This window comes from Streptomyces venetus, assembly GCF_039540295.1.
GTDB lineage: Bacteria > Actinomycetota > Actinomycetes > Streptomycetales > Streptomycetaceae > Streptomyces > Streptomyces venetus.
This window is the reverse complement of sequence record NZ_BAABET010000014.1, coordinates 110,122-164,014: the sequence shown is the minus strand read 5'-3', so window position 1 is coordinate 164,014 and position 53,893 is coordinate 110,122. Positions and strand designations below refer to the sequence as shown.

Below are 53,893 nucleotides of genomic sequence, written 5' to 3'. Positions count from 1 at the left end.
GCGGAGCTCTTCCGGGAGGCCGAGGCCGACGACGTGCCGATCGTCATCCCCTACCTGGCGGGACGGCTGCCACAGGGCCGGATCGGCGTGGGCTGGAAGGTACTGAGCCGCCCCGTCGCCCCGGCCGCCGATCCGGGTCTGACCGTACGGGAGGTGGACGTACGGCTGTCGGAGCTCGCCCGGGTCTCCGGCCCCGGCTCCCAGGCGGAACGGGCGCGGCTGGTGGACGCGTTGATGGGCGCGGCCACCGAGGACGAGCAGCGGTTCCTGATCGGGCTGCTCACCGGCGAGGTGCGGCAGGGCGCCCTGGACGCGGTCGCGGTCGAGGGACTGGCCCAGGCGACCGGGGCGGCCCCGGCGGACGTACGGCGGGCGGTGATGCTCGCGGGCTCGTTGCAGGCGGTTGCCGAGGCGCTGCTCGCGGACGGTCCCGCCGCCCTGGACCGGTTCCGTCTCACCGTCGGCCGCCCGGTCTGGCCGATGCTGGCGCACAGCGCCTCCTCGGTGGCCGAGGCGGTGGACAAGCTCGGCGCCTGCGCGGTCGAGGAGAAGCTGGACGGCATCCGCATCCAGGTGCACCGGGAGGGCGACTCGGTGCGGCTCTACACCCGCACCCTCGACGACATCACCGACCGCCTGCCCGAAGTGACGGCCGCCGCGCTGGAGTTGCGGGGCGAGCGGTTCATCCTGGACGGCGAGGTGATCTCCTTCGACGAGGGCGGACGCCCCCGCTCGTTCCAGGAGACCGCCGGGCGCGTCGGCTCCCGCACCGACGTGGCGACGGCCGCCCGCGCGGTCCCCGTCTCCCCCGTCTTCTTCGACGCGCTGTCCGTCGACGGCCACGACCTGCTCGACCTGCCGTTCGCCGAGCGGCACGCCGAGCTGGCCCGGCTGGTCCCCGAGCCGATGCGGGTCCGGCGCACCACGGTCTCGGGCCCGGACGACCTGCGCACGGCGGAGGAGTTCCTGGCCGGGACGCTGAAGCGCGGCCACGAGGGCGTCGTCGCCAAGGCGCTGGACGCCCCCTACAGCGCGGGCCGGCGCGGCGCGGCCTGGCTGAAGGTCAAGCCCGTCCACACCCTCGACCTGGTCGTCCTGGCCGCCGAGTGGGGCCACGGCCGACGCACCGGCAAGCTCTCCAACCTCCACCTGGGCGCCCGCACCGCCGACGGCGGCCTGGCGATGCTCGGCAAGACCTTCAAGGGCATGACCGACGCGCTGCTGACCTGGCAGACCGAACGGCTCCAGCAGCTCGCCGTCGACGACAACGGATACGTCGTGACCGTGCGCCCGGAACTCGTCGTGGAGATCGCCTACGACGGTCTGCAACGCTCCACCCGCTACCCGGCCGGTGTCACCCTGCGCTTCGCCCGCGTGGTCCGCTACCGCGAGGACAAGCGCCCGGAGGACGCCGACACGGTGGAGACGCTGCTGGCCGCGCACCCGGAGGTGGGCCCGTGAAGCGCAGTGCCGGCCTGCTGCTCTTCCACCACACCGACGACGGCCTCCAGGTGCTGCTCGGCCATATGGGCGGCCCCTTCTTCGCCCGGCGCGACGCCGGGGCCTGGACCGTCCCCAAGGGCGAGTACGAGCCCGACGAGCCCGCCTGGGCGGCCGCCCGCCGCGAGTTCGAGGAGGAGCTGGGGCTGCCCCCGCCCGACGGCGAGGCCATCGCCCTGGGCGAGGTCCGGCAGACCAACGGCAAGATCGTCACGGCCTGGGCGATCGAGGCCGACCTCGACCCGGCGACGATCACGCCCGGCACGTTCCGCATGGAGTGGCCACCGCGCTCGGGACAGCTCCAGGAGTTTCCCGAGCTCGACCGGGTGGCGTGGTTCGGTCTCGGCCGGGGCCGCGAGGTGATCGTCAAGGCCCAGGCGGCGTTTCTCGACCGCCTGGCGGAGCACTCGGCCTGAGGAGGCACTCCCGCGTTGCGGTCCCCTCCGCCGCGCGGGAAGGTCGAGACACAGTCCGCTCCGAGGGAGGTCGGTCATGCCCATCGCAACGGTGAACCCGGCGAACGGCGAGACGCTCAAGACGTACGAGGCCATGGGCGAGGAGGAGATCGAGCGCCGGCTCCAGCTCGCGGAGGCCACCTTCCGGACGTACCGGACGACGACCTTCGAGGAGCGCGCCCGGCTGCTGAACAGGGCCGCCGACCTCCTCGACGAGGACCAGCAGGACATCGCCCGTGTGATGACCACGGAGATGGGCAAGCCGGTCCAGCAGGCGCGGGCCGAGGCCGCGAAGTGCGCCAAGGCGATGCGCTGGTACGCCGACCACGCCGAGGAACTGCTCGCCGACGAGGAACCCCCCGACACCGACGTGAAGGACTCCGGCGCGTCCCGCGTACGGGTCCGCTACCGGCCTCTGGGGCCGGTGCTGGCGGTGATGCCGTGGAACTTCCCGCTCTGGCAGGTGGTCCGCTTCGCCGCGCCCGCGCTGATGGCGGGCAACGTGGGCCTGCTGAAGCACGCCTCCAACGTCCCGCAGACCGCCCTCTACCTGGAGGACCTGTTCCACCGGGCGGGCTTCACCGAGGGCTGTTTCCAGACGCTGCTGATCGGCTCCGGCGCGGTCGACGAGATCCTGCGCGACGAGCGCGTCAAGGCCGCCACCCTCACCGGCAGCGAGCCGGCGGGCCGCGCGGTCGCCTCCACCGCCGGCGAGATGATCAAGAAGACGGTGCTGGAGCTGGGCGGCAGCGACCCGTTCGTCGTCATGCCCTCCGCCGACATCGACCGGGCCGCCAAGGTCGCGGTGACCGCGCGCGTGCAGAACAACGGGCAGTCCTGCATCGCCGCCAAGCGCTTCATCGTGCACACGGACGTCTACGACGCGTTCGCCGAGCGTTTCACCGCGGGCATGGAGGCGCTGAAGGTCGGCGACCCCCTGGCCGACGACACCGAGATCGGGCCGCTCTCCAGCGAACAGGGACTGCGCGATCTGGAGGAACTGGTCGACGACGCGGTGCGCGGCGGTGCGGCGGTGCTGTGCGGTGGCGAACGGCCGGACGGGCCCGGCTGGTACTTCCGGCCGACGATCCTCGCGGGCATCACCCGGGAGATGCGCATCCACCGGGAGGAGGCGTTCGGGCCGGTCGCCACGCTGTACCGGGCGGCCGACCTGGACGAGGCCGTGCTGATCGCGAACGACTCGCCGTTCGGGCTGAGTTCGAACGTGTGGACGCGCGACGACGCGGAGGTCGACCGGTTCGTACGAGATCTTGAGGCCGGGGGTGTGTACTTCAACGGGATGACGGCGTCCCATCCCGCGTTCCCGTTCGGCGGGGTGAAGCGGTCCGGGTACGGACGTGAGCTGTCCGGGCACGGAATCCGCGAGTTCTGCAACATCACTACTGTTTGGCATGGTGCGTGAGTGTTGCGGGGCTACGATCCCGTCTGTGAACCGCGAAGTGACTCTGCCGTTGATCGTCGACGACCGCGGGGCCTTGCAGGTGGCTGCTGCCGATGTGAGCAAGCTGCTGCGGACGGTCGGGGGGCGGTGGGTGCGGCTGGTGGAGTCCGGGGAGTCGGGGCTCGACGAGGACACGGTCGCGGCGTTGACGATCGAGCTCGCGAAACTGGCCGACCGTATTGACGTGGCTTGTATCGCGCACAGCAGTGGGGGTGCGTCGTGAGTCGCGCGGCTGGGGGTTCGGCGTGGCTGGTCGCGCGGTGCCCCGTGCCCCTAAGGGGTCGGTTCCAGCAGCGCGGACCAGAACATCGCCTCGTAGTGCTGGAGCAGGCGGCCGTACTCGTGTGCCAGTGACTCGGTGAGTCGCCCGGCGTCCAAACCCGCCCGCACCGCCGCTGTCGCCGTCTCGTCCAGTTCGGGCGAGGGCTCCGCGAAGAAGTCGAAGAAGGCACAGGCCGTGTCGTCGAAGCCGTAGTGCCGGCGCAACGCCGTGGCGATCGTCGCGCAATAGCCTCCCCAGGCCGAGAAGTTGGCCGTCAGCGCCAGGACGGCGTCGGCGGGCGAGCCGTTCAGGGCCAGCCAGGCGACGTACGCGGGGTAGGCCTGGCAGCCTGGGCGCGGTGCGTACGCAGCCGCCGCCGCGGCGTCGACACCGCACGCCGTCACGAAGGCCTCCAGCTGTTCCTCCGCCAGCGCCTCGCCCTCCGCGAGCATCCGGAAGAAGGCCGCGGCCTCGGGGTCGGCCACGAGGCCGCGCTCGGCCAGGTGCTGGAACGCGCGGCGGTCCGCGGGGATCACCGAGGCCTGTTCCAGCGCGAGGGCGGTGAGAACGGAGCGGGGTGCCTCACCGCGTGCGATCCGGGGGACGACGGGATTGGAGCAGGGATCCGGGGCGAGCCGGGCAGTGGTCGTCTTCAGCAGGTCCCGGGCCGTGCGCGTCATCGCGTCCTCCCTCGGTGCGGGTTCCGGTGTTCGCCGAGCCTGGCACGGCGTCGCCGGTACGGAGTAGCCCGACGCGACCCCGGCGTCCCATCGGGTGATCGTGGAAGGACCCTGGGCCGCGGGCACGGCGCGGACGAGACGAGGTGGGATGAGCGAAGAGACGATCACCCGGACGCCGCCCCCGGTCCCGCACCGGCCCGCGCTCGACCTGACCGCTGCGGACCCCGTCCCCCGGATCAGGCTCATCGCGGCGCGTGGTGTGGAGCGGGTGCGCGAGCGGTCCCGCCACATGCTGGCGGAACTGGTCGACGAGATGCTCCAGGACGGCCCGCCGGCCGACCTCACCGAGGTCGTGCTCAGCCCGTTCACCGTCGGGGTGACCTGCGAGCTGATGGGCGTCCCGGCCACCGACCGGCAGGGCGTGCACACCTGGACCCGGCTGATCCTGTCCGCCCCGCACGGCACCGGGAGCGGCGAGCGGGCGAGGAAGGAGATGGACGCCTACTTCTCCGAGCTGATCTGCCTGCGCCGGGACGGCACGGGCGAGGACGTCACGTCCCTGCTCGCCGCCGCCGTGGGCCGGGGCGAGGTCACGCCGGAGGAGGCGGTGCGCCTCGCGGTGCTGCTCCAGACCGGCGGCGAGACGGTCATGGGTGCCGGCGGCCGGCTGTTCCACGTCCTGCTGACCCACCCGGAACTCGCCGAACGGCTGCGTGCCGAACCGGAGATCCGCCCCCGCGCCGTCCACGCACTGCTGCGCCGCCCGGGAACGGCGGACCTCCTGGGCAGCATGCTGGCGAGGCTGGAGGCCGAACTTCTGGTCGACGCGCTCCTCGACGGCGTACCGGGCCTGCGGCTCGCCGTACCGGCCGAGGAGGTGCCTCTCGGGAAGGGGCCGCTGAGCCGCGGGCCCCAGACCCTTCCCGTGACGTGGTGAGCCGGGACCCGGTCTAGCGGATCGGCACGCCCGCCAGCGTGCGCGCGATCACCAGCCGCTGGATCTCGCTCGTCCCCTCGAAGATCGTGTAGATCGCGGCATCCCGGTGCATACGCTCCACCGGATACTCCCGCGTGTACCCGTTCCCGCCCAGGATCTGGATCGCCTGAGCGGTGACCTTCTTCGCCGTCTCACTCGCGAACAGCTTGGACATCGACCCCTCGGCGGCCGTGAACGGCTTCCCGTTGACCGCCATCCACGACGCCCGCCACACCAGCAGCCGCGCCGCGTCGATGGACGTCCGCATGTCCGCGAGCTGGAAGGCGACACCCTGGTTGTCGATGATCGGCCGGCCGAACTGCTCGCGCGTCTTCGCGTAGTCGAGGGCGACCTCGTACGCGGCCCGGGCGGTGCCCACCGCCATGGCCCCGACCGCGGGTCGGCTCGCCTCGAACGTGGCCATGGCCGCGTTCTTCACGCGCTCCCCGCTCTGCTTCGCCCGCTCCCGCGCCCGGGCCAGCCGCTCGTCCAGCTTCTCCTTGCCGCCGAGCAGGCAGGAGCCGGGAACCCGCACGTCGTCCAGGACGACCTCGGCGGTGTGCGAGGCGCGGATCCCGTGCTTCTTGAACTTCTGCCCCTGGGCCAGCCCGGGCGTCCCCGGCGGGACGATGAAGGAGGCGTGGCCCTTGGAGCCGAGCTCCGGGTCGACCACCGCGACCACGACATGGACGTTGGCGATGCCGCCGTTGGTCGCCCAGGTCTTGGTGCCGTTGAGCACCCACTCGTCCTTGGCCGCGTCGTAGACGGCCCGGGTACGCATGGAGGCGACGTCGGAGCCGGCGTCGGGCTCGGAGGAGCAGAAGGCCGCGACCTTGACGTCGTTCGCGTCGCCGTACATCTGGGGGATCCAGGTGCCGATCTGCTCCTCGGTGCCGTTGGCGAGGACGCCGACGGCGGCGAGGCCGGTGCCGACGATGGACAGGGCGATGCCCGCGTCGCCCCAGAACAGCTCCTCCATCGCCATCGGTATGCCGAGGCCGGTGGGGTCGAAGTACTGCTGGGCGTAGAAGTCCAGGGAGTAGATGCCGACCTTGGCGGCCTCTTGGATGACCGGCCAGGGAGTCTCCTCACGCTCGTCCCATTCGGCGGCCGCGGGGCGGATCACATCGGCCGCGAAGCCGTGCAGCCAGTCCCGGACCTCCTTCTGTTCGTCGTTGAGCTCCATGGTGAACTCGGCCATGTCGGTCCCCTCCAGCGGCGGCACAAGGTGCCTGTTACTTGCGGTAACACCAGTCTGTTACCGGCGGGTAGTCCGCGTCAACTCCTACCGACCGGTCGGCACCCGTTCGGTGTCCAGGGCACGCTTCAGTGTTAGTTTGCGCAGGCGTCATCGAATCAGCACGGGTGGGGAGAGCACATGGACACCACGCAGCGGACCGATCAGCAACGGTCCGCCGACCGCCGACGGCGTGAGCTGCTGGAGGCCGCCGACCGAGTGGTGCTGCGCGACGGCCCGCAGGCCTCGATGAACGCCATCGCCGCCGAGGCGGGTATCACGAAGCCGATCCTCTACCGGCACTTCGGAGACAAGGGCGGACTTTACGCGGCCCTTGCCAAGCGGCACACCGACGCGCTGCTGGACTCCCTGCGCGCGGCGCTGGACGCGCCGGCGGATCGTCGGGAGCGGGTCGAGGCGACGTTGGACACGTACCTCGCGGCGATCGAGGCGCGGCCCCAGGTGTACCGGTTCCTGATGCACCCGGCGGACGGCCAGCCGGGGGACCAGGGGTTCGATGTCGGCAAGCACAGTGCGCCGTTGCTGCGCCGGATGGGCGAGGAGCTGGCCCAGGTCATCGAGGAGCGGCTGGACCTCGGGCCGGGTGGGCAGCAGCTGGCGCGGGTGTGGGGGCATGGGATCGTCGGCATGATGCATGCCGCCGGGGACTGGTGGCTGGGGGAACGGCCTTGCTCTCGTGCGGAGTTGGTGCGGAGTCTGGCGGATCTGTTGTGGGGGCGGCTGGCGGCGGCCGGTGACCGGGTGGGGGGCCCTGGGTTCTGACCGTCGTGTTCGCGTGCGGAGCCGTGGGGGCTGGTCGCGCCCACGCGGCGGAGCCGCATATCGAACACAGCCCCGCGCCCCTGAGGGAGTCACACCACCCGGCGCCATGAAGCCCGGGCCACTTGCCGCATCAGTTTGCGGTGGCGTCGGCCCTTGAGGTGGTCCGCGTAGATGCGGCCCTCCAGGTGGTCGCACTCGTGTTGGAGGCAGCGGGCGAAGAAGCCTGTGCCGTGCAGCGTGACGGGCTCCCCTGTCATCGTGAAGCCCTCGACCACCGCATGGTCGTAACGCTCCGTACCCGCTTCCAGGCCCGGCAGGGACAGGCAGCCCTCCGGGCCGCGGATCACCACTCCGTCCGCCTCGACCAGGCGCGGGTTGATCACGTGCCCCAGGTGCCGGACGTCCTCGTCGTCGGGGCAGTCGTAGACGAAGACCCGCAGCGGCTCGCCGATCTGGTTGGCGGCGAGGCCGACGCCCTGCGCCGCGTACATGGTCGCGAACAAGTCCTCGACGAGCCGGGCCAGTTCGGGGCCGAAGTCGGTGACCTCCGCGCAAGGTGTGTGGAGCACGGGGTCGCCGTGCAGGGTGAGGGGTCTCACGTTGCCGTGAGCGCCGGGGATGGGGCTCTGTCGCATGGCGGCAAGAGTAAGGTCCTGTCGGTCCGCGCCTTCCACACGAGTTCGCCACAGTGCCGCGGTTCGGGAGTGCTAATGGATCTCGATAGGCTGAGGTCCACACCACGTGGCCGTCAGGCTTCAAGGCGCGGCGCGTACGCAAGGAGGATCGAGAACTGATGGCAGGCAACTCGGACCCGCTCTCGCCGCGGGCCAAGCTGGCCGTGACCGCGGGCAAGGCGGTCGCGGCGGCATCCCGCGCCGCAGGGCGCGGCAGCGGTTCGGTGATCGGCGGCCGGGTGGCGCTCAAGCTCGACCCCGACCTCCTCGCCCGGCTCGCGCAGAACCTGGACGTGATCCTGGTCTCGGCGACGAACGGCAAGACCACCACGACCCGGCTCATCGCCGAGGCACTGCGGGCGGCCGGGCCGGTCGTCTCCAACGCGCTCGGCGCCAACATGCCGGCCGGTATCACCTCGGCACTCGCGGGCAGCTCGGACGCGCGGTACGGCGTCATCGAGGTCGACGAGAAGTACCTCGCCGGTGTCGCCCGGGACACCGCCCCGAAGTGCATCGCGCTGCTCAACCTCTCCCGTGACCAGCTCGACCGGGCCGCCGAGACGCGCATGCTCGCCGAGAACTGGCGCGAAGGGCTCGCGGGCTCCAAGGCCGTGGTCGTGGCCAACTGCGACGACCCGCTGGTGGTGTGGGCGGCGTCCTCCTCCCCCAATGTGATCTGGGTCGCAGCCGGGCAGATGTGGAAGGACGACGCCTGGTCCTGCCCGTCGTGCGGTGGCGTCATGCAGCGCCCGGGCGACGACTGGTTCTGCGGCGAGTGCGGCTTCCGCCGTCCCACGCCGAGCTGGGCGCTCTCGAACGACCACGTCCTCGACCCGCACGGCTCGGCCTGGCCGATCCACCTCCAGCTGCCCGGCCGCGCCAACAAGGCCAACGCCGCCTCCTCGGCCGCCGTCGCCGCCGTGTTCGGGGTGCCGCCGCAGGTCGCGCTGGAGCGCATGTACCAGGTGCAGGCGGTGGCCGGACGGTACGACGTGGTCCAGTTCCAGGGCCGTGACCTCCGGCTGCTGCTCGCGAAGAACCCGGCCGGCTGGCTGGAGACGTTCTCCCTGATCGACCCGCCGCCCACGCCGGTCATCCTCTCGGTGAACGCGCGCGGCGCCGACGGCACCGACACCTCCTGGCTGTGGGACGTCGACTACTCGCGCCTGACGGGGCACCCCATCTGCGTGATCGGCGACCGGAGGCTGGACCTGGCGGTGCGCCTGGAGGTCGCGAACCAGCACTTCCAGGTCTACGAGAACCTCGACCAGGCCGTGCAGGCCTGCCCGCCGGGCCGGATCGAGGTCATCGCCAACTACACGGCGTTCCAGGACCTGCGCCGCCGGGTCGGCAACTGAGCACGAGACGTCAGGGGACTTTTGTGAGCGACAACCAACTGCGGGTCGTCTGGATCTATCCCGACCTGCTCAGCACCTACGGCGACCAGGGCAACGTCCTCGTCGTCGAGCGCCGGGCGCAGCAGCGCGGCCTGGACGTGGCCCGGCTGGACGTACGCAGCGACCAGCCGATCCCGACCTCCGGCGACATCTATCTGATCGGCGGCGGCGAGGACCGTCCGCAGCGGCTCGCCGCCGAGCGGCTGCGCCGGGACGGCGGACTGCAGCGGGCCGTGGAGAACGGCGCCATCGTGTTCTCCGTGTGCGCCGGCTACCAGATCCTCGGCCACGAGTTCATCAACGACCTCGGCCAGCGCGAGCCCGGTCTCGGGCTGCTGGACGTCGTCTCCGTGCGGGGCGAGGGCGCGCGGTGCGTCGGTGACGTGCTGGGTGACATCGACCCGCGTCTCGGCCTGCCCCCGCTGACGGGCTTCGAGAACCACCAGGGCGTCACCCACCTCGGCCCCACCGCCCGCCCGCTCGCCCGAGTGCAGTTCGGCAACGGCAACGGCACGGGCGACGGCACGGAGGGCGCGTACAACGACACCGTCTTCGGCACGTACATGCACGGCCCCGTGCTCGCGCGCAACCCGCTGATCGCGGACCTGCTGCTGAAGCTGGCCCTCGACGTCAACGCGCTGCCGCCGACCGACGACCGCTGGTACGAGGCCCTGCGCGACGAGCGCATCGCCGCTGCTCAGCAGCCTGCCTAGGCGCTGGCCCGCGGCAGGCCCGGGGTATGCGTCAACCTGCTGGTCAACAGCCCGTCTGACGGCACATCCGCACAGGTGAGCGGGGTCGTCCAGCAGGCGGACGCGAGGTTCGGTCCGGCCCCCCGATGCCGCTAGGGTGGCGGGCATTCGAGCCGGACAACGTGGTCCGGTCCCCGGCCCACGTTGAGAAGGTATTTCGGGCTATGCGCATTGGTGTCCTCACGTCCGGCGGCGACTGCCCCGGCCTGAACGCCGTCATCCGGTCCGTCGTGCACCGCGCCGTCGTCGACCACGGCGACGAGGTCATCGGCTTCCGGGACGGCTGGAAGGGCCTCCTGGAGTGCGACTACCTCAAGCTCGACCTCGACGCGGTGGGCGGCATCCTCGCCCGCGGCGGCACGATTCTCGGGTCCTCCCGGGTCCAGCCCTCCCATCTGCGGGACGGCGTGGAGCGGGCCAAGGGCCACGTCGAGGAACTCGGCCTCGACGCGATCATCCCCATCGGCGGCGAGGGCACGCTCAAGGCGGCCCGGCTGATGTCGGACAGCGGTCTGCCCGTCGTGGGTGTGCCGAAGACCATCGACAACGACATCGCGGTCACGGACGTCACCTTCGGCTTCGACACGGCCGTCGGCGTGGCGACCGAGGCCCTCGACCGCCTGAAGACCACGGCCGAGTCGCACCAGCGGGTGCTGGTGGTCGAGGTCATGGGCCGGCACACCGGCTGGATCGCGCTGCACTCCGGCATGGCGGCCGGTGCGCACGCCATCGTCGTTCCTGAACGGCCCTTCGACATAGAGGAACTGACCAAGCGGGTCGGCGAGCGGTTCGAGGCGGGCAAGCGCTTCGCGATCGTGGTCGCGGCGGAGGGGGCCAAGCCCCGGGCCGGGACCATGGAGTTCGACGAGGGCGGCAAGGACATCTACGGGCACGAGCGGTTCGCCGGGATCGCCCGGCAGCTGTCCGTGGAGCTGGAGGGGCGGCTGGGGAAGGAAGCCCGGCCCGTCATTCTCGGGCATGTGCAGCGAGGTGGTACGCCTACCGCCTATGACCGGGTGCTCGCCACGCGGTTCGGGTGGCATGCGGTGGAGGCCGTGCATCGCGGGGAGTTCGGGCAGATGACCGCGCTGCGCGGGACCGACATCGTGATGGTGTCCCTGGCCGAGGCCGTCAAGACGCTGAAGACCGTGCCGGACGAGCGGTACGCCGAGGCGGAGACCGTTCTCTGAGGTGGTGCTCGTTCGCCGGGTGCGGGTCGTGTGTGGCTGATCGCGCCCACGCGGCGGAGCCGCAATCGAACACAGCCCCGCGCCCCTTACTTCGCCCCCGGTCACTTGCGTGGCCGGGGGCGGTTCTACTCTTGTGGGCGGACAGACTGCTGCACACCCCCACGAAACAGGAGCCGGCGGAATGGATCACAGCGGGCACGGCATGACCATGGATCTGCCGCCGTTCACGCTGGGACGAGGGCTGGAGTGGTCGGCGGACCCGTTCTTCCTCGTCGCCTGCCTCGTCGGGCTGGCGCTGTACGGGTGGGGTGTCGCGCGGCTGGTACGGCGCGGGGACAAATGGCCGGTGGGGCGGACCGTCGGCTACGTCATCGGTGTGCTGAGCATCATGCTCATGATGTGCACCCGGCTGAACGACTACGGCATGGTCATGTTCAGCGTGCACATGGTGCAGCACATGGTGATCAGCATGGTGTCGCCGATCCTGATCCTGCTCGGCGCGCCGATCACGCTGGCGCTGCGGGCGCTGCCCACGGCCGGGCGGGGTCGCAAGGGGCCCCGCGAGCTGCTGCTGATGTTCCTGCACAGCCGGTACATGCGGATCGTCACGCACCCGGCGTTCACGATCCCGCTGTTCATCGCGAGCCTGTACGGGCTGTACTTCACTCCGCTCTTCGACACCCTGATGGGCTCCAAGACGGGGCACGTCGCGATGATGCTGCACTTCCTCGCCGTCGGCCTGGTGTTCTTCTGGCCGATCATGGGCGTGGACCCGGGCCCGCACCGGCCGGGCTACCTGATGCGGATGCTGGAGCTCTTCGCGGGCATGCCGTTCCACGCGTTCTTCGGGATCGCGCTGATGATGGCGTCCGAGCCGATGGTCGAGACGTTCAAGAACCCGCCCGCCTCGCTCGGCGTCGAGGCGCTCTCCGACCAGAACGCGGCGGGCGGTATCGCCTGGGCGTTCAGCGAGATCCCCTCCGTGCTCGTGCTGATCGCGCTGCTGTTCCAGTGGTACGCCTCGGATCAGCGGCAGGCCAGGCGCAAGGACCGGGCCGCGGACCGCGACGGGGACAAGGAGCTCGAGGCGTACAACGCCTATCTGGCCTCCCTGAACGGGCAGGGGCGCTAGAAACCTCTTGTGGTACGGCCCGTGCGCGCCGGGCTTTGGGCGGGCACCATGGAGGGACCGGACCATGAGGAGGGTGTTGCGATGCCCGGTTCCACGAACGGTTCGACCTCGACGAAGACCATGGGGGTGCTCACCGTCGGCGGTCTCGTCATGGTGACGGCCTACACGGTGGCGCTCGGGAGCAACGGCTGGCTGTGGTTCGGCTGGGTCGTCCTGGGCCTGATCACCCTCGGGATGGTGGTCACCTCGCGCAGCACCTGACGGCTCACTCCCGGGTCAGCCGGCCCGCCGAGTGCACGCCCGGCTGGTACTTCGGGATCCGCACGGTGATCTTCATCCCGGCGCCCGTGGCGGTCTCGATCACGAGGCCGTAGTCGTCGCCGTAGACCTGGCGGAGCCGGTCGTCGACGTTGGAGAGGCCGATGCCGCCGGAGGGGCTGACCTCGCGGGCCAGGATGCGGCTCAGCAGGCCGGGGTCCATGCCGGCGCCGTCGTCCTCGATGACGACGAGGGCCTCGGCACCCGCGTCCTGGGCGGAGATCTGGATGTGGCACTTGCCCGAGGACACGGCCTTGCCCTCCAGCCCGTGCTTGACGGCGTTCTCGACGAGCGGCTGGAGGCAGAGGAAGGGCAGGGCGACCGGCAGCACCTCCGGGGCGATCTGGAGGGTGACGGAGAGGCGGTCGCCGAAGCGGGCCCGTACGAGCGCCAGGTAGTGGTCGATGGCGTGGAGCTCGTCGGCGAGGGTGGTGAAGTCGCCGTGCCGGCGGAACGAGTAGCGGGTGAAGTCGGCGAATTCCAGAAGGAGTTCGCGGGCGCGCTCGGGGTCGGTGCGGACGAACGAGGCGATCACCGCGAGCGAGTTGAAGATGAAGTGCGGGGAGATCTGCGCCCGCAGCGCCCTGATCTCGGCCTCGATGAGGCGGGTCCGGGACTGGTCGAGGTCGGCCAGCTCCAGCTGTACGGACACCCAGCGGGCCACCTCACCGGCCGCCCGGACCAGGACCGCCGACTCCCGGGGCGCGCAGGCCACGAGGGCGCCGTGCACCCGGTCGTCGACGGTGAACGGGGCGACGACCGCCCAGCGCACCGAGCAGTCGAGGAGGTCGCAGGTGAGGCGGAAGGCCTCGCCGCGGCCGGTGTCCAGAGCGTCGGCGAGGCGTTCCATGATCTCGGTGCGGTGGTGGTCGCCGTCGCCGTCCCAGACCAGGACCTGCTCGCGGTCGGTGAGGCAGAGGGCGTCCGTGCCGAGCAGGGAGCGCAGCTTGCGGGCGGACTTGCGGGCGGTCTCCTCGGTCAGTCCGGCCCGCAGCGGGGGCGCGGCGAGGGAGGCGGTGTGCAGGGTCTCGAAGGTGGCGTGCTCGACGGGCGTGCCGAGGCCGCCGAGACTCTGGGGGCGTGCCGTGCGCCGGCCCAGCCAGACCCCCGCGGCCAGCACGGGGAGCACGGCGACACACAGGCCCGCCAGGAATCCGCTCATACCGTCGTCACCTCCGTGCGCAGTTCCTCGGGCAGGTGGAACCGGGCCAGGACCGCCGCCGTGTCCGGCGGCACCCGGCCGGGCGTGGCCAGGGAGACCAGGATCATGGTGAGGAAGCCCAGGGGCACCGACCAGAGCGCCGGCCAGGCGAGCAGGGCGTGCAGAGCGGCGCCCTCGCCCGGGTAGCCGGCCATGGTCGCGGCGACGGCGAGCAGGGCCGAGCCGCCGCCGACCAGCATCCCCGCCGCCGCGCCGGGCGGGGTCAGCCGGCGCCACCAGATGCCGAGGACGAGCAGGGGGCAGAACGAGGAGGCGGACACCGCGAAGGCGAGTCCCACGGCGTCGGCGACCGGGAGCCCGCCGACCAGGACGCTCGCCGCGAGGGGCATGGCCATGGCGAAGACGGTCCCGAGCCGGAAGTGGCGTACGCCCCGGGACGGCAGGACGTCCTGGGTGAGGACGCCCGCGACCGCCATGGTCAGCCCCGAGGCCGTGGACAGGAACGCGGCGAAGGCGCCGCCCGCCACCAGGGCGCCCAGCAGATCACCGCCCACTCCCCCGATCAGGCGGTCGGGCAGGAGCAGGACGGCGGCGTCCGTGTCGCCGGTGAGGGTGAGCTCGGGGGCGTAGAGGCGGCCGAGTGCGCCGTAGACGGGCGGCAGCAGGTAGAAGGCGCCGACCAGGCCCAGGACCGCGACGGTGGTGCGGCGGGCGGCGACGCCGTGCGGGCTGGTGTAGAAGCGGACCACGACGTGCGGCAGGCCCATGGTGCCGAGGAACGTGGCGAGGATCAGTCCGTACGTGGCGTACAGCGGGCGTTCCTCGCGGCTCTCGGCCTGCGTGGGCGACAGGTCGCCGCCGCCGCTGCGCTCGGCCTTGGGGACGGTTCCTCCCGCGGCGAAGGTGAGCCGGGTGCCGCGCTCGACGTGGTGGGTGCCGGCCGGGAGTTCGAGGCGGGTGCCGGTGTGCGTACGGCCGTCCACGGTGCCGCTCACCGTGACGGTCAGCGGCCGGTCCAGCTTCAGGTCGATGCTGTCGCCGACGCGGACGACGCGCTGCTCGCGGAAGCTCGCAGGTTCGTCGAAGGCGTGACGGGGTGCTCCGTCGCTCTGCCAGGCGAGGACCAGGAAGAGGGCCGGGACGAGCAGGGCGGTGAGTTTCAGCCAGTACTGGAAGGCCTGGACGAAGGTGATGCTGCGCATGCCGCCCGCGGCGACCGTGGCGGTCACGACCACGGCGACGATCACTCCGCCGAGCCAGTCGGGCGCCCCGGTCAGCACGGTCAGGGTCAGTCCGGCGCCCTGGAGCTGGGGCAGCAGGTACAGCCAGCCGACGCCGACGACGAAGGCGCCGGCGAGGCGCCGTACGGCCCGGGAGTCGAGGCGGGCCTCGGCGAAGTCGGGCAGCGTGTAGGCGCCGGAGCGGCGCAGCGGGGCGGCGACGAAGAGCAGCAGGACCAGGTAGCCGGCGGTGTAGCCGACCGGGTACCAGAGCATGTCGGGGCCCTGCACCAGAACCAGGCCCGCTATGCCGAGGAAGGAGGCGGCGGAGAGGTACTCGCCGCTGATGGCGGCCGCGTTGAGGCGGGGCCCGACGGTGCGGGAGGCGACGTAGAAGTCGGAGGTGGTGCGGGAGATGCGCAGGCCGAAGGCGCCGACCAGGACGGTCGCGACGACGACCAGGGCGACGGCGGGGACGGCGTAGCTGGAGTTCATGGGTCGTGGGTCCGCCGGTCGCCGGTCAGCGGTCCTCGACGAGGCGTACGAAGTCGCGCTCGTTGCGCTCGGCGCGGCGGACGTACCAGCGGGCGAGCAGGACCAGCGGGGCGTAGAGGCCGAAGCCGAGGACGGCCCACTCCAGGCGGCGGGCGTCGGGCATCGCCGCGAACAGCAGCGGCAGCGGGCCGACGAGGAGGCCGAGGACCGCGAACACGGTGAGGGCGGCGCGCAGTTGGGTGCGCATCAGGGAGCGGACGTAGGTGTGGCCGAGGGTGGTCTGTTCGTCGATCTCGGTGCGCGGGCGGTAGTAGCCGGAGGCCCGGTTCGTGGATCGGGGCGGACCGGTGACGACGACGCGGCGTTCGGTGTGGTCCTGGGGCACCGTCAGGGCCTCCTCATCAGCAGGTCGCGCAGTTCGCGCGTGTGGCGCCGGCTGACCTGGAGCTCCTCGGCGCCGACGAGGACGCTGACGGTGCCCGCGTCGAGGCGGAGTTCGCCGATGTGGCGCAGGGCGACGAGGTGGCGGCGGTGGATGCGGACGAAGCCGCGGGAGCGCCAGCGCTCCTCCAGGGTGGACAGCGGGATACGGACCAGATGGCTGCCCTTGTGGGTGTGCAGGCGGGCGTAGTCGCCCTGGGCCTCCACATGGGTGATGTCGTCGACGGCGACGAAGCGGGTCACCCCGCCGAGCTCGACGGGTATCTGGTCGGGGTCGGGTTCGCTCACGGGTATGCGGGACGGGGTGCCGCGCAGTTCGGCGGCCCGCCGTACGGCCTCGGCCAGGCGCTCCTTGCGGACGGGTTTGAGGACGTAGTCCACGGCCTTGAGGTCGAAGGCCTGGACGGCGAAGTCCTCGTGGGCGGTGACGAACACGACGAGCGGCGGCCGGGCGAAACCGGTGAGCAGCCGGGCCATGTCGAGGCCGTCGAGGCCGGGCATCTGGATGTCGAGGAAGACGACGTCGATCGCTTCGGGCCCGCCGGGTCCGGACTCCAGGGCACGGTTGATGCGGCGCAGTGCCTCGGTCGCGTCACCGGCGCCCTCCGCGCTGCCGATGCGGGGGTCCGCGTGCAGGAGGTAGAGCAGTTCCTCCAGCGAGGGGCGTTCGTCGTCGACAGCCAGGGCGCGCAGCATGACCCCGGAGTCTAGGGGCGATCCGTACGTCTGGACATGTGCCGGGGGTGCACGTTCCCGCTGGATACAGTGCCCGCATGAACAGCAGGTCCACGGCGTTCGACGAACTCGACCAGAAGATCATCACCGCGTTGATGGCGAACGCCAGGACGTCGTTCGCCGAGATCGGCACGGCGATCGGGCTGTCCTCGACGGCGGTCAAGCGCCGGGTCGACCGGCTGCGGGAGACGGGCGTGATCACCGGGTTCACGGCCACGGTGAAGCCGTGGGCGCTGGGCTGGCGCACGGAGGCCTATGTCGAGGTGTACTGCGAGGGCGCGGCCCCGCCGCGGCGGCTGGCCGAGGTCGTGCGCGACTACCCGGAGATCACCGCGGCGATGACCGTGACCGGCGGTGCGGACGCGCTGCTGCATGTGCGGGCGCGGGACGTGGAGCACTTCGAGGAGGTGCTGGAGCGGATCCGCCAGGAGCCGTTCATCCGGAAGACGATCAGCGTGATGGTGCTGTCGCATCTGCTGCCGGAGAGCCCGGAGGCGGGCGCCAGCCAGCCCGCTCCGGAGTAGGGCCCCGAGAGCGGCGCACCAGACCTGCGCCGAGAGGCCCGAAGACGCAGCGTTCCTGCGCCGACGCGCAACTGATGTTCCTTGTCGGCCGGCTCCGTCGGTTCCTACCTTGGTGTCAACCCTCAGTCACACACCGTTAGGAAGCGGGGGAACCCCTCTGTGCCCGACTCCTGTGTGCCGCGCCCGCGGCGCTTCCTCGTCTGCGAGCCCAGACACTTCGCCGTGCAGTACGCCATCAATCCCTGGATGCGCCCCGACGAACCCGTCGACGTCATCCGTGCCCTGGACCAGTGGCAGGCACTGGTCGAGACCTACCGGGCCCACGGCCATACCGTGGACACTGTGAACCCCGTTCCCGGCCTGCCGGACATGGTCTTCGCCGCGAACGCGGCGGTCGTCGTCGACGGCCGCGTCTTCGGCTCCCTCTTCCACGCGCCCGAGCGCCGTCCCGAGTCCGTGCCGTACGAGGCGTGGTTCAAGGCGGCGGGCTACGAGGTCTACCACCCCGAGTCGGTGTGCGAGGGCGAGGGCGACCTGGTGCCGACCGGCCGCTGGATCCTGGCCGGGACGGGCTTTCGCACCACCCGGGAGGCCCACAGCGAGGTGCAGGAGTACTTCGGGGCTCCGGTGATCTCTCTGACGCTGGTGGATCCGTACTTCTACCACCTGGACACGGCGCTGTTCGTCCTCGACGACGGGCACGACGGGAACATTGCCTACTACCCCGAGGCGTTCTCGCCGGGCAGCCGTGAGGTGCTGGCCCGGCTGTACCCGGACGCGGTGCTCGCCACCCGCGAGGACGCGATGGCGTTCGGGCTCAACTCCGTCTCCGACGGGCGCCATGTGTTCATCTCGCCGGGGGCGACGGGCCTGGCCGGGCAACTCGCCGGCCGTGGCTACGTCCCCGTCCCCGTCGACCTGTCCGAGTTCCACAAGGCCGGTGGCGGCATCAAGTGCTGCACCCAGGAGATCCGGGAGATCCGCTCATGACCGCACCTGTCCGCACCCGTGGCTCCGAGGAGCTCATCCGCGCGGAGGAGCCGGTCCTCGCGCACAACTACCACCCGCTGCCCGTGGTCGTCGCCCGAGGCGAGGGCGCCTGGGTGGAGGACGTGGAGGGGCGTCGCTACCTCGACATGCTGGCCGGCTACTCGGCTCTCAACTTCGGCCACCGGCATCCGGCGCTGATCGCGGCGGCCCACCGTCAGCTCGACCGGCTGACCCTGACCTCGCGCGCCTTCCACAACGACCGGCTCGCCGAGTTCGCCGAGCGGCTCGCGGCGCTGACCGGGATGGACATGGTGCTGCCCATGAACACCGGCGCGGAGGCGGTGGAGAGCGGGGTGAAGGTGGCCCGCAAGTGGGCCTACGACGTCAAGGGCGTCCCGGCCGACCGGGCGACGATCGTGGTGGCCGCGGACAACTTCCACGGCCGTACGACGACGATCGTCGGTTTCTCCACGGACGAGTCGGCCCGGCGCGGGTTCGGCCCCTTCACCCCGGGCTTCCGCGTCGTGCCGTACAACGATCTGGCGGCGCTGGAGGCAGCGGTCGACGAGACGACCGCGGCGGTGCTGATCGAGCCGGTCCAGGGCGAGGCGGGGGTCATCATCCCGGACGACGGCTACCTGGCCGGGGTGCGCGAGCTGACCCGCCGCGAGGGGTGCCTGTTCATCGCGGACGAGATCCAGTCCGGACTGGGCCGTACGGGGCGCACCCTGGCGGTCGAGCACGAGTCGGTCGTGCCGGACGTGGTGCTGCTGGGCAAGGCGCTGGGCGGCGGGATCGTGCCGGTGTCCGCGGTGGTCGGGCGCCGGGAGGTGCTCGGGGTGCTGCACCCCGGGGAGCACGGGTCGACGTTCGGCGGCAATCCGCTGGCGGCCGCGGTCGGCACGGCGGTGGTCGAACTGCTGGAGACGGGTGAGTTCCAGCGGCGCGCGGCCGAACTGGGCGTGACCTTGCGGGAGGGCCTGTCCCGCCTGGTCGGCAAGGGCGTCGTGGGCTTCCGCGCGCGGGGCCTGTGGGCGGGCGTCGACATCGACCCGGCGATCGGCACGGGCCGCGAGATCAGCGAACGGCTCATGCGGGAGGGGGTCCTGGTCAAGGACACCCACGGTTCGACCGTCCGCCTGGCCCCGCCGCTCACCGTCACCGGCGACGAGCTGGTGGGGGCGCTGGGGTCGCTGGAGAAGGTCCTCGGGTTCCCCGGGTAAGGAGGACCGACGGCGAGGGCCGCCCCGGCAGGACCCGCACAAGCCGCCCCCTTCCGCAGGAAGGGTGAAGATTGAGACAAGAGGTGGTAGACCACTCTCAGCGACAGAGAGGTCGGCCGTGGGCGCAGACGAGGAGAACGGCGGTGCCCGGCGGCGGTTCGACGTGGCCGACGCCGCGCCCCTGTTGCTCGATCCGCGGGGCGTGGTGTCGGGCTGGACCACGGCCGCGCAGGGGCTGCTGGGGTACACGGCTCCCGAGGCGGTCGGCAGGAAGCTCGCCGACCTGCTGACCGCCGAGGGCGCTGAGCGCGTGCCGGACCTGGTCGAGCGGTGCCGCGAGGACGGCGGGTGGACGGGGGTGCTGACGGCCCGCCGCAAGGACGGCGTGCCGGTGCGGGTCGTGGCGCGGATCGCCTCCGCCGAGGACGCGCACGGCGGCTCGCGCTGGCTGGCGCACCTGGCGGAACTGACCGGCGCACCCGGCTGGCACATGAGCCGCGCGGTGCTGGAACGGATGCTGAGCGACGCCCCGGTCGGCATCGCGATCGTCGACACGGACCTGCGGTTCGTGTGGTCGAACACCGCCCTGGAGCAGTTCGGCGGCGGACCGGCACCCCGGCGCCTCGGTCTGCGCTTCGCGGACGTCCAGCCCGGCCTGGACGCCCAGGCGGTCGAGGCGCAGATGCGGCACGTGCTGGAGACCGGGGAGGCCGTGTCCGGGTACGAGCACGTGGGCCAGGTGCGCTCGGCTCCGCTGCGCGAGACGGCGCACATGCTGTCGTTCATGCGCCTCGACGACGACCGGGGCCGGCCCATCGGCGTGTCCTACACGGTCGTCGACGTGACCGAGCGGCACCGGGCCCGGCAGCGGCTGGCGCTCCTGGACCGGGCGGGCGAGAACATCGGCCGCAGCCTCGACCTCATGCGCACCGCGCAGGAACTGGCCGACGTGGCCGTGCCCGGACTGGCCGACTTCGTCACCGTGGACCTGCTGGAGACGGTGCTGGGGGGCGCCGAGCCGGTGCCCGGTCCGCTCGCGGACTCCGGACCGGTGGCGCTGCGCCGCGCCGGCCACCGGGCCGCGGAGGGGGACCTTCCGGAGGCCGTCGTCGGGATCGGCGAGGTCGCGACCTACCTGGCCGACTCGCCCCCGATCCGCTGCCTGGCCACGGGACGGTCCTGGCGCGAGGAGCGGCTCGACCCGCGGACCCGGACCTGGGCCAGGCACGTCCCGGGCGACCCGCGCACCACGTTCCTGGAGCTCGGCCTGCACAGTGTGATGATCGTGCCGGTCCGGGCGCGCGGCACCACCCTGGGCGTCACCACGTTCTTCCGGCGCCGCCGGCTCGAGCCCTTCGACGAGGAGGACCTGCGGCTGGCCGAGGACCTGGTCTCCCGTGCCGCCGTCTGCGTGGACAACGCCCGGCGCTACGCGCGCGAGCGGGACGCGGCGCTTGTCCTGCAGCGCAGTCTGCTCCCCCTTCGGCTGCCCGAGCAGGACGCGGTCGAGGTGGCCGCGTGCTACCGGCCGGCCGACGAGCTGACCGGCCTGGGCGGTGACTGGTACGACCTGATCCCGCTCTCCGGGGCGCGGGTGGCGCTCGTGGTGGGCGAGGTGCCCGGGCACGGCATCGACGCCGCCGCGGCCATGGGGCAGCTGCGGACCGCCGTACGGACCCTGGCCGCCCTGGATCTGCCGCCCGAGGAGGTGCTGGCGCACCTCGACGACCTGGTGGCGCGGTCGGCGCGGGAGGCAGGGGTGGAGCCGGGTGCGTCGGGCAACGGCGCACAGTCCATGGGTTCGGGATGCGTGTACGTGGTGTACGACCCGGTCGACGGCGGCTGCTCGATGGCGGCCGCGGGTCATCCCGCGCCGGCGGTGGTGCTGCCGGACGGCTCGGTGACGTTCGTCGATCTTCCGCAGGGGCCGCCACTGGGGGTGGGCGGCCCGCCCTTCGAGGCGGTGGAATTGTCCCTGGCGGAGGGCAGCACGCTCGCCCTGCACACCGACGGGCTGCTGGCCCGCGGCGAGACCTGGGCCGTGGACGCCGGCCGGCAACGGCTGGGCCGGGCGCTGGGACAGATCGGGCCGCTCGAGGACTACTGCCGGACCGTGGTCGACGCACTGGTCCCGGCGCGACCGCACGACGACGTGGCCCTGCTCATGGCCCGTACGCGGCGCCTCGACTCCGGGCAGGTCGCGGTCTGGGAGCTGCCCCCGGACCCGGCCGTGGTCGCCGATGCCCGCCGCGCGGCCACCCGGCGACTGTCCGGCTGGGGCCTGGACGAGCTGTGCTTCACCACGGAGCTGGTGGTGAGCGAGCTGGTCACCAACGCCATCCGGTACGCCACCGGGCCCATCCGGCTCCGGCTGATCCGGGAGCGTGCCCTGGTCTGCGAGGTCTTCGACGGTGGCGCCACCGCGCCCCATCTGCGTCACCCCCGCGCCACCGACGAGGGCGGGCGCGGACTGCTGCTGGTCTCCCAGCTGACCCAGCGGTGGGGCACGCGGTTCGTCCCGGACGGAAAGATCATCTGGGCCGAGCAGCCCCTCACGGGTCTCGCCCCACCGGCTCCCGCGGCCTTCGCCGGGGAGTCGCTGTCGGATCTCCTGGGGTGAGACCGGGGTAGACCCCACACCGTGGGGAAATAGTAAATTCTGGGCACTGGTGAGGCGGCTGCCATGACCGATTCGGCGATCGACTACGCGGCGGTGTTCCAAGCCCTGCCCGGCATGGTGGCGCTCCTGACGCCCGAACTCGTGTACGCGGACGTCAACGAGGAGTTCGTCCGGGTCTCCGGCCGCTCCCGCGAGCAGCTCATCGGCAAGTACCTGTTCGACGTCTTCCCCGACAACCCCAACAACCCGGCCGCGACGGGCATGCGCAATCTCAGGGCCTCGCTGCACCGGGTGCTGGCGACCGGCGAGCGGGACGCGATGGCTCTTCAGCGCTACGACGTCGAGGATCCCGAGCGGCCCGGGGAGTGGGAGGAGCGCTACTGGAGCCCGGTCAACGCGCCGCTGCTCGACTCCGACGGGAAGGTGGTGCTGATCCTGCACCGCGTCGAGGAGGTCACGGAGCTGATCCGGGCCAGGGGGCGTTCAGGAGGGAACAAGGGCAGCCGGGCCCGGGTCCTGGAAGCCGAGCTGTACACCCGTGCCCGGGAGCTCCAGGAGCTGAACGAACGGCTGCGCCAGGCGCACTCCCGGGAGCGGGAGGTGGCGCTGGCCCTCCAGGAGGCGATGCTGCCCGACCGCCGTCAGGTCAGCCACCACCACCGGGCCGCCGTCCGGTACCGGCCCGCCGTCGGCGCCCTCAACGTGTGCGGGGACTGGTACGACCTGGTCGACCTGGTCGGCGGCCGCCGGATCGGCGTGTCCGTGGGCGACGTGGTCGGGCACGGGCTGGAGGCCGCCGGGGTCATGGGCCAGCTGCGCAGCGCGCTGAGCGCGGCCTCCCGGGTCGCCGAGGGTCCGGCCCAGGCGCTGGACGTGCTGGGGCGCTACGCGCACGTGGTCGAGGGCGCGGAGTCGGCGACCGCGGTGACGACCTTCATCGACTTCGACCGGCGGTGCATCACCTACAGCAGCGCCGGCCATCTCCCTCCCGTGCTGGTCCACCCGGACGGCCGTACGGAGTTCCTCGACGGGGCCACCGACACGCCGCTGGACGCCCGCCCCGACCCGATTCCGAGACCCCAGGCCGAGACGATCTTCACGCCGGGGGCCACACTCGTGCTCTACACCGACGGCCTGGTCGAGCGACGCGGCGAGGACATCGACACCGGCCTGGCCCGCCTCGCCGACGCGCTGAGCCGGAGCCGGGACCAGGATCCCGAGGTCCTCGCCGACACCGTCCTGATGGAACTGCTGCCGCCCGGCGGGAGCACCGACGACACCGCGTTGATCATCGTGCGGCTGTGAGCCGGGCAGTCCCTAGAGCCGGTCCTTTCCGTGGTCGAGCAGCCTGACGCGGTCCACGTTCTGCCGGTCCTCGGCGTCTGCGCTGGGCTCGCCCGCGAACCACGCGTCGAGGATCTCCGCCAGCAGCGGCTCGGACGTCAGCCGCAGGCTGAGCGCCAGCACGTTGGCGTCGTTCCAGCGGCGGGCCCCGTCGGCCGTGTAGGCGTCCGTGCACAGGGCGGCCCGGACGCCCGGCACCTTGTTCGCGGCGATCGAGGCGCCCGTGCCGGTCCAGCAGCACACCACGGCCTGGTCGGCCGTCCCCTCGGCGACCTCGCGAGCCGCCGCTTCGGAGCACACCGCCCACTGCGCGTCGTCCCCGGGGCTCAGCGCACCGTGCGGGCGCACCTCGTGCCCCCGGTCGCGCAGCGCGGCCACGAGAGTGCGGGCGACAGGCTCGTCCATGTCCGAGGAAACCGAGATCCGCATGCCTCGCAGAGTACTCGGGAGAGCCGCAAGAACCAGCGGTTGGCCAGGCACCCTTCGTATCCCGCCATGCCACCCGTTCCACTTGCCGGTCACCCGCATGGAGCAGCACGCTGGTCCCGCGGTCCTCCCCAGCCGCATGAGCACCATCGGACGCACTCTCCTGACTGACCATCAGTCAAACGGTGAAGGATCGACGCGGTCCTGCCGCACGAGGTGCCCGGTGGTCGCGCCTGCACCTACACTGGCACCCCACGACATGCCGGTTGACCTGCTGGAACGCGGCGGCGAGTCCACCGCGAGAGTCGAGGAGCGCCCGCTTTGTTCTACTACCTGCTGAAATACGTGCTGCTGGGCCCGCTGCTGAGACTGGTTTTCCGGCCTCGAATAGAAGGTCTGGAACACGTACCGTCGGAGGGCGCGGCCATCGTCGCCGGCAACCACCTGTCGTTCTCGGACCACTTCCTGATGCCCGCGATCCTCAAGCGGCGCATCACCTTCCTCGCGAAGGCCGAGTACTTCACGGGGCCGGGCATCAAGGGCCGGCTGACGGCCTTCTTCTTCCGCAGCGCGGGGCAGATCCCCGTCGACCGCTCCGGCAAGGACGCCGGGCAGGCCGCGATCCGCGAGGGGCTCGGCGTGCTGAGCAAGGGCGAGTTGCTCGGCATCTACCCCGAGGGCACCCGCTCGCACGACGGCCGGCTCTACAAGGGCAAGGTCGGCGTCGCGGTGATGGCCCTCAAGGCCGGTGTCCCGGTGGTCCCCTGCGCGATGATCGGCACCTTCGAGGCGCAGCCGCCCGGCAAGGTCATCCCCAACATCCACCCGGTCGTGATCCGCTTCGGCAAGCCTCTCGACTTCTCCCGCTACGCCGGCATGGAGAACGAGAAGGCCATCCTGCGCGCCGTCACCGACGAGATCATGTACGCGGTCCTCTCCCTGTCCGAGCAGGAGTACGTCGACCAGTACGCGGCCGTCGTGAAGGCCGAGGAGGCCGCTGCCAAGGAGCGGAAGTTCCCGCGGATCCCGCTCAGTTGAGGTCTGCTGTCGGCAGAAGCCGTTCCCCCGGCCGGCCCGACGATCTACGTTCCCGGCATGAGACGTGCTGTGGTGATCGGAGCGGCGGGGCAGATCGGACGGCCGGCGGTGGAGGCGCTGGCCCGGGACGGCTGGGAGGTGACGGCCGCCTCGCGCGGGGCGGCCCGGGACGAGAGCTGGCCGGAAGGGGTACGGACGCGGCGGCTGGACCGCGAGGACGACGCGGCGCTGAGCGAGCTGATCGGCGACGGCTGCGACCTGGTGGTCGACATGGTCGCCTACGGGGCACGGCACGCACGGCAGTTGACGGGACTGGCGGACCGCATCGGTTCGGCCGTGGTCCTGTCCACGGTGATGGTGTACGAGGACGGCCAGGGCCGCGGCTTCGAAACGATGAGCGAGCCGGACGGCTGTCCGCGGTACCCCGTGCCCGTACCGGAGAACCAGCCGACCCTCGCGCCGGGGGACGCCACGTACAGCACCGGCAAAGCCGCGCTGGAGAGCGAACTCCTGGCGGCGGGCGACCGGTTGCCCACGACGGTGTTGCGCCCGGGCGCCGTGCACGGTCCCCACAGTCCGCTCCCCCGTGAGTTGTACTTCGTGAAACGGAACCTCGACGGACGGCGCAGGCGCGTGCTCGCCTTCCGGGGCGAGAGCCGTTTCCACCCGTCGGCCGCCCGCAACATCGCCGAGCTGATCCGGCTGGCGGCGGCCCGCCCGGGCTCGCGGGTGCTCAACGCCTGCGATCCGCAGTCGCCGACGGTGTCCGAGATCGGGGCGGCGGTGGACGCCGTCATGGGGGTGGAGACGGAGACCGTCCTGGTGGACGGGCCGGCGCCCTCACCGTCCGTGGGCAGCTCGCCCTGGTCGGTGGAGCTGCCGGTCGTGTTCGACATGGCCGCCGCGGAGCGGGAGCTGGGCTACCGCCCCGTCGTGTCCTACCCCGAAGCCCTGCCGGAGACCGTCGAGTGGCTCACCCGGCGGCTGTCCGAGCAGGACTGGAAGGAGGCGTTCCCCACCCTCGCGCTGGTCTACCCGGACCTCTTCGACTACGCGGCGGAGGACGCCTGGTTCGCGGCGTGAGGCAGGGGCGGCCGGATGCCCGGCCGCCCCTGCCCGTCGTACAGCGCGGGTTACGGCTTCGGTGTGGCGTGCGGGGCGCACGTCACATCGGCACCGTCCAGCTTCCCGCCGAGCAGGTACGCGTCCACCCGCTCGTTGACACACGCGTTCACCAGGCCGGTGACGCCGTGCGAACCGGCGTCCTTCTCGGTGATCAGACGCGAGCCCCTGAACCGCTTGTGCAGCTCGACGGCGCCCTCGTACGGCGTGGCGGCGTCACGCTCGGACTGGACGATGAGCACACCCGGCAGTCCCTTGCCCGTGCGGACGTCGACGGGCGTCCGCTGCTTGGCCGGCCAGGTGGCGCACGGCAGGTTCATCCACGCGTTGGCCCAGGTCATGAACGGGTGGTCGCGGTGCAGCCGGGTGTTGTCCCGGTCCCACCTGCGCCAGCTGGTGGGCCACTTGGCGTCGGCGCACTCGACGGCCGTGTAGACGGCGTTGCCGTTCTCCGAGGCCGCGTTGCCCGCGGTGTCGGACAGGTCCGGAGCGGCGGCGTCGACGAGTGCCTGGGTGTCGCCGGCGACGTACTTGCTGAAGACGGACGCCACCGGGGCCCACGAGGAGTCGTAGTACGGGGCGCTCTGGAAGAAGGAGATGACCTCGGCCGGTCCGACGACACCGCCGATGGGGCTCTTCTTCGCCGTGGCGCGCAGCTGGAGCCACTTCGCCTGGACGGCGTCGCGGGTGGTGCCCAGGTGGTAGGTCGCGTCGTTGCGGGCGACCCAGTCCTGCCAGTCCTTCCAGCGGCCCTCGAAGGCGACGTCCTGGTCCAGGTTGGCCTGGTACCAGATCTTCTCGCGGGACGGGTTGACGACGCTGTCGACGACCATGCGGCGCACGTGCCCCGGGAACAGGGTGCCGTAGACGGCGCCGAGGTAGGTGCCGTAGGAGACGCCGAGGTAGTTGAGCTTCTTCTCGCCGAGGGCGGCGCGGATGACGTCGAGGTCGCGCGCGGTGTTCGGCGTGGTCATGTGCGGCAGCATCCAGCCGCTGCGCTCCTGGCAGCCCTCGGCGTACTCGCGGGCCAGCTTGCGCTGGGCGAGCTTGTCGGCCTCGGAGTCGGGCACCGGATCCAGCTTGGGCGCCTTGACGAACTCCTGCGGGTCGACGCAGGAGATGGGCGTGGACCTGCCGACGCCGCGCGGGTCGAAGCCCACGAAGTCGTAGGCCTTGGCCGCGTTGGCCCAGACGGGGTTCTTGTTGGTGACCCGGGCCGGGAAGCGCAGTCCGGAGCCGCCTGGGCCGCCGGGGTTGTAGATGAGCGCGCCCTGCCGCTCGGACTTCGTGCCCGTGTTGCCGATGCGGTCGACGGCGAGCTTGATCTGCTTGCCGTGCGGCTCGGCGTAGTCGAGCGGCACGGTGACGTACCCGCACTGGATCGGCTTGGCCAGGTTCCAGTCGGCGGGGCAGTCCTGCCAGTCGATGCCGGCCTTCGCGGCCCGGGCGGCGGCGAGCGCGGCGCCCCGGGCCTCACGGTCCTGGCCGTGGCGGGTGCCCGCGCTCGCGCTCGCGTTCGCCGAGGGCGCCGCGACGGCGCCGGCTATGAGCGTGGCCGCGACGAGCGCTCCGGCCGAACCGAGCGCCGCCGTCCGCCTCTTCGGTCTCGTACCCCTCAAGTGTGACCTCCCCGTACATCGTTGCGATCAGTACGGGGATCCTCGCGGCTGTGAGGTCCCTGAGACCAGGGGGCAGCCGCCCTTCTTTGCCAATCCGATAACCGGTGAGGCGCGTTCTGCTCTGCGGACGGCTAGGAGAGGGACGCCAGCGCCTCGTCGAGCAGCCGTCGCAGCCGCAGCGCGTCCGGGGCCACGGCGGTGACCAGTGCGGCGGGACCGGCGAGCGGAACGACCGAGGCTCCGTCCCCCAGCACCCGGGCCGTCACCGGCTCGGTACCGAACTCCGGCCGTACGAGAACCAGTTGCCCGACGGCCCGGTGCCCCGCGAGCACGGCGGGCCCGTCCCAGCCGCCCGGGGCGCCGGGGCCGCAGGCCAGCTCCTGGTCGAGCACGACCCGCTCGGCGAGCCGCACGGTCAGACGGCTCGTCAGCCGCCCGGGTTCCTCACCTGCCCGCCCGAGCACCTGCTCCTCGCGGAGCACGAGCCGGGACGCGGGGGCGAGGTCGACACGGGTCGTGACGTGCAGGTCGCTGCCCTTCGCGGAGATCAACTGTTCGGGCGCCCAATGCAGTTCGGCATGGTCGGCGACATCGAGCCGGACGTCGTAGCGGGCCTCGCCCTTGGCCTGGCCCGGCAGGGCGATGGTGGCGGCGGCGGACCCGACGGACAGCCGCGCTCCCTCCTCGACCCGGGCCCGGACGGTGAAGTGGTCGCCGCCGAGCGGCCCGCTCATCGCGCCGACCAGCATGACCCGCGCCTCGGCACCGCTCCCCCGGGTGCGCCGCAGCGCCAGCGGCCCGTCGCTCTCCAGCACGGGCAGGGCGGTGCCGCCCCGGCCGTCGTCACGCGCGACGATCCGCGCGACGGACCGCACCCCGGAACTGTTCACGCCCGAGCCGCCCACGCGTCGAGCTGGGCACGCACCCAGACGGCCACCTCCGTCACCCCGGCCTCGCTGCGCAGCGACTGGAAGACGACCGGCAGTTCGGCCCGCTGCGCCTTGGCGTCGGCCGCCATCCGCGCCAGGTCGGAGCCGACGTACGGGGCGAGGTCGGTCTTGTTGACGATGAGCAGGTCGGCGGTGGTCACGCCCGGCCCGCCCTTGCGCGGGATGTCGTCCCCGCCCGCCACGTCGATCACGAAGATCTGCGCGTCGACCAGCCCCCTGGAGAAGGTCGCGGTGAGGTTGTCCCCACCGGACTCCACGAGGACCAGGTCGAGCGGCCCGATGGCGTCCTCCAGGTCCTCCACCGCTTCCAGGTTCGCGGAGATGTCGTCCCGGATCGCGGTGTGCGGGCAGGCCCCGGTCTCCACGGCGGTGATCCGCTCGGGCGGCAGCACGGCCTCCCGGAGCAGGAACTCGGCGTCCTCCCGGGTGTAGATGTCGTTGGTGACGACCGCGAGCGACAACTCGTCCCGCAGCGCGCGGCAGAGCGCGGCGACGGTGGCGGTCTTTCCGGACCCGACGGGTCCGCCGAGTCCGATGCGGAGGGCGCGGCGGGAGCCGTCGGGGCGGCGGGCGTCGGCGCTTACCGCGGACGGGCCGTCGTGGTGGTGGTCGAGGTGCATGTGCGGCTCCTGGTGGGGTGGGTCCGGGTTGTGCGGGCGATGCGGGATGGCGGGCGCTGGTGTCGGGGTGCGGGTGAGTGGGGGCTGGTCGCGCTCACGCGGCGGAGCCGCACACCGAATACGGCCCCGCGCCCCTCAGGAGGTGTTCCCGCTCGGCGTTGTCGGCAGGCGGCTACGAGGCGAACAGGCGTACCGGCCAGGCCGCGTGCGCCTCCGCCCCGATCTCCAGCAGCGGTGCCGACGCGGCGGGCAGGGCGTCGACCCCGCCGCCGTCGGCCTGGCGTGCGGCCTCCACCGCCCGGTCCACGACGCGGTCCACCTCCGGTGCCAGGCGGGCCAGGACCGCCGTGGCGTCGAAAGGGTCCAGGCTCAGCAGCCGCACGGTCGCCGTGGCCGGGCCGCTCACGTTCTCGTACGCCGCGCAGTACGCCGCGTCGACCGGCCCCAGACCCGCCGCCCGGGCCGCGAGGCCGAGCACCACAGGCTGGTGCGCCCCTTTGGGGAACTCCTGCGCCAGGGCGTCCAGTTCGGTGGACGGCCAGGTCGCCCGGGCGGCCCGCAGCAGTTGCCGCCCGAGTTTGCGCGCGGCGAGCCGCAGCGCGGGCGACGGGGTACGGGCGTCCGCGGCACGGTCGAGTGCGACGGGGTCGATCCCGAGCGCGGCGGCAGCCGCGAGGCCCGCGGCCACCAGCCCCGCCGTGTGCAACCGCCCGCGGCAGAAGTCCGCCAGACTCGCCGCCCCGCTGATCCGGCCCGCCTTGACGGCCGCCTCGGCCCCGCCGGAGTGGGCGTGTCCCCCGGCGGGAAAGCGGCCGTCGGCCAGCACGAGTAGCGCCGCACGTGACATCAGGACCGCCTCAGAACAGGAAGTACCGCTGGGCCATGGGGAGTTCGGCCGCGGGTGCAGCCTCGACCAGCTCTCCGTCGATGTGCACGGCGAAGCTGTCGGGATCGACCCGCACCTCGGGCCGGGCGTCGTTCTCCCGCATGTCGGCCTTGGTGACGCCGCGCGTGGAGTCGATCGCCACGAACCGCTTCCCGAGACCCAGCCGTTCCGGCAGCCCGTCCTCGACGGCGAGGGGCGCGACGAAGTTGACGGAGTTGGCGGCCGGCGCCCGCCCGATCGCCCCGTACATCGGGCGGGGCAGGATGGGCTGCGGGGTGGGGATGGAGGCGTTCGCGTCGCCCATCTGCGCGTACGCGATCTGTCCGCCCTTGATGACGAGCTGCGGCTTGACCCCGAAGAACGCGGGCTCCCACAGCACCAGGTCGGCCAGCTTGCCGCTCTCCACCGAACCGATCTCCCGGGCCAGGCCCTGGGCGAGGGCCGGGTTGATCGTGTACTTGGCGACATAGCGACGGACCCGGCGGTTGTCGGCCCGCCCGTCCCCGGGCAGTGCGCCCCGGCGCCGCTTCATCACGTGCGCGGTCTGCCAGGTCCGCATGACGACCTCGCCCACGCGCCCCATGGCCTGGGAGTCGGAGGAGATGATCGAGATCGCGCCCAGGTCGTGCAGCACGTCCTCGGCGCCGATCGTGGACGGCCTGATCCGGGACTCGGCGAAGGCCAGGTCCTCCGGCACCGCCGGGTTGAGGTGGTGGCACACCATCAGCATGTCGAGGTGTTCCTCGGCGGTGTTGACGGTGAACGGCCGGGTCGGGTTGGTGGAGCTCGGCAGCACGTACGACTCGGAGACCACGGTCATGATGTCCGGCGCGTGCCCGCCGCCCGCGCCCTCGGTGTGGTACGCGTGGATGCCCCGCCCGGCGATGGCGGCGAGCGTGTCGCCCACGAACCCGGCCTCGTTGAGGGTGTCCGTGTGGATGGCGACCTGGATGCCGGTCTGTCCGGCGACGGTGAGCGCGGCGTCGATGACGGCCGGGGTCGAGCCCCAGTCCTCGTGCAGTTTCAGGCCGAGCGCGCCGCCCCGGATCTGGGACAGCATCGCGTCGTGGGAGACGGTGTTGCCCTTGCCGAGCAGGCCGATGTTGAGCGGGTGGGCCTCCATCGACTCCAGCATGCGCGCGAGGTGCCAGGGGCCGGGGGTCACGGTGGTGGCCTTGGACCCCTCGGCCGGGCCCGTGCCGCCGCCGACGAGGGTCGTGATGCCCGAGGCCAGCGCCTCGTCGGCGATCTGCGGGCAGATGAAGTGGACGTGCGCGTCGATCGCGCCCGCCGTGAGGATCCGTCCGTTGCCGGCGATGACCTCCGTCTCCGGGCCGATCACGAGGTCCGGGTGCACGCCGTCCATGGTGTCGGGGTTGCCGGCCTTGCCGATCCCGGTGATCCGCCCGTCGCGGATGCCGATGTCGGCCTTGACGATCCCCCAGTGATCGATGATCACCGCGCCGGTGACGACGGTGTCCGGGGTGCCCTCCGCGCGGGTGGCACGGGACTGGCCCATGGACTCGCGGATGACTTTGCCGCCGCCGAACACCGCCTCGTCACCGGCGAGTCCGGGGCCGCCCGAGCGGTCCTCCTCGATCTCGACCAGCAGGTCGGTGTCGGCGAGCCGGATGCGGTCGCCGGTCGTCGGGCCGAACAGGTCGGCGTACGCGGCACGCGAGATCTCAGGCATCGAGGGCACCTCCGGTCTCCCCGCGCAGACCGGGCACGATGCGGGCGCCGGTGAGCGGGACGAGTTCGACGTCGACCGGGATCCCGGGCTCGAAGCGCACGGCCGTGCCGGCGGCGACGTTCAGCCGCTTGCCGCGCGCGGCGGCGCGGTCGAACTCCAGACCGGGGTTGGCCTCGGCGAAGTGGTAGTGGGAGCCGACCTGGACGGGCCGGTCGGCGGCGTTGAGGACGGTGAGCCGGGTGACCCCGCGGCCTTCGTTGTAGGCGATCGGCTCGTCGGCGAAGAGGATCTCTCCGGGAATCATCGCGCCCCTCTCAGACGATCGGCTCGTGGACGGTGACGAGCTTGGTGCCGTCCGGGAAGGTGGCCTCGACCTGGACGTCGTGGATCATCTCCGGGACGCCTTCCATGACGTCGTCCCGGGTGAGCACCTTGCGTCCGGAGGACATGAGTTCGGCGACCGTACGGCCGTCGCGGGCGCCTTCGAGGAGGTGGGACGTGATGAGGGCGACCGCCTCGGGGTGGTTGAGCCGGAGACCGCGGGCCCGGCGCTTCTCGGCCACGTCGGCCGCCACGTGGATCAGGAGTCGCTCTTGCTCGTGCGGGGTCAGCTGCACGTCCCACCTCACAGTCGTCGCTCCGGACCGTGCGGGGCCCGGTTGCCGCAGCCCCGGGGGAAAAGCCCTGGTGGCGTGGCGGCAGGCTAATTGGATCGGGTTTCAGGCACGTTAACCGAGCTGTGCTCCACCGGCTGCCGCACGGTCGTCGGGCATGCTCGTCAGTGCCCGCAGACCGTCCCGGAGGACCTCGACCGGCGCGGGCCCGAAGAGCGACTGCTGTGCGATGAACCCGAGCACCGCGGCGATCATCGTGCGGGCCACATGGTCCGGCGCCACGTCCGCCCGCATCATCCCGGCCTCCTGGTAGCCCTCGACGATCCTCCCCCAGGTCGCGCGGACCGAGCCGTAGCCCTCCCGCAGGACGGCCGCCAGTTCCTCGTTGCGCAGGGTCTCCGTCCAGACCTGGACGACGAGCCTCGGGAAGGCGGGCCGGCCGTCGACGAGGAGGGACTCGCGGGCGGCGAGCGTCTTGCCGAGGACGGAGGCGACGAGTTCGTCCGGCGGCGGGGGCGGGCTCTGCCGTGCCGCCTCCTCGAAGGCCCCGCGGACCGAACCGAGCACGTCGCCGACGATCGCCCCGATCAGTTCCTCCTTGCCGCTGAAGTAGCGGTAGACGGCACCGGCGGAGAGTCCGACCTCCTTGAGCACGTCCTGCATGGACGTGGCGTGGAAGCCGTTGCGGGCGAAGCAGAGCGCGGCGCCGTCGAGGATCTGGCGGCGGCGGGCGTCGAGATGTTCCTGGGACACGCGGGCCATGGTCGACAAAATAAAACGAATATTCATTCTTGACAAGCCTCGCCCGGGCGGCGCACGGTGAGGACAGCGCAAAAACGAACGATCCTTCTTTTTAGTCGGTGCAGCCGCTCGCAGGAGATCCCATGCCCTCCACGACCCACCGCCGCCTGATCGCGGTCATCGTCCTCGTGCCCGTCCTCGCGGCCCTGGCCCTGTGGGCCTTCGCCTGGCCCGCCGCCCGCACCGCGCCGCGCGACCTGCCCCTGGGCGTCGCGGGGCCGCCCGCCGCGACGGCGCAGCTGGAGAAGCGGCTGGAAGGACACGGGGGCGCCTTCGAGATCCACCACTACGCCGACGAGGCGGCGGCCCGGGGCGCCATCGAGGACCGGGCCGTGTACGGCGCGGTCGTGGTGACGCCGCAGGGGCCCGAGTTGCTCACCGCGTCCGCCGCCGGGCCCGCTGTCGCGCAGTTCCTCCAGCAGGCCCTGGCACGGCAGGCCTCCGCCGAGGGGGCGCAGGTGAAGACGGTCGACGTCGTGGCCGCCCCGGCGGGTGATCCGCGCGGCGCGGCACTGGGCGCCGCCGTGCTGCCGCTCGCGCTGGCCGGCATCGCGGCGGGAGCGGTGGTCACCCTGCTGGGACTGCGCGGCGTGCGGGCCGCGATCGCGCTGCTCGGCGCGTCCGCCCTGGTGGGCGCGGTCGCGGCCGCGATCGCGCACAGTCGGCTCGGGGTGCTCACGGGTGACTGGTGGGCGGAGGCAGCCGTGCTGGGCCTGTCGGCGCTGGCCGTCGGCGGCGCCGTGGCCGGACTCGCCGCCCTGCTCGGCACGGCGGGCATCGGGATCGGTGGAGCCCTGGTGATGTTCCTCGGCAATCCCTTCTCCGGGGCCGCCACGGCGCCGGAGATGCTGCCGGAGCCGGCCGGCACGATCGGCCAGTGGCTGCCGCCCGGCGCGGGCGCGACGCTGCTGCGCTCGGTGTCGTACTTCGACGGTGCGGCGGCGACCGGCCCGGCCCTCACCCTGACCTGGTGGGCGGCGCTGGGCCTGGGCGCCGTACTGCTCGGCGGTTCACTCCGGCGGAAGGCGGGCGGCTCACCCACCGCCGACAGGCGGGAGCTCGCGACCGTCGGCTGAGCCCGCCCCGTAAGCGGTCACCCGGTGTGAGCCGGCCCCGCACACAACGACCGTGCATCCCCGCCGCAGCGGACGGGGGTGCACGGTCTTCCGTCTGTCAGGCTAGGCCGGATTGGCCCCCCGGTGTTCCGCCGCGATGCCGAACCGCTGCCGTTCGCCAGAAGCGGACGCCACCTCGTGGACCGTGGAGACGGCGCTGATCACCTGCTCCTCCGCCGGCTCCGCAAGCTCCTGGGCCTCTTCGAGTCGCCGCAGGTCATCGGCGGAGACGAGGGCGACGAGAGGCTTGCCGTGCCGGGTGACGACGACACGCTCACCGGCGTACACCACGCGGTTGATCAGGTCGGCGAGCTCAGCCCTGGCTTGCGTCACCGGAATCTCGTAGGCCATGTCCCCATCATAACGGCACGTACGTCCTGTACATTTTTTACAGAGACAGCTGTCGCCGGAGACAGCTCTGCCCGCGAGGAGGGGTTCGCCATGACCCGACCGTCCGCCCGTTACGTGCTGCCCGAGTTCACCGAACGGACGGGGTCCGGGCAGCGGACGATGGATCCGTACTCGAAGCTCCTGGAGGAGCGGATCGTCTTCCTCGGGACGCCGGTGGACGAGACCTCGGCGAACGACGTGATGGCCCAGTTCATGTACCTGGAACACCACGCACCCGACCGCGACATCTCGCTCTACATCAACTCCCCCGGCGGCACGTTCCACGCGATGACGGCCCTCTACGACACGATGCAGTACGTCAACTGCGACGTGGAGACGGTCTGCCTGGGCCAGGCCGGGGCGGCCGCCTCGGTACTGCTGGCGGCGGGCACGCCAGGCAAGCGATCCGTGCTGCCGGACGCGCGTCTGGTGATCCATCAGCCCGCGCTGCCCGAGCCGGTCCACGGACAGGCCAGCGATCTGGCGATCCAGGCCGACGAGCTGACGCGCATCCGGACGCGCATGGAGGAGATGCTCGCGCGGCACACGGGCCGCACCCGTGAGCAGGTGAGCACCGACATCGAGCGCGACAAGATCCTCACCGCGCAGGAGGCGGTGGAGTACGGCCTGGTGGACCGGATCGTCCCGAACCGCAAGGCCACCCTGGCTCCGCCGACCGGAGAGTGAGCCGCCGGTGCTTCCGCCCGAACTGCCGCCACTGCCCGCCCTGACCCGTGCCGAGGCGGAGTTGATCGACCGGTACCTCGAGGTCGTCGACCTGCTCGGCCGGATCAACCCGGCGCTGGACGGCGACACCTACCGTGGACTGCGCGCCGCCCAGGCCCTGGTCGGCAAGGCGACCGCGCTGCGTGACGCACTCACCCTGATGCATCAACGGGGCGAGACGGAACTGCACGCCACCACGCTGGCCAGAGCCCTGCGGGTGCTCGACGGCGAGCGGCGCACGGCGCGTGTCACCCTGCCCCCGGAGTCCGTCAGTTGACGCGGGCTCATCGGCCCGGACACCCGATTCGACGACGAGGCGTCCGGGCCCGAGTCGAAACGGCCCGAAAGACGTACCCCTGTTCGGAGTAGACAGGGGTCGTATTTTCGGGCCCTCGCAGTTGCGCAACACGCCTGACCGAGGGGCGGAATGAGGCATTCCATCCCAGGTCCGACGGCCCGCGGGCCCGTGGACGGCGACTCGAACGCAGGGGTGTCCACCCGAACGGATGAGTGGTGAGTAACAACACAAATCCCAGGTTCCGTTGGGATTTCCGGACATCCATGAGCCAAGATCCCTGTCTGACGACAAGCCCCCGCCACAGCGGCGGGGCGGTCCGGGCGGACGCCGAGTCCTGCCGCCGCCTGGATGACCGGTCGACAGAAGTGCATCGGCAGGAGTGGAGGACCCAAGCACGACGGGTCGCCGGGACGGTCACGCCATGACCGGACCCGAGCAGCCCTTGGGGTGAAGCCGCGTCAGCGGCCGGGCAACTTCGCCAGCCCGAATCCGACAGGTCATCCTTCACAGGCGGCTGACGAAGGGTTGCGCATGACTGCGCTCAATCGTGTCCCGTCGCTCATGGTCCGGGCCGGTACGGCTTCGGCCCTCACCATCGCCGCCGTGGGCGGATCGATAGTGGCGCCCGGCTTCTCCTCGGAGGCCGCGGCAGCCACACCAGCGACGAAGGCGCTCCAGATCGCGGCTTCCAAGAAGGGTTCGCCCTACAAGTACGGGGCCACCGGGCCGCACCGGTTCGACTGCTCAGGCCTGACGCTGTACTCGTTCAAGAAGGCGGGCAAGAAGCTGCCCCGCACGGCAGCCCAGCAGTACAACAAGACGCGCCACATCTCCGCCAAGAGCCGCAAGGCGGGAGACCTGGTGTTCTTCCACTCGGGCAGCAACGTGTACCACGTCGGTATCTACGCGGGTAAGAACAAGCTCTGGCACGCCCCGAAGAGCGGGGACGTCGTGCGACTTCAGAAGCTCTGGACCAAGAGCGTCTGGTACGGGCGCGTGAAGTGATCCGCCCGGCGTGCGGCGGCGTCCTGACGCGCCGCCGCACGCCGGAGCGTGACACGGGCTGAAGTGGTTACCCGTGACTCCATGGCCGAGCACCGTCCCTGCACCGCACGCGGCGAGACACCGTTGCAGCGCGCCGACCGCAACTTCGTCGAGCTGCTCCAGGAACTCCGGGTCACCCAGACGGGCGTGCAGATCCTCTTCGCCTTCCTGCTGTCGCTGGCCTTCACCTCGCGTTTCGGGTCTCTCGACTCCTTCCAGCGTGTCGTCTACGTCGTCACGCTGCTGCTGGCGGTCCTGGCCGCGGCGCTGTTCACCGCACCGGCCGCACTGCACCGCTCGCTCTTCCAGCAGGGCGCCAAGCCGCGCATCGTGCAGGTCTCCTCACGCCTGGCCACCACCGGGCTGATCGTTCTGGTGTTCGCATTCAGTGGTTCCGTACTGCTGGTGGTGGATGTGACGACCCGCCGGGGCGGCGGGATCGCGGCGGGCGCGGCGACCTTCCTGGTCTGTACCGGCCTGTGGGGGCTGCTCCCCCGGCTGGTGCGGCGGGCGGGGCAGCGCGACAGGGCGGACGGCGCCTCCGAGGAACCGGAGACCCCCGTCGAGCGACCGGCACCTCAGGGCACGGTCCAGATCCCGGCACCGCTGCGCGGCACCATCAGGCCGCCGTCGGCGGTTCGCGGAGGAGCGGCTCACCGGGAAGCGTCAGCGCGGCGTCGGTGACAGGTCCTGGCTGACCGGTCCGTCGGGGTGGTGGCCTCAGGCCCGGGGCGGGCGAGCCGTGCCGTACGGTCCCGTGACGGGCTGGGCCGGGACAGCCCACGGGAGTTCGATGAGGATGGTCTTGCCGCCCTCCCGGGTCGGGCGGATCCTGAGCTTGCCACCGCACTCCGCGGTCAGCCAGCGGATGATGACCAGCCCGCGCCCGTTGTCCTGCTGGACGGCGGCGGGCAGGCGTCTGGGGAACCGGGGGTGGCTGTCCGTGACGCCGATGCGCAGTCGTTCGTCCCGGTCGAGTACGACGTCCACCGTGAAGGTGGGCGACTGGCCGAAGGTGTGCTGGACGGCGTTGGTGGCGAGTTCGGAGACGATGAGGCGGACGGTGTCGGACACTTCCGTGTCCGCCGGCAGGCCCCACTCCGCGAGCGTGCCCACCACGTAGGCGCGTGCCGCGGAGACCGAGGCCGGATCGCTCGGCAGAGTGACGGATGCTTCCAAATGGTCTGCCATGGCGACGTCGTCCCTTTCTCACGGGACCGCAGTCCGACACGGAGCGGATGGTTCGAGTACGGTCCCGGACTGGTGCTTCGTCGTCAGACTGCCACCAGAACACCCGCGAGAGGCGGCGATCCACCAAGATATGCATATATCTGTCGCTCAAAGCGGTGAACTCTGCGACGCGAGACCGTATTTGGGTGGCTCGTAAGGAGTAAGGAGAACCCATGCAGCACGGTCCCGCGGTGCGCCGCCGGAAACTGGGCGCCGAACTGCGCGCACTGCGCACCTCGGCGGGGCTCACCAGTGGACAGGCGGCCCGGCTGGTGGGCTGGCACCAGTCGAAGGTCAGCCGGATCGAGACGGGCACGAGCGGGGTGAAACCGGCCGACGTGCGGTTACTGCTCGACGCCTATGGCGTGGCGGACTCCCAACTGCGCGACTTGCTCATGGTGTTGGCGGGGGCCGACGACAGCGGGGGCCGGCATCACTGGTGGCACGCCTATCGCGGTGTCCTGCCGCCGACCTACCGGGACTTCATCAGCCTGGAGTCCCAGGCCGGCACGATGCGCACGCTGGAGACCACGGTCGTCCCGGGACTGCTTCAGACCCCCGAGTACGCGCGTGCGGTGACGAAGGCCGCGGTGGAGGGCCTGTCGGAGGAGCGGCTGGACACGCTGGTCGAGGTGCGGCTGGCCCGGCAGGACGTGCTGCGGGCGGATCCGCCGCTGAAACTGAGCGCCGTCCTGGACGAGGCGGTGCTGCGGCGGGAGGTGGGCGGGCCCGGGGTCATGGCGCGGCAGCTGGAGCGACTGGTCGAGGCGGCTCGGTTGCCGCAAGTCCGATTGCAGGTCCTGCCGTTCACCGCCGGGGCGCACATCGGCGTCAACGGCCCTTTCGTTATTTTCTCATTTTCGAGCACCTCCGATCTGGATGTGGTTGTTCTCGACCACTTGACGAGTAGCCTCTACCTCGAGCGGAAAGAAGACCTCCGGGTCTACTCGGAGGCCTTCAACACCCTCCAGATCCACGCCCTTTCACCCGAGGACTCGTTGGATTTCATCGCCGGGACAGCCGCCGGCGCTTAAGGAGGCACCATGCGTGCACTGCCTCGTCATGTCCCCTCAAGCCTCGAACTGCACGGTGTGCGGTGGTTGCGCAGCAGCTACAGCACCGGCGCGAACAACTGCGTCGAGACCGCGCGTCCGGTCACCCCCGACCGGTCCGGACTGCTCGCCGTGCGCGACTCCAAGGACCCCGCCGGGCCCGCGCTGCTCTTCTCCCCGGAGAGCTGGGCGGAGTTCACGGCCGCGGTCGACCGCATCTGAACCCGCTTCGCCAGCCGTTCCTGATCAGTCCGTCATCGTCCGGTACCCGGCCGTGTCACGCCGACTCATGGTCGTGTCCCGTCGATCAGCCGTACAGCGCGTTCGATCTGTTCCGCGGTCAGGTCCGCGCGGGCGGTCAGCCTGAGCCGTGAGATGCCGTCGGGCACGGAAGGAGGACGGAAGCAGCCCACGGCCAGGCCCGCCGCGCGGCACTCGGCCGCCCAGCGCACGGCGTCCTCGGCGGAGGGCGCCCGCACCGAGACCACCGCGGCGTCCGGACGCACCGCTTCCAGACCCGCGGCGGTCAGGCGTGCGTGCAGCTCGCCGGCCACCGCGCGGGCCCGCGCCGCGCGTTCCGGCTCGCGGACCAGCAGCCGCAGGGCCGCGAGGGCCGCTCCCGCCGCGGCGGGGGCGAGTCCGGTGTCGAAGATGAACGTCCGTGCCGCGTTGACCAGGTGTTCGACGACCCGGGCGGGACCGAGGACCGCTCCGCCCTGGCTGCCGAGCGACTTGGACAGTGTGACCGTCGCGACGACGTCGTCGGCGCCCGCGAGCCCCGCCGCGTACGGGGCGCCACGGCCGCCGTCGCCGAGCACGCCCAGGCCGTGGGCGTCGTCGACCACCAGCCCGGCGCCGTGCTCCCGGCACGCCGCGGCGAGCGCGGCCAGGGGGGCGGCGTCGCCGTCCACCGAGAAGACCGTGTCGGACACGGTGATCGCGGTGCCCTCGTGCGTCTGGAGCGCCTTGCGGACGGCGTCCGGTTCGGCGTGCGCCACGACCTGGGTGGCGCCGCGGGCCAGCCGGCAGCCGTCGATGAGCGAGGCGTGGTTGCCCGCGTCGGAGACGATCAGGGAGCCGTGCGGGGCCAGCGCGGTGACCGCGGCCAGGTTGGCCGCGTAGCCGGAGGAGAAGACGAGGGCCGCCTCGAAACCGCAGAAATCGGCCAGCTCCCGTTCCAGTTCGGCGTGCAGTTCGGTGCTGCCGGTCACGAGCCGGGAGCCCGTCGAGCCGCCGCCCCACACCCGCGCGGCGCGAGCCGCGCCCTCGGTGACCTCCGGGTGGCGGGCCAGACCCAGGTAGTCGTTGCTCGCCAGGTCGAGGAGCGGTGAAGCGGCCGGACGGGGGCGCAGAGTCCGTACGAGTCCGGCGCGGCCGCGCGCCCGCGCCTGCTCGTCGATCCAGCCGAACGCCATGGGTGGTCCTCCGGAGAATTTGTAGGCAGTGCACAGACATTAGCGGGACCACCAGCAGGTCAGTGTGTGGCAATACCCACACCTCGAAGCGACTCTGTTGTGCGAACTCTCCTTGGCCAGGGACGGCTCCGTAGGACAGGATCGACTCTCATGGACCTGCTGAACACGCTGGTGGACAAGGGGCTTCGGCGCGAGCTGCCGACCCGCGAAGAGGCACTCGCCGTCCTCGCGACGTCCGATGACGACCTGCTCGATGTGGTGGCCGCGGCCGGGAAGGTGCGTCGGCACTGGTTCGGCCGACGGGTGAAACTCAACTATCTCGTCAACCTGAAGTCGGGGCTGTGCCCGGAGGACTGCTCCTACTGTTCCCAGCGGCTGGGCTCCGAGGCCGGGATCCTGAAGTACACCTGGCTCAAACCCGACCAGGCGTCCGACGCCGCGGCGGCCGGTGTGGCCGGGGGCGCCAAGCGGGTGTGCCTGGTGGCCAGCGGGCGCGGCCCGACCGACCGGGACGTGGACCGTGTCTCCGACACGATCAAGGCGATCAAGGCGAACAACGAGGGCGTCGAGGTGTGCGCCTGCCTCGGACTGCTCTCCGACGGGCAGGCCGAGCGGCTGCGCGAGGCGGGCGCCGACGCCTACAACCACAACCTCAACACGTCCGAGGCGACGTACGGGGACATCACGACCACCCACACCTACGCCGACCGCGTCGACACGGTCTCCAAGGCGCACGCGGCGGGCCTGTCGGCCTGTTCCGGGCTGATCGCCGGCATGGGCGAGAGCGACGAGGACCTCGTGGACGTCGTCTACTCGCTGCGCGAGCTGGACCCGGACTCGGTTCCGGTCAACTTCCTGATCCCGGTCGAGGGCACCCCGCTGGCCAAGGAGTGGAACCTCACCCCGCAGCGCTGCCTCAGGATCCTGGCGATGGTGCGTTTCGTGTGCCCGGACGTCGAGGTGCGCATCGCGGGCGGCCGGGAGGTCCATCTGCGCTCGATGCAGCCGGTGGCCCTGCACCTGGCCAACTCCATCTTCCTCGGCGACTATCTGACCACCGAGGGCCAGGCCGGCAAGGCCGACCTGGAGATGATCGCGGACGCCGGGTTCGAGGTGGAGGGCACCGACCAGGTGACGCTGCCCGACCACCGCGCCGCCGGCGGATGCCACGACGGGGGCGGGGCCTGCGGTTCCGAGGGCGGCGGAGTCTGCGGCTCCGGGGCCGCGCCGGAGGCTGCCGAGCCCCGCACGGCCGCCGACGCCCGGACCGACCTGGTCGCCGTGCGTCGCCGGGGCGCCGGGACGGACCTCGCGCCCAATGCCTGAGCGGACGGCGCCCGAGCTGTCGGTGCCCGCCCTGCTGGAGCTCGACCGGCGGCATGTGTGGCACCCGTACGGTCCGATGCCCGGCCGGCAGGAACCGCTGGTCGTGGAGTCGGCGAGCGGGGTGCGGCTGAAGCTCGCCGACGGCTCGGGCGAACTGGTCGACGGCATGTCGTCCTGGTGGTCGGCGATCCACGGCTACAACCACCCGGTTCTGAACGAGGCCGCCCGCGAGCAGCTGGGGCGGATGAGCCATGTGATGTTCGGCGGGCTCACCCACGAGCCCGCCGTACGACTGGCGAAGCTCCTTGTCGACATGTCGCCCGAGGGTCTCGAGCACGTGTTCCTCGCCGACTCCGGGTCGGTGTCGGTCGAGGTCGCGGTCAAGATGTGCCTGCAGTACTGGCGTTCGCTGGGCCGCCCCGGCAAGCGGCGGCTGCTGACCTGGCGCGGCGGCTACCACGGCGACACCTGGCAGCCGATGTCGGTGTGCGATCCCGAGGGCGGGATGCACGAGCTGTGGGCCGGGGTGCTCCAGCGTCAGGTGTTCGCCGACCCACCGCCGGCCGAGTACGACGAGGGATACGCCGAGCACCTGCGCACGATGGTCGCGCGGCACGCCGACGAGCTGGCCGCGGTGATCGTCGAGCCGGTGGTGCAGGGGGCGGGCGGGATGCGCTTCCACTCCCCCGCGTATCTGCGGGTGCTACGCGAGGCGTGCGACGCGCACGACGTGCTGCTGGTGTTCGACGAGATCGCGACCGGCTTCGGCCGTACCGGCGCGCTGTTCGCGGCGGAGCACGCGGTCGTGACGCCGGACGTGATGTGCCTCGGCAAGGCGCTGACCGGCGGTTACCTGACCATGGCCGCCACGCTGTGCACCTCGCGCGTGGCCGACGGCATCTCGCGCGGCGAGGTGCCGGTCCTCGCGCACGGGCCGACCTTCATGGGGAACCCGCTGGCGGCGGCGGTGGCGTGCGCCTCCATCGAGTTGCTGCTCGGCCAGGACTGGCTCGCGGAGGTCAAGCGGATCGAGGCGGGACTGCGGGACGGGCTCGCGGCGGCGGCGGAGCTCCCGGGCGTCACGGACGTGCGGGTGCTCGGCGCGGTCGGGGTCGTGCAGTTGGACCACGCCGTGGACATGGCGGCGGCCACGGAGGCGGCCGTAGGCGAGGGCGTATGGCTGCGGCCGTTCCGCGATCTGATCTACACCATGCCGCCGTACGTGACGGGCGACGCGGATGTGGCGCGGATCGCGCGTGCGGTGTGCGCTGCGGCACGGAAGGGATGACATGACGGTACTGGTGATCACGGGCACGGGCACGGAGGTCGGCAAGACGGTCGTGACCGCCGCCGTCGCGGCGACGGCGCGGGCGGCCGGCCGTTCGGTGGCCGTTCTGAAGGCCGCGCAGACGGGTGTACGGCCGGACGAGCCGGGGGACGCCGCCGAGGTCGCGCGGCTCGCGGGCGCCGTCACGACCGCCGAACTCGCGCGGTATCCGGAACCGTTGGCGCCGGCCACGGCGGCCCGCCGGGCCGGTCGCGCCCCGGTGCATCCGCACGAGGTCGCGGAGGCCGCCGCCAAGCTGGCCACCGAGCACGACCTGGTGCTGGTCGAGGGCGCGGGCGGACTGCTCGTACGGTTCGACGCGGGCGGCGGCACCCTGGCGGACGCGGCCGGGCTGCTGTCGGCCCCGGTGCTGGTGGTGGCACCGGCCGGGCTCGGCACCCTGAACACGACGGAGCTGACGGCGCGTGAACTGCGCTCCCGGGGGCTGGACCTCGCGGGCGTCGTGATCGGGAGCTGGCCCACCGCGCCGGACCTCGCCGCGCGCTGTAATCTCGCGGACCTGCCGGACGTCGCCGGGGCGCCCCTGCTGGGCGCCGTTCCCGCCGGTTCGGGGCATCTCGAACCGGCCGCCTTCCGGACAGCGGCACCGCACTGGCTGGCGCCGCGCCTGGACGGTACGTGGGACGCGGAGGCGTTCCAGGTGCGGGAGGCGCCGCGGGTGTCCTGAGCGTCCCGGCAGGCGCGCGGTGCAACCGGCGCTGGTGTGGTCGCGTGTTGAACTGCATACGTGATCACCTCCGAAGGGACCACTGTGCACACCAACGGATTACGCCCGTCCCGCCGTACCGCCCTCGTACTGGGCACGGCCGCCGCTCTCGCAGCGGGCGGCGGCACGGCCTTCGCGTCACCCGGCACGGGCGGCGTCGCCGCGCGGCTCCGGGAGATCGAGCTGGAGCACACCGCCCGGCTGGGCGTGTACGCGCGGAACCTGCGCACGGGCCGGACGGTGGCGTACCGGGCCGGCGAACGCTTCCCCATGGCCTCGGTGTTCAAGACGCTCGCCGTTGCCGCCGTCCTGCGCGACCTCGACCGCGACGGCGAGTTCCTGGCCCGGCGCGTCCACTACACCCAGGCCTACGTCGACGAGTCGGGCTACTCCCCCGTCACCGAGGACAACGTCGCCACCGGCATGACCGTGGGCGAACTGTGCGACGCCACCATCCGCTTCAGCGACAACACCGCGGGCAACCTTCTCCTGAAGGAGCTGGGCGGGCCGACCGCTGTCACGCGCTTCTGCCGCTCGCTCGGTGACCGTGTCACCCGGCTCGACCGCTGGGAGCCCGAACTCAACAGCGCGGAACCCTGGCGTACCACCGACACGACCACTCCGCGCGCTATCGGCCTGACCTACGCCCGCCTCGTGCTCGGCGACGCGCTGGAACCCCGGGACCGCGCCCGGCTCACGGACTGGCTGCTCCGCAACACGACCAGCATCGACAGGTTCCGCAAAGGCCTGCCCGCCGACTGGCTGCTCGCCGACAAGACGGGCGGAGGACGGTACGGCACCAACAACGACGTGGGCATCACCTGGCCGCCGGACGGCTCGCCGATCGTGCTGTCCGTCCTGACCACCCAGCCGGAGGAGGACGCCCCGGCCGACAACCCGCTGGTGGCCGAGACGGCCGCCCTGCTGGCGGCGGAACTCGGCTAGCGAGGTGCCGGTGAGAGGTGGGCGGGAAAGACCACCATCCGGTGCCGGGCCGCGTACTCCCGCCGTGGGTGGCAGGGGTGGACCGGGCTCCTGAGGGGGACAATCGCGGTAGGCCCGCCTCGACAGGGAGGTCCCCATGCCGCTCCGCTCCGGCAAGGTGCCCCGGGATGCCGTGCACCATCCGCTGTTCGCCCGTTGCTACGCCCGGGTCAGCGTGGCCGCCGAGACCCGGATGGGCATGGGCCGGGTGCGCGGGAGACTGCTCGGCGGGCTGTCCGGGCGGGTGATCGAGGTCGGCGCGGGCAACGGGCTGAACTTCGGGCACTACCCGGGCACCGTCTCGGAGGTCGTGGCCATCGAACCGGAGCGGCGGCTGCGGCACCTGGCCGTGGAGGCCGCCCTGCGCGCGGAGGTCCCGGTGGACGTGGTGCCGGGCGCGGCCGAGGCGCTGCCGGTCAAGAGCGAGGCCTTCGACGGGGCCGTGGTGTCGCTGGTGCTGTGCAGCGTGCGGGACGTGCCCCGGGCGCTCGGGGAGCTGCGTCGGGTGCTGCGGCCGGGCGGTGAGCTGCGGTTCTTCGAGCACGGGCGGGGCGGCGGCCGGGTGATGACCTTCAGTCAGCGCGCCCTGGACAGGACGGTCTGGCCGATGCTGGCCGGGGGGTGCCACCTGTCGCGGGAGCCGGTGCGAGCGCTGCGGGACGCGGGCTTCGAAATCGGCCCCTACCGGCGGGTGCTGATGCCGGAGCAGGGGCCGGTCCTGCCCAGCTCGTACTGCGTGCTGGGCACGGCGTGGCGCCCGCTCGACACATAGGCGGGCGGTGTCAGGGGGTCACAGACTCCACTGGCGCAGCTCCCGCTCGATGTCACGCACCGACGCCTCGCCGCTCTTCACCAGCCGGGCGAGGTCACGGACCTGCTCGGGCGAGGTGACCACCTTGGCGCCGCCGGCGACGAGGTACGCGTAGGCCACGGCGGAGGCGAACAGGGCGTTGGAGCGTTCCAGCGCGGGGACGTGGATCAGGAGCTGGAGCAGCGCGGCGGCGCGGGCGTGCGGGCTGTCGTAGACGGGGACGCCGAATATTTCGGCCTGGTGGCGGGCGACGGCGGCGACGAGGGCTCCCCAGTCGGTGACCTGGGGGTCTCCCGGGGTCTTCTGCTCGGCGAGCATCAGCAGCCAGGCGAGGTCGATCTCGAGGTTCTCCAAGGGATCAGTGGCGACCTTCGCGCGTGCCCTCGCGGTCCGGGCCGAATTCCTCGGCGAAGACCGACTCGTACTGCTTCATGAAGTCGGCGGCGGCCTCCACGAAGGTGTGGCCCACCTCGCCGGTGTCCTGCCTGACCAGCTCCTCGATGTAGCGGTTGACGCTCATGCCGCGGGCCAGGGCGCGTTCTCGGGCGGCTCGGGCGGTGCCCTCGTCGACTCGCACGTTCAGCTGGGTCTTCGCCATACCTCGAAGCTAGCGCGTGAGTGCTAGCACCGGCAAGGCCGGGACTCCGACCCGCGGAGGATACCGGGTGTGGGCCGGGTCACATTACGCTCGGGCAGGCGAGGAGTCCTGACGTTCCTGACGTCGATCCTTAAGGAGGCGGCCTTGTCCACACCTGCTGCGGAGCATGCCCCCGGCCTCGCGCCGGCCGACGGGATCGCCGCCCGCGCCCGCGGTCTGACCAAGGCGTACGGCTCGGGCGAGACGGCCGTGCTGGCGCTCGACTCGGTGGACGTGGACGTCGTGCGCGGCCGGTTCACCGCGGTGATGGGGCCCTCGGGCTCGGGGAAGTCCACACTGATGCACTGCCTGGCGGGGCTCGACACCGTCTCGGCCGGTCAGGTGTGGCTCGGCGACACGGAGATCACAGGGCTGAAGGAGCGAGAGCTGACGCGGCTGCGCCGCGACCGGATCGGTTTCATGTTCCAGTCGTTCAACCTCATCCCCACCCTGAACGCGCTGGAGAACATCACCCTGCCCATGGACATCGCGGGGCACCGGCCCGACGCGAAGTGGCTGGACCAGGTCATCGACACACTGGGGCTGCGGGACCGGCTCCGGCACCGGCCGTCGCAGCTGTCCGGGGGCCAGCAGCAGCGCGTGGCGTGTGCGCGGGCGCTGGCCTCGCGGCCCGAGCTGATCTTCGCGGACGAGCCGACCGGCAACCTCGACTCGCGCGCCGGCCTGGAGGTGCTGGGCTTCCTGCGCGAGGCGGTGGACCAGCTCGGTCAGACGGTCGTCATGGTCACCCACGACCCGGGCGCCGCCGCCCACTCGGACCTGGTGCTCTTCCTGGGCGACGGCCGGATCGTCGACGAGATGCCCCGGCCGACGGCGGAGGCGGTACTGGAACGCATGAAGCGTTTTGATGTCATCCGCACCCGCCACGAGGACGCCCCGGCTCCGGGGCGGGAGAACTGACACCGTGCTCAAGGCGACCCTGAGGAGCTTTCTGGCGCACAAGGGGCGGCTGCTGCTCTCCGCGCTCGCCGTCCTGCTGTCCGTCGCGTTCGTCACGGGAAGCCTGATCTTCTCCGACACCGTCGGCCGCACTTTCGACCGGCTGTTCGCCTCCACCGCTGCCGATGTCACGGTCAGCCCGAAGGAAGGCCTCCACGAGGCGGTGCCCTCCGGCCGGACGGCGACGCTGCCGGCCGCGCTCGCCGACCGGGTGCGGCAGGTCGACGGGGTCGCGGCGGCCCGCGCCGAGGTGAAGGTGAACGGCATCACCGTCGTCGACAGGCACAACGAACCGGTGGGACCGACCACCGGGGCCCCGACGCTCGGGAACGCCTGGTACCCGGGCGGACGCAGCCCCGTGGAGCTGACCTCCGGCCACGCCCCCCACGGTCCCGCCCAGGCGCTGCTCGACTCGGACACCGCCGACCGCAGGAACGTGCGCGTCGGCGACCCGCTCACGGTGATCGCGCCGCCCGGGTCGTTCACAGTCCGGGTCGTCGGCATCGTCACGTTCACCACCACCAACCCGGGCTCCGCCCGGCTGTTCTTCGACGTCCCCACCGCGCGTACGAAACTGCTGGGCGACCCCCGGGCGGCGACCAGCATCGAGGCCGACGCCGCCGCCGGGGTCGGCGACGGGCAGCTCAAGCGGCGCGTGGCCGCCGCGCTCGGCGCGCACACCTACGACTTCCGGACGGCCGGCGAGCAGGCCGAGTCGGACGTCGACAAGCTCGGCGGGTTCCTGGACGTCATCAAATATGTGATGGTCGGATTTGCCGGAGTCGCCGTGCTGGTGGGCGTGTTCCTGATCGTCAACACCTTCTCCATGCTCATCGCCCAGCGCACCCGCGAGCTGGGCCTGCTGCGCGCCCTGGGCGCCGACCGGCGCCAGGTCCGCGACTCGGTGCTCACCGAGGCGCTGCTGCTCGGACTGGCCGGCTCGACGCTGGGGCTCGCCGCGGGCATCGGGCTCGCCGCGGGGCTCATCGAGCTGATGGGCCTGTTCGGCATGAACATCGACGCCGACGAGATGGTGATCGGCTGGGCGACGCCCGTGGCGGCGTACGTCGTCGGTCTCGGTGTCACCTTCGTCGCCGCGTACCTCCCGGCGCGGCGGGCCGCGGGCGTCTCGCCGATGGCCGCGCTGTCGGACGCCGAGGTCGCCGGGGTCGGCAGACCGCTGCGGATGCGCGCGGTGGCGGGCGCGGTGGTCGGGGCGGCCGGTGCGGCGGCGCTCGCGGGCTGCGCGGTGTCCGAGCAGACCTCGTCGGCGGCGTCCCTGCTCGGGCTCGGTGTGGTGCTCACCCTGATCGCGACCGTGATCGCCGGGCCGCTGCTGGTGCGCCCGGTGATCCGGGTGCTCGGTTCGGCCTTCCCCGCGCTGTTCGGGTCGATCGGCCGGATGAGCCAGCGCAACGCCCTGCGCAACCCCCGCCGGACGGGGGCCACCGCGGCCGCTCTGATGGTGGGCATCGCCCTGGTCGGCGGGATGTCGGTGGCGAGCGCCTCGATGAACCGGTCGTTCGACCAGCAGATCGACAGGACACTGGGCGCCGACTTCGTGATCCAGAACGGCAACTTCATGCCGTTCCCGCGGGAGATCACCGAGGCGGTGCGGGACACCGACGGCGTGGGTCTGGTGGTGCGCGGGCGGTTCACGCCGGTCGCGGTGCGGCTTCCGGACGGTGACCGGGTGGAGACGACCGCCGCGGGCTACGATCCGCAGCTCGACGAGGTCGCCGACATCACCTATACGCGAGGGAACTCGGCCGCCGCTCTCGCGGACGGGCACCTCGCCATGGACCGGGACTTCGCACGCGACCACGGCGTGCGGGTGGGCAGCGCGGTTCCGGTGGAGTTCCAGGGCGGACGCCGGGCCGCGCTGACGGTGGGCGCCCTCACCGACCAGGACGCCGCCGAGGGCTTCGGCACACAGGGCGGACTCTACTTCGGGCTCGCCACGCTCGAACGGTACGCGCCGGGCGGACAGGACGCGGCGCTGTACGTCAACGCCGCCCCCGGCACGAGCGACGACGACCTGCGCGCGAACCTGGAGCAGACCCTGGACCCGTACCCCCAGGTGCAGGTGCGGGACCTGGCCGACTACAAGCGGCTGGTCCACGACCAGATCGCCGTCCTGCTGTACCTCGTGTACGCGTTGCTGGGGCTGGCGATCATCATCGCGGTACTCGGCGTGGTCAACACCCTCGCACTGTCGGTCGTCGAACGCACCCGGGAGATCGGGCTGCTGCGGGCGATCGGGCTGGCGCGGCGTCAGCTGCGGCGGATGATCCGGCTGGAGTCGGTGGTGATCGCGGTGTTCGGCGCGGTCCTGGGGCTCGCGCTGGGGCTGGTGTGGGGCGTGTGCATGCAGCAGGTGCTGGCGCTCCAGGGCATGACAGCCCTCGCGATCCCGTGGGGCACGATCGTCGCGGTGGTGATCGGCTCGGCGGTGGTGGGGGTCGTGGCGGCGCTGCTGCCGGCGTTGCGGGCATCCCGCATGAACGTACTGGCGGCCATCGCGCACGAATGATGGAATCGCGACAGTGCTCAAGTCCGCTGGTGTGTGAGGAGAGTTCATGTCGCGTCCGTTCCGTTTCGCGGTCAACCTGCTCGAACCCGCGTCCGCAGAGGAGTGGCGCGCCAAGTGCCGCCGGGCCGAGGAGCTCGGCTACGACGTGATCCTCGTCCCCGACCATCTGGGCATGCCCGCACCGTTCCCGGCGCTCGTGGCGGCGGCCGAGGCCACCGAACGCCCGCGGGTCGGCACCTTCACGCTCAACGCGGGCTTCTGGAACCCGGCACTGCTGGCCCGCGAGGTGGCGACGACTGACGCGCTGACGGGCGGCCGCCTGGAGCTGGGGCTCGGCACCGGCTACGTCCGGGAGGAACACGAGACGGCCGGGCTGCCGTTCGGCTCGCCCGGCGAGCGGGTGGACCACCTGCGGCGCACGGTCAAGGAACTGGAGCGACTGCTGGGCTCGAAGGAGCACCAGCCGCAGCCCACGCAGCGGCCCCGCGTGCCGCTGCTGATCGGGGGGAACGGCGACCGCATACTGCGGCTGAGCGCCGAGCACGCCGACATCGCGTCGTTCACCGGGGCACGTACGACGCCGGGCAGCACGACCGGGCAGCTGACACCGATCTCGGCGGACGAGATGGACGAACGCGTGGGGCGGATCCTGGAGTTCGCTGAGCACCGTGCGGAGCCGCCCGAGCTGAACCTGCTCATCCAGATGGTCATCGGCACCGAGGACCGCGAGGCCGCCGTCCGGCCGTTCCTCGAACTGGTCCCGGACATGACGGTCGATCAGGTCCTGGAGCTGCCCGTCACCCTGCTCGGCACCCTGGAGGAGATCACGGAGCAGGTCCTCGCCCGGCGCGAGCGCTACGGCTTCACGTACTTCACGGTCCTGGAGCCCTACATGGAGGCGTTCGCGCCGGTCATGGAGCGGGTGCGCGGGCTCTGACGTCCGCATCCTGAAATGGTGCGCCCCTGCACGGGGCGCGTGATGTGATCATCGCATGACCGAAGTGCGCATCCGGGCCGCGACGCCCGAGGACCTCGACACCGTGCTGGCCTTCTGGAAGGTGGCCGCCGAGGGCACGAGCATCAGCGACGATCGCGCGGGCGTGGAGCGGCTGATCGCGCGCGACCCCGAGGCGCTGCTCCTGGCGGAGCGGGACGGCGAGCCGGTCGGCACGGTGATCGCGGGGTTCGACGGGTGGCGCTGCCATCTGTACCGGCTGGCCGTGCACCCGGACCTCCGCCGCCAGGGCATCGGCTCCGCGCTGCTCGCAGCGGCCGAGGAGCGGTTCGTACGGCTCGGCGGGCGGCGCGCGGACGCGATGGTGCTGACGCGCAACGAGACCGCGCACCACGCGTGGGGGGCCGCGGGTTACGGACCCGAGGAGCAGTGGCGGCGCTGGGTGAAGCCCCTCACCGACTAGCCGGGGGAAACCCCGTCACCGGCCGGGGCGAGGACGCGTGCCACGAGCCGGTGGGCGTAGGCGGTGTCGAGGCCGTCCGGGCGGAAGAGAACGCGGTACATCATGGGGGCGACGACCTGGTCGATGACCGTCTCCACGCCGGGTGCCGGCTCCCCTCGCCCGGCCGCCCGGGCGAGGACGACACCGATCTGCTCGGCGGCGTAGGCCGAGCACCGGCCGGCGTTGCCGCCGTCCGGGTCGCCGAGCAGGGCGTCGCGGATGTAGGCGCGGCCGGCGGGCGAGGACATCTCGTCGAGGAACTGCTCGGCCCATGCCGTCAGGTCGGAAGACAGGGCGCCGTGGTCCTGGGGCGCGGTGTCCGGCCGCAGCCGCTCCACCGCCACGTCCGACAGCAGCTCCTGGAGGTCTCCCCAGCGGCGGTAGACCGTCGACGGTGTCACGCCCGCGCGCTGGGCGATCATCGGCACGGTGAGCGCGTCCCGGCCGACCTCCGAGGCGAGTTCGCGCACGGCGGCGTGCACCGACGCCTGGACCCGGGCGCTGCGCCCGCCGGGGCGCACCATCTGCCTGCTCATGACACCCAGCTTAAAGCGAAATCGTTGCGTCTAACGAGCGGCCGTGGTCGCCGTCGCGAGCCCCTGGGCGGGCCGGGTCTGTTCGTAGGCGTGGCCGACCCTCAGGAGGAGGCTCTCGCCGAGCGGCCTGCCGAGGAGCTGCATGCCGATCGGCAAGCCCGCGGTGTCGTGGCCGACCGGTACGGACAGGGCGGGCAGGCCGGTGATGTTGGCGGGTGCGGAGAGCCGCACATAGGCGTCGGCGACACCTTCGACGGTGCCGTCGGCCCAGGTGATCTCCTCCTGGCCGGCCTCGACCGCGGTCGCTGGGACGGTGGGGGCGGCGATCAGGTCCACGTCCCGCAGCACGCGCTCCCACTCCTGCCGCATGAGGGTGCGCGAGCGCTGGGCGCGCAGGTAGTCGCCCGCGGGCATCAGCTCACCGGCCTCGAGCAGGACCCGGACGTCGTCCTGGTAGAGCTCGGGGACCGTGCGCAGGGTGTCCTCGTGGTAGGCGGTGGCCTCGGGCACCATGAGGCCCCACTGGGTGGGCTTCACGTAGCGGGCCATGGGGATCTCGATGTCGACGAGCCCGGCACCGAGGGCCTCGAGCTGCCCGATGGCGCGGCGGACGGCGGCCTCCACCTCCGGGTCGACACGGTCGAAGTAGTAGGTGCGCGGCACGCCGATGCGCAGTCCGGTCAGGTCGGTGTCCGGGCCCGGCAGGTACCGCGCCGGGGGTGTGGCCAGGGAGGCGGGGTCGCGCGGGTCGTGGCCGGCCACGGCGGCGAGGACCAGGGCCGCGTCCTCGACGGTGCGGGTGAGCGGACCGACATGGTCCAGGGACCAGGACAGGGACGTGACGCCGTGGCGCGGCACGAGGCCGTAGGTCGGTTTGAGACCGACGACGCCGTTGAGCGCGGCGGGCACCCGGATGGATCCGCCGGTGTCGGTGCCCAGGGCGAAGGTGGCGGTGCCCGCGGCGACGGCGACGGCCGATCCACCGCTGGAGCCGCCGGCGACCCGGCCGGGGGCCCAGGCGTTGCGGGTCTGCGGTGTGGTCAGGCCGTAGGCGAACTCATGGGTGTGGGTCTTGCCCACGAGGACGGCTCCGGCGTCCGACAGCCGTGCGGCGACGGTGCTGTCGGCCGGCGCGCGATGGCCGGTCCTGACCCGCGAACTGGCCGACGTGGGCAGGCCGGCGACATCGATCAGGTCCTTCAGGCCCATCGGGATGCCGTGCAGCGGACCGCGGTGGCGCCCGGCGGCGATGTCGTCCGCGGCCAAGCGCGCCGCCCGACGGACGCGCTCCGCCCTGACCGTGACGTAGGCCCCGAGGTGCGGCTCCACCCGTTCGACGCGCTCCAGCACGGAGTCCGCCAGTTCGACGGGGGACAGCCGCCGGGCCCGGATCTCGTCGGCGGCGGCGCTCAGGGTCAGTTCACTGGGCTGCATCGTGCGCCTCCTTCGTCGCCGCGGCGCGATAGGCGAAGGCGGGCGGGGCGTCGCCGAAGTCCAGCTCCCGCAGGACCGCGACGACGGAGCGGATGTGGTCGGCGGTGGCCGCGACCGCCGCGCGGTGGGCAGCTTCACGCGGCGTCACTTCGGTTTGAGACATCGACCCTCCACAAAAGCTAAACGTTTGCCTTAAGGGACACTAGGACCTACGGTCGACTTAACGCAAACAGATTGCTTTAATGACGGTCGAAGGAGCTCCCATGACCACACCCGCCTCCTGGACCGTGGGCGACGTCACGGTCCACCGGGTCGACGAGATCCTGCTGCCTCGCGCCACCGGGCCCTGGCTTCTGCCCGACGCCACACCGGACGTCGTCGCGGGGCAAGCCTGGCTGCGCCCCGACTTCGCCGACGACGAGAACATCCTGCGCATCGACAGCCACAGCTTCGCGTTCACCGTCGACGGGCTGAGGGTCCTGGTGGACACCGGGATCGGCAACGGCAAGGAGCGGGCCAACCCCGCCTGGCACCGGCTCGACACCGACTT

Annotated in this window: 59 protein-coding genes and 1 riboswitch (2 of these 60 running past the window's edge); of the genes, 35 read left to right on the top strand and 24 right to left on the bottom strand. The window is 72.0% G+C overall.

Annotation, left to right across the window (positions count from 1 at the left end; all coding sequences use genetic code 11):
• From ABEA82_RS35700 to ABEA82_RS35685, 4 genes are all read left to right on the top strand, one after another.
• Positions 1–1,461, top strand: the 3' portion of a protein-coding gene (locus ABEA82_RS35700; RefSeq protein ID WP_345665910.1) for an ATP-dependent DNA ligase. 78 nt of this gene lie to the left of the window's left edge; 1,461 of the gene's 1,539 nt are visible here — the last part of the coding sequence; the start codon falls outside the window, past its left edge; the stop codon is at positions 1,459–1,461.
• A complete protein-coding gene (locus ABEA82_RS35695; protein WP_345665909.1) occupies positions 1,458–1,916 on the top strand; it encodes an NUDIX hydrolase in 459 nt (152 codons plus the stop codon). Before ABEA82_RS35700 ends, ABEA82_RS35695 begins: the two co-directional genes overlap by 4 nt.
• Before the next feature lie 76 nt (positions 1,917–1,992).
• Entirely contained in the window at positions 1,993–3,378 is a 1,386-nt protein-coding gene (locus tag ABEA82_RS35690; protein WP_345665908.1) for an NADP-dependent succinic semialdehyde dehydrogenase, read from the top strand.
• A gap of 25 nt (positions 3,379–3,403) precedes the next feature.
• On the top strand, positions 3,404–3,640 hold the full coding sequence (locus tag ABEA82_RS35685) for a DUF6213 family protein (RefSeq protein ID WP_003988680.1): 237 nt from the start codon (positions 3,404–3,406) through the stop codon (positions 3,638–3,640).
• A gap of 50 nt (positions 3,641–3,690) precedes the next feature.
• On the opposite strand, the gene ABEA82_RS35680 is transcribed toward ABEA82_RS35685, so the two are convergent.
• Positions 3,691–4,359 carry a TenA family protein gene (locus tag ABEA82_RS35680; RefSeq protein ID WP_345665907.1) on the bottom strand — a complete coding sequence of 223 codons (669 nt, stop codon included), beginning with the start codon at positions 4,357–4,359 and terminating at the stop codon, positions 3,691–3,693.
• A 148-nt stretch (positions 4,360–4,507) separates the two neighbouring features.
• Between ABEA82_RS35680 and ABEA82_RS35675 the strand changes: the two genes are divergently transcribed.
• Positions 4,508–5,296: a cytochrome P450 family protein gene (locus ABEA82_RS35675; protein WP_345665906.1), complete on the top strand. Its 789-nt coding sequence runs from the start codon at positions 4,508–4,510 to the stop codon at positions 5,294–5,296.
• Positions 5,297–5,309: 13 nt separating this feature from the next.
• Here ABEA82_RS35675 and ABEA82_RS35670 read toward each other — a convergent pair whose 3' ends face one another.
• Complete coding sequence (locus ABEA82_RS35670) at positions 5,310–6,536, bottom strand: acyl-CoA dehydrogenase family protein (protein ID WP_345665905.1); 1,227 nt, start codon at positions 6,534–6,536, stop codon at positions 5,310–5,312.
• A 177-nt stretch (positions 6,537–6,713) separates the two neighbouring features.
• Between ABEA82_RS35670 and ABEA82_RS35665 the strand changes: the two genes are divergently transcribed.
• On the top strand, positions 6,714–7,355 hold the full coding sequence (locus tag ABEA82_RS35665; RefSeq protein ID WP_345665904.1) for a TetR/AcrR family transcriptional regulator: 642 nt from the start codon (positions 6,714–6,716) through the stop codon (positions 7,353–7,355).
• An 89-nt stretch (positions 7,356–7,444) separates the two neighbouring features.
• Here the strand turns inward: ABEA82_RS35665 and def are convergent, their stop codons facing one another.
• The gene (def, locus tag ABEA82_RS35660; protein ID WP_345665903.1) at positions 7,445–7,990 is read right to left on the bottom strand and encodes a peptide deformylase; all 546 of its coding nucleotides are present in this window, start codon (positions 7,988–7,990) and stop codon (positions 7,445–7,447) included.
• Positions 7,991–8,148: 158 nt separating this feature from the next.
• Between def and ABEA82_RS35655 the strand changes: the two genes are divergently transcribed.
• The 5 genes from ABEA82_RS35655 to ABEA82_RS35635 all read left to right on the top strand — a co-directional run bounded on the left by ABEA82_RS35655 (position 8,149) and on the right by ABEA82_RS35635 (position 12,761).
• Positions 8,149–9,387 (top strand): MurT ligase domain-containing protein, encoded by a 1,239-nt coding sequence (locus ABEA82_RS35655; protein WP_345665902.1) that lies wholly within the window; start codon positions 8,149–8,151, stop codon positions 9,385–9,387.
• 23 nt (positions 9,388–9,410) lie between these two features.
• Positions 9,411–10,139: a type 1 glutamine amidotransferase gene (locus ABEA82_RS35650; RefSeq protein ID WP_003988687.1), complete on the top strand. Its 729-nt coding sequence runs from the start codon at positions 9,411–9,413 to the stop codon at positions 10,137–10,139.
• A 203-nt stretch (positions 10,140–10,342) separates the two neighbouring features.
• Entirely contained in the window at positions 10,343–11,368 is a 1,026-nt protein-coding gene (locus tag ABEA82_RS35645) for a 6-phosphofructokinase (protein WP_345665901.1), read from the top strand.
• A gap of 181 nt (positions 11,369–11,549) precedes the next feature.
• Complete coding sequence (locus tag ABEA82_RS35640) at positions 11,550–12,500, top strand: cytochrome c oxidase assembly protein (RefSeq protein ID WP_345665900.1); 951 nt, start codon at positions 11,550–11,552, stop codon at positions 12,498–12,500.
• A gap of 81 nt (positions 12,501–12,581) precedes the next feature.
• Positions 12,582–12,761 carry a hypothetical protein gene (locus tag ABEA82_RS35635; RefSeq protein ID WP_345665899.1) on the top strand — a complete coding sequence of 60 codons (180 nt, stop codon included), beginning with the start codon at positions 12,582–12,584 and terminating at the stop codon, positions 12,759–12,761.
• A gap of 4 nt (positions 12,762–12,765) precedes the next feature.
• On the opposite strand, the gene ABEA82_RS35630 is transcribed toward ABEA82_RS35635, so the two are convergent.
• Genes ABEA82_RS35630 through ABEA82_RS35615 form a run of 4 tightly spaced genes read right to left on the bottom strand, consistent with a single transcriptional unit; the run spans position 12,766 to position 16,832 of the window.
• Complete coding sequence (locus tag ABEA82_RS35630) at positions 12,766–13,980, bottom strand: sensor histidine kinase (protein WP_345665898.1); 1,215 nt, start codon at positions 13,978–13,980, stop codon at positions 12,766–12,768.
• Positions 13,977–15,695 (bottom strand): sodium/solute symporter, encoded by a 1,719-nt coding sequence (locus ABEA82_RS35625; RefSeq protein ID WP_345665897.1) that lies wholly within the window; start codon positions 15,693–15,695, stop codon positions 13,977–13,979. Before ABEA82_RS35625 ends, ABEA82_RS35630 begins: the two co-directional genes overlap by 4 nt.
• 25 nt (positions 15,696–15,720) lie before the next feature.
• The gene (locus tag ABEA82_RS35620) at positions 15,721–16,080 is read right to left on the bottom strand and encodes a hypothetical protein (RefSeq protein ID WP_345665896.1); all 360 of its coding nucleotides are present in this window, start codon (positions 16,078–16,080) and stop codon (positions 15,721–15,723) included.
• Between the two features lie 2 nt (positions 16,081–16,082).
• Positions 16,083–16,832 (bottom strand): LytR/AlgR family response regulator transcription factor, encoded by a 750-nt coding sequence (locus ABEA82_RS35615; protein WP_345665895.1) that lies wholly within the window; start codon positions 16,830–16,832, stop codon positions 16,083–16,085.
• Positions 16,833–16,909: 77 nt separating this feature from the next.
• Between ABEA82_RS35615 and ABEA82_RS35610 the strand changes: the two genes are divergently transcribed.
• The 5 genes from ABEA82_RS35610 to ABEA82_RS35590 all read left to right on the top strand — a co-directional run bounded on the left by ABEA82_RS35610 (position 16,910) and on the right by ABEA82_RS35590 (position 23,533).
• Positions 16,910–17,395 (top strand): Lrp/AsnC family transcriptional regulator, encoded by a 486-nt coding sequence (locus ABEA82_RS35610; protein ID WP_345665894.1) that lies wholly within the window; start codon positions 16,910–16,912, stop codon positions 17,393–17,395.
• Between the two features lie 159 nt (positions 17,396–17,554).
• Positions 17,555–18,385, top strand: a complete 831-nt coding sequence (ddaH, locus tag ABEA82_RS35605) for a dimethylargininase (RefSeq protein ID WP_345665893.1) — start codon at positions 17,555–17,557, stop codon at positions 18,383–18,385.
• Positions 18,382–19,608 carry an ornithine--oxo-acid transaminase gene (gene rocD / locus ABEA82_RS35600; RefSeq protein WP_345665892.1) on the top strand — a complete coding sequence of 409 codons (1,227 nt, stop codon included), beginning with the start codon at positions 18,382–18,384 and terminating at the stop codon, positions 19,606–19,608. The genes ddaH and rocD overlap by 4 nt, the downstream gene beginning before the upstream one ends.
• Positions 19,609–19,726: 118 nt before the next feature.
• Complete coding sequence (locus ABEA82_RS35595) at positions 19,727–22,228, top strand: SpoIIE family protein phosphatase (RefSeq protein WP_345665891.1); 2,502 nt, start codon at positions 19,727–19,729, stop codon at positions 22,226–22,228.
• Between the two features lie 63 nt (positions 22,229–22,291).
• A complete protein-coding gene (locus ABEA82_RS35590) occupies positions 22,292–23,533 on the top strand; it encodes a PP2C family protein-serine/threonine phosphatase (RefSeq protein WP_345665890.1) in 1,242 nt (413 codons plus the stop codon).
• 12 nt (positions 23,534–23,545) lie between these two features.
• Here the strand turns inward: ABEA82_RS35590 and ABEA82_RS35585 are convergent, their stop codons facing one another.
• On the bottom strand, positions 23,546–24,001 hold the full coding sequence (locus ABEA82_RS35585) for an RpiB/LacA/LacB family sugar-phosphate isomerase (protein WP_345665889.1): 456 nt from the start codon (positions 23,999–24,001) through the stop codon (positions 23,546–23,548).
• Positions 24,002–24,319: 318 nt separating this feature from the next.
• Here ABEA82_RS35585 and ABEA82_RS35580 point away from each other — a divergent pair, with 318 nt between their 5' ends.
• Positions 24,320–25,036, top strand: a complete 717-nt coding sequence (locus ABEA82_RS35580) for a lysophospholipid acyltransferase family protein (RefSeq protein WP_345665888.1) — start codon at positions 24,320–24,322, stop codon at positions 25,034–25,036.
• Between the two features lie 57 nt (positions 25,037–25,093).
• Positions 25,094–26,119 carry an NAD-dependent epimerase/dehydratase family protein gene (locus ABEA82_RS35575; protein WP_345665887.1) on the top strand — a complete coding sequence of 342 codons (1,026 nt, stop codon included), beginning with the start codon at positions 25,094–25,096 and terminating at the stop codon, positions 26,117–26,119.
• Positions 26,120–26,169: 50 nt separating this feature from the next.
• On the opposite strand, the gene ABEA82_RS35570 is transcribed toward ABEA82_RS35575, so the two are convergent.
• The 8 genes from ABEA82_RS35570 to ABEA82_RS35535 form a co-directional block, all read right to left on the bottom strand.
• Positions 26,170–27,777 (bottom strand): alpha/beta hydrolase, encoded by a 1,608-nt coding sequence (locus tag ABEA82_RS35570; RefSeq protein ID WP_345665886.1) that lies wholly within the window; start codon positions 27,775–27,777, stop codon positions 26,170–26,172.
• Positions 27,778–27,908: 131 nt separating this feature from the next.
• Complete coding sequence (locus ABEA82_RS35565) at positions 27,909–28,667, bottom strand: urease accessory protein UreD (protein WP_345665885.1); 759 nt, start codon at positions 28,665–28,667, stop codon at positions 27,909–27,911.
• Complete coding sequence (gene ureG, locus ABEA82_RS35560; protein WP_345665884.1) at positions 28,664–29,347, bottom strand: urease accessory protein UreG; 684 nt, start codon at positions 29,345–29,347, stop codon at positions 28,664–28,666. The genes ABEA82_RS35565 and ureG overlap by 4 nt, the downstream gene beginning before the upstream one ends.
• Before the next feature lie 172 nt (positions 29,348–29,519).
• Positions 29,520–30,194 carry an urease accessory protein UreF gene (locus ABEA82_RS35555; RefSeq protein ID WP_345665883.1) on the bottom strand — a complete coding sequence of 225 codons (675 nt, stop codon included), beginning with the start codon at positions 30,192–30,194 and terminating at the stop codon, positions 29,520–29,522.
• A 10-nt stretch (positions 30,195–30,204) separates the two neighbouring features.
• Positions 30,205–31,926: an urease subunit alpha gene (locus tag ABEA82_RS35550; protein WP_345665882.1), complete on the bottom strand. Its 1,722-nt coding sequence runs from the start codon at positions 31,924–31,926 to the stop codon at positions 30,205–30,207.
• Complete coding sequence (locus ABEA82_RS35545; RefSeq protein WP_345665881.1) at positions 31,919–32,230, bottom strand: urease subunit beta; 312 nt, start codon at positions 32,228–32,230, stop codon at positions 31,919–31,921. Before ABEA82_RS35545 ends, ABEA82_RS35550 begins: the two co-directional genes overlap by 8 nt.
• 10 nt (positions 32,231–32,240) lie before the next feature.
• On the bottom strand, positions 32,241–32,543 hold the full coding sequence (locus ABEA82_RS35540; RefSeq protein WP_345665880.1) for an urease subunit gamma: 303 nt from the start codon (positions 32,541–32,543) through the stop codon (positions 32,241–32,243).
• Between the two features lie 111 nt (positions 32,544–32,654).
• Positions 32,655–33,302, bottom strand: coding sequence for a TetR/AcrR family transcriptional regulator (locus tag ABEA82_RS35535; RefSeq protein ID WP_345665879.1), 648 nt, complete (start codon positions 33,300–33,302; stop codon positions 32,655–32,657).
• A 122-nt stretch (positions 33,303–33,424) separates the two neighbouring features.
• Here ABEA82_RS35535 and ABEA82_RS35530 point away from each other — a divergent pair, with 122 nt between their 5' ends.
• A complete protein-coding gene (locus tag ABEA82_RS35530) occupies positions 33,425–34,417 on the top strand; it encodes an ABC transporter permease (protein WP_345665878.1) in 993 nt (330 codons plus the stop codon).
• 102 nt (positions 34,418–34,519) lie between these two features.
• On the opposite strand, the gene ABEA82_RS35525 is transcribed toward ABEA82_RS35530, so the two are convergent.
• Positions 34,520–34,807: a type II toxin-antitoxin system Phd/YefM family antitoxin gene (locus ABEA82_RS35525; RefSeq protein ID WP_345665877.1), complete on the bottom strand. Its 288-nt coding sequence runs from the start codon at positions 34,805–34,807 to the stop codon at positions 34,520–34,522.
• Positions 34,808–34,897: 90 nt separating this feature from the next.
• Between ABEA82_RS35525 and ABEA82_RS35520 the strand changes: the two genes are divergently transcribed.
• The 4 genes from ABEA82_RS35520 to ABEA82_RS35505 all read left to right on the top strand — a co-directional run bounded on the left by ABEA82_RS35520 (position 34,898) and on the right by ABEA82_RS35505 (position 37,598).
• On the top strand, positions 34,898–35,533 hold the full coding sequence (locus ABEA82_RS35520; protein ID WP_345665876.1) for an ATP-dependent Clp protease proteolytic subunit: 636 nt from the start codon (positions 34,898–34,900) through the stop codon (positions 35,531–35,533).
• Between the two features lie 7 nt (positions 35,534–35,540).
• A complete protein-coding gene (locus tag ABEA82_RS35515) occupies positions 35,541–35,849 on the top strand; it encodes a hypothetical protein (RefSeq protein WP_345665875.1) in 309 nt (102 codons plus the stop codon).
• Positions 35,850–36,226: 377 nt separating this feature from the next.
• Positions 36,227–36,398, top strand: a riboswitch (cyclic di-AMP (ydaO/yuaA leader).
• Between the two features lie 3 nt (positions 36,399–36,401).
• Positions 36,402–36,875, top strand: a complete 474-nt coding sequence (locus ABEA82_RS35510; RefSeq protein ID WP_345665874.1) for a C40 family peptidase — start codon at positions 36,402–36,404, stop codon at positions 36,873–36,875.
• Positions 36,876–36,956: 81 nt separating this feature from the next.
• Positions 36,957–37,598, top strand: coding sequence for a DUF6328 family protein (locus tag ABEA82_RS35505; protein ID WP_345665873.1), 642 nt, complete (start codon positions 36,957–36,959; stop codon positions 37,596–37,598).
• A gap of 36 nt (positions 37,599–37,634) precedes the next feature.
• On the opposite strand, the gene ABEA82_RS35500 is transcribed toward ABEA82_RS35505, so the two are convergent.
• Entirely contained in the window at positions 37,635–38,105 is a 471-nt protein-coding gene (locus ABEA82_RS35500; protein WP_345665872.1) for an ATP-binding protein, read from the bottom strand.
• A gap of 212 nt (positions 38,106–38,317) precedes the next feature.
• On the opposite strand from ABEA82_RS35500, the gene ABEA82_RS35495 reads away from it, so the two are divergent.
• Together ABEA82_RS35495 and ABEA82_RS35490 are read left to right on the top strand one after the other, a co-directional pair.
• Positions 38,318–39,178 carry a helix-turn-helix domain-containing protein gene (locus ABEA82_RS35495; RefSeq protein WP_345665871.1) on the top strand — a complete coding sequence of 287 codons (861 nt, stop codon included), beginning with the start codon at positions 38,318–38,320 and terminating at the stop codon, positions 39,176–39,178.
• A 9-nt stretch (positions 39,179–39,187) separates the two neighbouring features.
• Positions 39,188–39,418, top strand: a complete 231-nt coding sequence (locus ABEA82_RS35490) for a DUF397 domain-containing protein (protein WP_345665870.1) — start codon at positions 39,188–39,190, stop codon at positions 39,416–39,418.
• Between the two features lie 65 nt (positions 39,419–39,483).
• Here the strand turns inward: ABEA82_RS35490 and ABEA82_RS35485 are convergent, their stop codons facing one another.
• On the bottom strand, positions 39,484–40,611 hold the full coding sequence (locus ABEA82_RS35485) for an 8-amino-7-oxononanoate synthase (protein ID WP_345665869.1): 1,128 nt from the start codon (positions 40,609–40,611) through the stop codon (positions 39,484–39,486).
• Positions 40,612–40,761: 150 nt separating this feature from the next.
• Between ABEA82_RS35485 and bioB the strand changes: the two genes are divergently transcribed.
• The 5 genes from bioB to ABEA82_RS35460 all read left to right on the top strand — a co-directional run bounded on the left by bioB (position 40,762) and on the right by ABEA82_RS35460 (position 45,747).
• Positions 40,762–41,937, top strand: a complete 1,176-nt coding sequence (gene bioB / locus ABEA82_RS35480; RefSeq protein ID WP_345665868.1) for a biotin synthase BioB — start codon at positions 40,762–40,764, stop codon at positions 41,935–41,937.
• Positions 41,930–43,225, top strand: coding sequence for an adenosylmethionine--8-amino-7-oxononanoate transaminase (locus ABEA82_RS35475; RefSeq protein WP_345665867.1), 1,296 nt, complete (start codon positions 41,930–41,932; stop codon positions 43,223–43,225). The genes bioB and ABEA82_RS35475 overlap by 8 nt, the downstream gene beginning before the upstream one ends.
• A 1-nt stretch (position 43,226) precedes the next feature.
• The gene (bioD, locus tag ABEA82_RS35470; RefSeq protein ID WP_345665866.1) at positions 43,227–43,952 is read left to right on the top strand and encodes a dethiobiotin synthase; all 726 of its coding nucleotides are present in this window, start codon (positions 43,227–43,229) and stop codon (positions 43,950–43,952) included.
• Between the two features lie 60 nt (positions 43,953–44,012).
• Positions 44,013–44,936, top strand: coding sequence for a class A beta-lactamase (bla, locus tag ABEA82_RS35465; protein WP_345665865.1), 924 nt, complete (start codon positions 44,013–44,015; stop codon positions 44,934–44,936).
• 136 nt (positions 44,937–45,072) lie between these two features.
• Complete coding sequence (locus ABEA82_RS35460; RefSeq protein ID WP_345665864.1) at positions 45,073–45,747, top strand: class I SAM-dependent methyltransferase; 675 nt, start codon at positions 45,073–45,075, stop codon at positions 45,745–45,747.
• Positions 45,748–45,765: 18 nt separating this feature from the next.
• Here ABEA82_RS35460 and ABEA82_RS35455 read toward each other — a convergent pair whose 3' ends face one another.
• Positions 45,766–46,140, bottom strand: a complete 375-nt coding sequence (locus tag ABEA82_RS35455; RefSeq protein WP_345665863.1) for a fic family toxin-antitoxin system, toxin component — start codon at positions 46,138–46,140, stop codon at positions 45,766–45,768.
• A gap of 4 nt (positions 46,141–46,144) precedes the next feature.
• Entirely contained in the window at positions 46,145–46,384 is a 240-nt protein-coding gene (locus tag ABEA82_RS35450; protein WP_003988727.1) for a hypothetical protein, read from the bottom strand.
• Positions 46,385–46,528: 144 nt separating this feature from the next.
• Here ABEA82_RS35450 and ABEA82_RS35445 point away from each other — a divergent pair, with 144 nt between their 5' ends.
• Genes ABEA82_RS35445 through ABEA82_RS35430 form a run of 4 tightly spaced genes read left to right on the top strand, consistent with a single transcriptional unit; the run spans position 46,529 to position 51,334 of the window.
• Positions 46,529–47,344, top strand: a complete 816-nt coding sequence (locus ABEA82_RS35445; RefSeq protein WP_345665862.1) for an ABC transporter ATP-binding protein — start codon at positions 46,529–46,531, stop codon at positions 47,342–47,344.
• Between the two features lie 4 nt (positions 47,345–47,348).
• Complete coding sequence (locus tag ABEA82_RS35440; RefSeq protein WP_345665861.1) at positions 47,349–49,916, top strand: ABC transporter permease; 2,568 nt, start codon at positions 47,349–47,351, stop codon at positions 49,914–49,916.
• A 46-nt stretch (positions 49,917–49,962) separates the two neighbouring features.
• Entirely contained in the window at positions 49,963–50,853 is an 891-nt protein-coding gene (locus ABEA82_RS35435) for an LLM class F420-dependent oxidoreductase (protein WP_345665860.1), read from the top strand.
• 55 nt (positions 50,854–50,908) lie between these two features.
• The gene (locus ABEA82_RS35430; protein ID WP_345665859.1) at positions 50,909–51,334 is read left to right on the top strand and encodes a GNAT family N-acetyltransferase; all 426 of its coding nucleotides are present in this window, start codon (positions 50,909–50,911) and stop codon (positions 51,332–51,334) included.
• Here the strand turns inward: ABEA82_RS35430 and ABEA82_RS35425 are convergent.
• Genes ABEA82_RS35425 through ABEA82_RS35415 form a run of 3 tightly spaced genes read right to left on the bottom strand, consistent with a single transcriptional unit; the run spans position 51,331 to position 53,506 of the window.
• A complete protein-coding gene (locus tag ABEA82_RS35425) occupies positions 51,331–51,909 on the bottom strand; it encodes a TetR/AcrR family transcriptional regulator (RefSeq protein WP_345665858.1) in 579 nt (192 codons plus the stop codon). The genes ABEA82_RS35430 and ABEA82_RS35425 overlap by 4 nt on opposite strands.
• Positions 51,910–51,939: 30 nt before the next feature.
• Positions 51,940–53,343, bottom strand: a complete 1,404-nt coding sequence (locus tag ABEA82_RS35420) for an amidase (protein ID WP_345665857.1) — start codon at positions 53,341–53,343, stop codon at positions 51,940–51,942.
• Complete coding sequence (locus ABEA82_RS35415) at positions 53,330–53,506, bottom strand: hypothetical protein (RefSeq protein ID WP_345665856.1); 177 nt, start codon at positions 53,504–53,506, stop codon at positions 53,330–53,332. Before ABEA82_RS35415 ends, ABEA82_RS35420 begins: the two co-directional genes overlap by 14 nt.
• Before the next feature lie 100 nt (positions 53,507–53,606).
• Between ABEA82_RS35415 and ABEA82_RS35410 the strand changes: the two genes are divergently transcribed.
• Positions 53,607–53,893, top strand: partial view of an MBL fold metallo-hydrolase gene (locus ABEA82_RS35410; protein WP_345665855.1) — the start only. The gene runs 604 nt beyond the window's last position; only the first 287 of its 891 coding nucleotides appear in the window; the start codon lies at positions 53,607–53,609; its stop codon lies off the right edge, out of view.

Excerpts from the sequence above, each read along its gene's own strand:
- ABEA82_RS35640 (WP_345665900.1), top strand. The coding sequence starts at position 11,550 with ATGGATCACAGCGGGCACGGCATGACCATGGATCTGCCGCCGTTCACG.
- ABEA82_RS35690 (WP_345665908.1), top strand. The coding sequence starts at position 1,993 with ATGCCCATCGCAACGGTGAACCCGGCGAACGGCGAGACGCTCAAGACG.
- ABEA82_RS35420 (WP_345665857.1), bottom strand. The coding sequence starts at position 53,343 with ATGCAGCCCAGTGAACTGACCCTGAGCGCCGCCGCCGACGAGATCCGG.
- ABEA82_RS35665 (WP_345665904.1), top strand. The coding sequence starts at position 6,714 with ATGGACACCACGCAGCGGACCGATCAGCAACGGTCCGCCGACCGCCGA.
- ABEA82_RS35485 (WP_345665869.1), bottom strand. The coding sequence starts at position 40,611 with ATGGCGTTCGGCTGGATCGACGAGCAGGCGCGGGCGCGCGGCCGCGCC.
- ABEA82_RS35435 (WP_345665860.1), top strand. The coding sequence starts at position 49,963 with ATGTCGCGTCCGTTCCGTTTCGCGGTCAACCTGCTCGAACCCGCGTCC.
- ABEA82_RS35500 (WP_345665872.1), bottom strand. The coding sequence starts at position 38,105 with ATGGCAGACCATTTGGAAGCATCCGTCACTCTGCCGAGCGATCCGGCC.
- ABEA82_RS35555 (WP_345665883.1), bottom strand. The coding sequence starts at position 30,194 with ATGTCACGTGCGGCGCTACTCGTGCTGGCCGACGGCCGCTTTCCCGCC.
- bioD (WP_345665866.1), top strand. The coding sequence starts at position 43,227 with ATGACGGTACTGGTGATCACGGGCACGGGCACGGAGGTCGGCAAGACG.
- ABEA82_RS35645 (WP_345665901.1), top strand. The coding sequence starts at position 10,343 with ATGCGCATTGGTGTCCTCACGTCCGGCGGCGACTGCCCCGGCCTGAAC.
- ABEA82_RS35495 (WP_345665871.1), top strand. The coding sequence starts at position 38,318 with ATGCAGCACGGTCCCGCGGTGCGCCGCCGGAAACTGGGCGCCGAACTG.
- ABEA82_RS35535 (WP_345665879.1), bottom strand. The coding sequence starts at position 33,302 with ATGGCCCGCGTGTCCCAGGAACATCTCGACGCCCGCCGCCGCCAGATC.
- ABEA82_RS35415 (WP_345665856.1), bottom strand. The coding sequence starts at position 53,506 with ATGTCTCAAACCGAAGTGACGCCGCGTGAAGCTGCCCACCGCGCGGCG.
- ABEA82_RS35425 (WP_345665858.1), bottom strand. The coding sequence starts at position 51,909 with ATGAGCAGGCAGATGGTGCGCCCCGGCGGGCGCAGCGCCCGGGTCCAG.
- ABEA82_RS35670 (WP_345665905.1), bottom strand. The coding sequence starts at position 6,536 with ATGGCCGAGTTCACCATGGAGCTCAACGACGAACAGAAGGAGGTCCGG.
- ABEA82_RS35490 (WP_345665870.1), top strand. The coding sequence starts at position 39,188 with ATGCGTGCACTGCCTCGTCATGTCCCCTCAAGCCTCGAACTGCACGGT.
- ABEA82_RS35575 (WP_345665887.1), top strand. The coding sequence starts at position 25,094 with ATGAGACGTGCTGTGGTGATCGGAGCGGCGGGGCAGATCGGACGGCCG.
- ABEA82_RS35590 (WP_345665890.1), top strand. The coding sequence starts at position 22,292 with ATGACCGATTCGGCGATCGACTACGCGGCGGTGTTCCAAGCCCTGCCC.
- bioB (WP_345665868.1), top strand. The coding sequence starts at position 40,762 with ATGGACCTGCTGAACACGCTGGTGGACAAGGGGCTTCGGCGCGAGCTG.
- ABEA82_RS35585 (WP_345665889.1), bottom strand. The coding sequence starts at position 24,001 with ATGCGGATCTCGGTTTCCTCGGACATGGACGAGCCTGTCGCCCGCACT.
- ABEA82_RS35635 (WP_345665899.1), top strand. The coding sequence starts at position 12,582 with ATGCCCGGTTCCACGAACGGTTCGACCTCGACGAAGACCATGGGGGTG.
- ABEA82_RS35655 (WP_345665902.1), top strand. The coding sequence starts at position 8,149 with ATGGCAGGCAACTCGGACCCGCTCTCGCCGCGGGCCAAGCTGGCCGTG.
- ABEA82_RS35615 (WP_345665895.1), bottom strand. The coding sequence starts at position 16,832 with ATGCTGCGCGCCCTGGCTGTCGACGACGAACGCCCCTCGCTGGAGGAA.
- ABEA82_RS35510 (WP_345665874.1), top strand. The coding sequence starts at position 36,402 with ATGACTGCGCTCAATCGTGTCCCGTCGCTCATGGTCCGGGCCGGTACG.
- ABEA82_RS35625 (WP_345665897.1), bottom strand. The coding sequence starts at position 15,695 with ATGAACTCCAGCTACGCCGTCCCCGCCGTCGCCCTGGTCGTCGTCGCG.
- ABEA82_RS35610 (WP_345665894.1), top strand. The coding sequence starts at position 16,910 with ATGAACAGCAGGTCCACGGCGTTCGACGAACTCGACCAGAAGATCATC.
- ABEA82_RS35675 (WP_345665906.1), top strand. The coding sequence starts at position 4,508 with ATGAGCGAAGAGACGATCACCCGGACGCCGCCCCCGGTCCCGCACCGG.
- ABEA82_RS35630 (WP_345665898.1), bottom strand. The coding sequence starts at position 13,980 with ATGAGCGGATTCCTGGCGGGCCTGTGTGTCGCCGTGCTCCCCGTGCTG.
- ABEA82_RS35475 (WP_345665867.1), top strand. The coding sequence starts at position 41,930 with ATGCCTGAGCGGACGGCGCCCGAGCTGTCGGTGCCCGCCCTGCTGGAG.
- ABEA82_RS35545 (WP_345665881.1), bottom strand. The coding sequence starts at position 32,230 with ATGATTCCCGGAGAGATCCTCTTCGCCGACGAGCCGATCGCCTACAAC.
- ABEA82_RS35680 (WP_345665907.1), bottom strand. The coding sequence starts at position 4,359 with ATGACGCGCACGGCCCGGGACCTGCTGAAGACGACCACTGCCCGGCTC.
- ABEA82_RS35460 (WP_345665864.1), top strand. The coding sequence starts at position 45,073 with ATGCCGCTCCGCTCCGGCAAGGTGCCCCGGGATGCCGTGCACCATCCG.
- ABEA82_RS35550 (WP_345665882.1), bottom strand. The coding sequence starts at position 31,926 with ATGCCTGAGATCTCGCGTGCCGCGTACGCCGACCTGTTCGGCCCGACG.
- rocD (WP_345665892.1), top strand. The coding sequence starts at position 18,382 with ATGACCGCACCTGTCCGCACCCGTGGCTCCGAGGAGCTCATCCGCGCG.
- ABEA82_RS35525 (WP_345665877.1), bottom strand. The coding sequence starts at position 34,807 with ATGGCCTACGAGATTCCGGTGACGCAAGCCAGGGCTGAGCTCGCCGAC.
- ureG (WP_345665884.1), bottom strand. The coding sequence starts at position 29,347 with ATGCACCTCGACCACCACCACGACGGCCCGTCCGCGGTAAGCGCCGAC.
- def (WP_345665903.1), bottom strand. The coding sequence starts at position 7,990 with ATGCGACAGAGCCCCATCCCCGGCGCTCACGGCAACGTGAGACCCCTC.
- ABEA82_RS35430 (WP_345665859.1), top strand. The coding sequence starts at position 50,909 with ATGACCGAAGTGCGCATCCGGGCCGCGACGCCCGAGGACCTCGACACC.
- ABEA82_RS35530 (WP_345665878.1), top strand. The coding sequence starts at position 33,425 with ATGCCCTCCACGACCCACCGCCGCCTGATCGCGGTCATCGTCCTCGTG.
- ABEA82_RS35450 (WP_003988727.1), bottom strand. The coding sequence starts at position 46,384 with ATGGCGAAGACCCAGCTGAACGTGCGAGTCGACGAGGGCACCGCCCGA.
- ABEA82_RS35505 (WP_345665873.1), top strand. The coding sequence starts at position 36,957 with ATGGCCGAGCACCGTCCCTGCACCGCACGCGGCGAGACACCGTTGCAG.
- ABEA82_RS35520 (WP_345665876.1), top strand. The coding sequence starts at position 34,898 with ATGACCCGACCGTCCGCCCGTTACGTGCTGCCCGAGTTCACCGAACGG.